This is a genomic window from Tritonibacter sp. SIMBA_163 (assembly GCF_046535935.1).
Lineage (GTDB): Bacteria > Pseudomonadota > Alphaproteobacteria > Rhodobacterales > Rhodobacteraceae > Epibacterium > Epibacterium scottomollicae.
The window spans coordinates 1-57,671 of sequence record NZ_JAWJBP010000015.1 but is presented as its reverse complement, the minus strand read 5'-3'; the positions used below and the strand labels follow the sequence as shown (position 1 = coordinate 57,671).

Below are 57,671 nucleotides of genomic sequence, written 5' to 3'. Positions count from 1 at the left end.
GGCATGTTTGCCGGCGTCTCCACACCTGGCGCAGGGTCGCGCCGCACATAGCTTGGCGACACGGTGGCCGGATCATACTCCCGCCACTGGTCCCCGGGCGAAACCGGCCCCTGCGGCAGATCCCGGCGGCTTGCCCCGCCCGTTGGCCACTGCCCCAGCAAATCGGTGGCCAGGACCGCTGCGGCGATGGCGCATTGCCCCAACAGCGCATATCGCAGACTGCGCGCAAGCGTGATATCGGCGAACCACTGACCGCGTGAAGACATGCGCTACTCCGCGGCCTTGTCAGAGCTGGGCGCCAGCGGCGCTGATCGCCCCGGATCTGATCGGCGGTCGAGATCGGCGTCTGCAGCTGCCATCGTGGTCTCCACGTCGCGCATCGCATTGAGGGCTGCCTTCAGGTCCGACAGTGTGAGCGTCTCCTCGACACTGATCCCATCACGCCCACTGCGAATTGCCGCCTGCGTGATCGCCAATACAAAGACAAGAATGGCCGGCAACAGATCAATGGCAATCGCCCCGGCCCACGAGGGGACGAAATTACCCGCATACCGGATCACCGCATCGGCGCTGGAGATCGGGTTATAAACCGTCTCGGCGGGTGGTTCGAGCGCCAGCACCTCATCCGCCGCCCGCTTCAGGGTCTGACTGCGCTGATCCAGAGCACTCAACACCGACGCAATCGTAGAGGACTGAGCCGCGCGCACGTCGGAATTTCGCCCATCCAGTTCCGGCAGGACCACAGAGGCAGGCAGATCCTGTGCCGCCCGTGTCACGAGCGTGGCCACCGAATACTGGTTCAAACTCGCGATCACCCCGGCAAGCCGCACGCTTTCCTCAGCAAACAGGACCGAACGCTGATCAACCGGTCCCGGAGCCACGGTCAATTCGCGCATCCGCCCAAGAATCCGGTTTCCTTCCTCGAACGCGGCCGTGATCAGAGGGGATTGCGCGGCGATTTGCTGTTCGAGGTTCGACAGTTCCTCTGTTTTTTGGGTGAGGACACGAAACACCGCCCCCTCGCCCGCCGCACCGGAGAGATCACCCGAGCGTTCCTGATCCGCCAGCGCCTCAAACGTTTGCCGGGCACGCTCGACCTCGCGGCCCAGCGCCTGCCCCGACAGTGCGATTTCATGGGCGCGTTCCAATCCGCCCTGATAGTCACGCACGGTGTTTTCCAGATGCTGTTCCACTGCGGCCGACCCGGCCAGCGCCGCCGCGTTCAACCAGCTCGACATGGCAATGATCGCAAACGATCCGATGATCGTGGACAGGACCAAACCAACCAGCCCGGACGCTGTCCGCATCGCGGGCAGCAACCGCATCATGTAGCTCCAGAACACAAAGATCCCGACAGACACCGCGACCGAATAGGCTACCGCCGCAAAAAAGCTCATGGCGCCGGTGTCCTCCAGCAGAGAGCTGACACCAAGATAGGTATAGATCCCAGACGCCACCGCGAGCACACCGAGCGCCGCGGGCGTGAAGGACTCCAACCACTTCACATGGCCCTCAAGCTCCCGCGCAGCACGGAGCCCCTTTGTTTCTGCAGCAGTCAGATGCGGGTCAGAACGGGCCATATAATCTCCGAAACTAGGTTAACGCTTTTAACTATTTGTATCGAACGCCCAAGAGTCCAGTGCCATCGCGCTCCGGTCTTGGTCCATCACTGCTCAAGGTGTGATGCTGACCTGCTCTTTTCCTAGGCGTCACCGCCTTTGTGTGCGACAGGCGCGACCCCGCCGATAGCCTGCGTCAACTGTTCAGCGGCCTCGATCACCGGGCGGCTCAGCTCTGCAATCTCCTGCTCGCTGATGCGGCTGGTGGGGCCTGAGACCGAAATCCCGGCAACCGCCTCGCGGTTCATGTCGAACACCGGCGCCGCGATACAGCGCATGCCGGCGTTCTTTTCCTCATTGTCGACCGCAAAGCCCTGCGTGCGGATCGCTGCCAGATCCTGTTTCAGCGCGTCGCCGTCGGTGATGGTGTGGTCGGTAAAGACCTCCAGCCGGGTCGCCGCCAGCAAGCGATCCAACCGACTTGCCTCCATCTGCGCCAGCAGGGCCTTGCCGATACCGGAGGCATGCATTTGCGACAGGCTGCCGGGCGGGAAGAAGGCGCGGATGCTGGCGTGGGTTTCCACCTGGCTGACAAACAGCACATGGCCCTCTTTCTCGATGCCGAGGTTGGCGGTTTCGCCGGTCACCTCCATCAGCCTGCGCAGGATCGGACGGGCCCGGTCCACCAGGCTGGTGCGGCGCAGAAACCGCGCGCCGATCACGAAGGCCTGCGCGCCGATGTGCCAGAGCTGTTCCTCGGTGTCGAACTCCACCAGCCCGCGCCCCTCCAGCGTCACCAGGATGCGGTAGACGGTGGCGGGCGACTGGCCCATGTCCTCGGCGATCGACGTCAGGGGCTTGCCCTGCGCCTCGCTCAGGAACTCGAAGACCTCCATCGCCCGGTCGAGTGATTTGATGGTGTTCTGCGCCGTCTTGTCGTGCCAGTCCCGGGGCCGCCCCCGGGCCCGTCGGGTGGTCTTGGGGCCAGTTTCTTGCGAATCCATCAGATCCCTCCGGTTTTGCGCGAAATTCGAATTCACGATATGAAAAACTCAAACACCTGACAAGGAACGATATTTCTGACCACTTCCATTTTCGAAAAACGATTTCAAAAAAATTTCGCTCGGTGCCTCCCCTGCCTATGCTGAATTTCAGACGGAAGGAGACATTCCATGAGCTTTCAAAACCCCGTATTCATCCCGGGTCCGACCAACATCCCCGAGAGCCTGCGCAAAGCCTGCGACATGCCGACGATCGATCACCGCTCGCCGCTGTTCGGGCAGATCCTGCATCCGGCCCGCGAAGGTGTGCGCAAGGTTCTGAAAAGCACCTCCGCCGAAGTTTTCATCTTCCCCTCCTCCGGCACCGGCGGCTGGGAAACCGCGCTGAGCAACACGCTCTCGGCAGGCGATACCGTGCTTGCGGCGCGCAACGGCATGTTCAGCCACCGCTGGATCGACATGTGCCAGCGCCACGGGCTTGATGTGCAGATCGTCGAGACCCCTTGGGGCGCGGGCCTGCCCGCCGACCGCTACGAGGAGATCCTGAGCGCCGACAAGGGCCACAAGATCAAGGCGGTTCTGGCCACCCACAACGAGACTGCCACGGGCGTGAAATCCGACATTGCCGCGGTGCGCCGCGCGTTGGATGCCGCTGGCCACCCGGCGCTGCTGTTTGTTGATGGCGTCAGCTCCATTGCATCAATGGATTTCCGCATGGACGAGTGGGGCGTCGACGTGGCGGTCACCGGCTCGCAAAAGGGCTTTATGCTGAGCGCGGGCCTCGCCATCGTCGGCTTCAGCCCCAAGGCGATGGAGGCGACCAAGACCGCCCAGCTGCCGCGCACCTTCTTTGACGTGCATGACATGGCCAAGGGCTATGCCAACAACGCCTATCCCTACACGCCTGCCGTGGGTCTGATGAACGGGCTCAATGAATCCTGCAAGATGTTGCTGGCTGAGGGACTGGAGAACGTCTTTACCCGCCACCACCGCATCGCCGAAGGGGTGCGTGCCGCCGTGGGCGCCTGGGGGCTGGAGCTCTGCGCCGCGTCGCCGGAGGTCTACTCCGACACCGTCAGCGCCATCCGCACGCCCGAAGGGTTCAACGCCACCGATATCGTGACCCATGCCGCCGACAAATACGGCGTCGCCTTTGGTGTGGGTCTGGGCGAGGTCGCAGGCAAAGTGTTCCGCATCGGCCACCTCGGCAGCCTGACCGATGTGATGGCACTCTCCGGGATAGCCACCGCCGAGATGTGCATGGTCGACCTTGGCCTTGATATCCAACTCGGCTCCGGCGTTGCAGCAGCGCAAGATTATTATCGCGGCAACGCGACCTCAGCGCAGCAGGACGCCGCCTGATGAAGGACAGCGCGATGTATATCCCCACCTATGAGGACATGCTGGCGGCGCATGAGCGGATTGCCCCGCACATCCGCCGCACGCCAGTCCGCACCTCGGCCTACCTGAACGAGCTGACCGGCGCGGAGCTGTTCTTCAAATGCGAGAACTTTCAGGAGCCGGGCGCCTTCAAGGTGCGCGGAGCCAGCAACGCGGTCTTCGGCCTGGACGAAGCGCAGGCGGCCAAGGGCGTGGCGACGCATTCGAGCGGCAACCATGCCTCCTGCCTGTCCTATGCGGCGATGCTGCGCGGCATTCCCTGCAACGTGGTGATGCCGCGCACCGCGCCGCAAGCCAAGAAGGACACTGTGCGCCGCTATGGTGGCAAGATCACCGAATGCGATCCCTCCACCTCGTCGCGCGAGGAGACCTTTGCCCGCGTGCAGGCCGAGACCGGCGGCGATTTTGTGCATCCCTACAATGACCCGCGTGTGATCGCGGGCCAGGGCACCTGCGCCAAGGAATTCGTGGAACAGACCGACGGTCTTGACCTTGTGGTGGCCCCGATCGGCGGCGGTGGCATGATCTCTGGCACCTGCCTGACCCTGTCGACGCTGGCGCCCGAGACCAAGATCATCGCGGCGGAGCCCGAGCAGGCCGATGACGCCTACCGCAGCTTCAAGGCGGGCTACATCATCGCCGATGACGCGCCCAAGACCATCGCCGACGGGCTGCTGGTGCCGCTGAAGGATCTGACCTGGCATTTTGTGTCGAGCCACGTATCCGACATCTTCACCGCCTCCGATCCCGAGATCATCGACGCGATGAAGCTGATCTGGAAGCACCTGCGCGTGGTGATGGAGCCTTCATCGGCTGTGCCCCTCGCCACCATCCTGAAAAACCCCGATGCGTTCAAAGGCAAGCGCGTCGGCATCATCATCACCGGCGGCAATGTCGACCTCGACAAACTGCCCTGGACCCTGTGAAACCCACTAAGGGAGTGACCAAAATGAATGCACCCGTGAATTTCGACAATCTCGAAGTTGGCTACGACGTCCCTGCCCTGCCCGGCATGGACGAAGCCGATATCCAGACCCCATGCCTTGTGCTGGATCTGGACGCGCTGGAGCGCAACATCAAGAAGATGGGCGACTATGCCAAGGCGCATGGCATGCGTCACCGCGTGCACGGCAAGATGCACAAATCGGTGGATGTGGCCAAGCTGCAGGAAACCCTGGGCGGCGCGGTTGGCGTCTGCTGTCAGAAAGTCTCCGAAGCCGAAGTCTTTGCCCGCGGCGGCATCAAGGACGTGCTGGTCTCCAACCAGGTGCGGGACGCGGCCAAGATCGACCGCCTCGCCCGGCTGCCGAAACTGGGCGCGCGCACCATCGTCTGTGTCGATGACATCGCCAATGTCGCCGATCTTTCCGCCGGCGCGACCAAGCACGGCACCCAGATCGAGTGCTTTGTCGAGATCGACTGCGGCGCCGGGCGCTGCGGTGTGACCACATCCGAGGCGGTTGTAAAAATCGCGCAAGCTATCGACGCCGCCGACGGCCTGAAGTTCACCGGCATCCAGGCCTATCAGGGCGCCATGCAGCACATTGACAGCTATGAGGGCCGCAAGGAGAAACTCGACATCGCCATCGCGCAGGTGACCGAGGCCATCGAGGCGCTGAAAGCTGCGGATCTGGAGCCAGAGCTGGTCTCCGGCGGTGGCACCGGCTCTTACTACTTCGAGAGCAACTCCGGTGTTTTCAACGAGTTGCAGTGCGGCTCCTACGCCTTCATGGACGCAGATTATGGCCGTATCCTCGACAAGGACGGCAACCGCATCGACCAGGGCGAATGGGAGAACGCGTTCTTCATCCTGACCCAGGTGATGAGCCACGCAAAATCCGACAAGGCGATTGTTGACGCTGGCCTCAAGGCGCAATCGGTGGACAGCGGGTTGCCGTTCATCTTTGGCCGCACGGATGTGGAATACGTCAAATGCTCCGACGAGCATGGCGTGGTTGCCGACCCCGACGGCGTGCTCAAGGTCGGCGAAAAGCTGAAGCTGGTGCCGGGCCACTGTGACCCCACCGCCAATGTGCACGACTGGTACGTCGGCGTGCGCGGCGGCAAGGTCGAGACCCTGTGGCCGGTATCGGCGCGTGGCAAGGCCTACTGACGATCAACCCCGAACTGGCGGAGGTGCGCATCGCCGCCCTCCGCCGACTTTTTATTGTGCCTCGCGGCCCCGACAAGCGGGTCGCGCCCGAGCCTCGATGAGTGCGTAAGCGCCCTCTCGGGGGGAGGGCCGGGCGCGGTCCGGGCTGTCAGCCCGCGCCAGACGAATGGAGACACCTCATGTATATCGTTCCCGAACGGGCGATTGCCGACCTGATGACCCGCAAGGCCGCCTTTGACGCGGTGGAGCAGGTCTTTGCCGCCATGGCCGCCGGTGACGCCTACAACTTTCCGGTGGTGCGCGAGGCCATCGGCCATGAAGACGCGCTCTACGGCTTCAAGGGCGGCTTTGACCGCGCGGGCCTGACGCTGGGGCTGAAGGCCGGCGGCTACTGGCCCAACAACCTGGAAAAGCGCGGGCTGATCAACCACCAGTCCACCGTTTTCCTGTTTGATCCCGACACCGGAAAGGTGCGCGCCATGGTCGGCGGCAACCTCTTGACCGCTCTGCGCACGGCGGCGGCGTCGTCGGTGTCGATCAAGCATCTCGCGCGCGAGGACGCCAAGGTGATCGGCATGATCGGCGCCGGGCATCAGGCCAAGTTCCAGCTGCGCGCCGCGCTGGAACAGCGCGACTTCGACAAGGTGATCGGCTGGAACCTGCATCCCGAAATGCTGCCGAACCTCGAAGAGGTCGCCACCGAGGCTGGCCTGCCGTTCGAAGCCGTGGAACTGGATGGTCTGAAAGAGGCGGATGTGATCATCTCCATCACCTCGTCGTTTGATGCCACTCTCAAGGCCGATCAGGTCAGCCCCGGCACCCATATCGCCTGCATGGGCACCGACACCAAAGGCAAGCAGGAGGTCGATCCCGAACTGTTGGTGCGCGCCGATGTCTTTACCGACGAGGTGGCGCAGTCCATTTCCATCGGCGAGGCGCAGCACGCGGTGGCGCAGGGGCTGATTGCGGAGGCCGATGTGGCGCAGCTGGGTGCGGTCATCAACGGCGCGCATCCGGGCCGGACCTCGGCGGAGCAGATCACCCTCTTTGACGGCACCGGCGTCGGCCTGCAGGATCTGGCCGTGGCCTCGTCGGTCGTTGAACTCGCGGTCAAACAGGGCATCGCCATCGAGGTGGATTTCTGATCTCGACCCGGCGTCACACCACCACTCACGAAAAACGCCCCGCAGATTTGCGGGGCGTTTTTTGTTTACGTCAGGCCGGATCGGCGCGCGGTGCCTCAAGGCCCTGCAGGTAGGCCTGCCCCCGGCTGGTAATGAAATCCACCAACAGCCTGACTTTGGGATCTTGAAATTTCTTGTGCGGGTAAAGACAGCCGAAAGTCGCCGGGATCGGATGCGCCTCGGGCAGGATTTCCACTAGTGCGCCGCTGCGCAGTGCCTGCGCCACCTCAAACCTCGGCTTGTTGATGATACCGCGCCCGTCCAGCGCCCAGTTCAGCAGCACATCGCTGTCATCGGCGTCATATTTGCCTTTCACCTCGAACTTACGAAAGCCGGACCTGGTGTTCAGGGTCCAGTAGTATTCCGGCGAGCGCGGATAGCGCAGCAACAGGCAATTGTGCCCCTTCATCAAATCTTCGGGCGCGTCTGGTGTGCCGAACCGCTCCAGATAGTCGGGCGCGGCGCATAGCACCCGGTCACAGGTGGCGATCTTGCGCATCTTCAGGCTGGAATCATGCGGGTTGCCCACGAAGAACGCCACATCGATGCCATCGGCAAGGATATCCACCTTGCGGTCCGACATCCGCATGCGCACCTCGATGTCGGGATGGGCCTCGACAAAATCCGGCACCAAGGGGGCGATGATGCGTCGCCCGGCGGCGAGTGGCGCGGTCACCCGCAGCGTGCCGCGCGGCGCCCCGGAGAATTGCGCCACCACGGTTTCGGCCTCGTCCACGGCGCTCAGGATGCGCAGCGCTTCCTTGTAGAACTCGCTGCCCACCTCAGTCGGCGTCAGTGATCGGGTGGTGCGATTGAACAGCCGCACGCCCAGATGCTGCTCCAGTTCCTTGATTCGTTTGCTCGCCACCGCAGGGGTCAGACGCAGGTCGCGCCCGCCCGAGGTGATGCTGCCCAGTTCCACCACCCGGCAGAACACCCGCAGGCTCTCAAGATACGCCATTATAAGCCATTCAAAATCCTCAACACTTGTGCGCACGCCCAGTATACACGCACGTTCGGCGCGCTTCTTTCAACGATTTGTTGAAAGTATTTCGCAAAGCCCACCATATTTAGAGGCAGTCATAAACAGTAAACTCCCGACACTCCTGCCAGGCAGGAGATGGAATTGGGAGGGCAAATGGCTCAGCAGAACGATATCCGCTTCCTTCTGAACGGGGAGGAGAAGACCGTCACCGAGGTGAAGGCAACGCTCACGCTTCTGGATTACCTGCGTCTGGAACAGCGGCTGACCGGCACCAAGGAAGGCTGCGCCGAGGGTGACTGCGGCGCCTGCACGGTTCTGGTTGGACGTCTGCATCAGGGCCAGCTGCACTACGAGACGGTGAATGCCTGCATTCGTTTTCTGGCCTCGCTCAACGGCTGCCACATCGTCACCGTCGAACATCTTTCCGGCCCCATGGGCCGCCTGCACCCCGTCCAACAAGCGATGGTGGATTATCACGGCAGCCAGTGCGGCTTTTGCACGCCGGGCTTCGTGATGTCGCTCTATGCATTGTGGATGGGCAACCCTGAGCCTTCGGTACAGGAGGTCGAGACCGCCATCCAAGGCAACCTCTGCCGCTGCACCGGCTATGAGCCGATCGTGAAGGCGGCAATGGCGGTGACGCAATACGGCTCTCCCGCGCATGACCACCTGACCCGCGAGCGCACGGATGTGACCGCGCGGCTGATGGCGCTGCAGCCAAAATCGCGTATCGAGACCGGCCCCGAAGACGACCGCGCCATTCTGCCGCTGGATGTGGCCGATCTGGCAAAGGTGCTGGACGAAAACCCCAAGGCCACCATCGTAGCAGGCTCAACCGATGTGGGGCTGTGGGTGACCAAATTCATGCGTCCGATCTCTCCGGTGGTCTTCATCACCCATCTGGAGGGGCTGAAGTCCATCGACCTGAATGAAGATGCGCTGACCATCGGCGCCGGCGTGACCTATTCCGAGAGCGAGGCCGCGATCCGCGAGGCCTTCCCGTATCTCGGCGACTACTGGGACCGCATCGCCGGTTGGCAGGTGCGCAACATGGGCACCATCGGCGGCAATATCGCCAATGGCTCGCCGATCGGGGATACGCCGCCGGTGCTGATCTCGCTTGGTGCGGAGGTCATGCTGCAAAGTACACGCGGCACCCGCATCTTGCCGCTCGAGGATTTCTTCATCGACTATGGCAAACAGGACCGCGAGGCAGGCGATTTTGTTGCCGCCATCCGCATTCCGCGCAGCCAACCGGGCCAGATCGACGCCGCCTACAAGATCTCCAAACGCCGCGACGAGGATATCTCCTCCGTCGCCGCCGGGGTCAGTGTCACCGTCACCGAAGGCATCATCACCGCCGCCCGTCTGGCGTTTGGCGGCATGGCCGCGACGCCCAAACGGGCCGCGCAGGCCGAAGCCGCGCTGATCGGACAGCCCTTCACAGCTGCAACCTTCGATGCGGCAGCAAAGGCGCTGACCCAAGATTTCACCCCGCTCAGCGATTGGCGGGCCAGCGCGGACTACCGGACTACGGTCGCGGCCAACCTGCTGCGCCGGTTTCAGCTGGAACATGACACCAATCAGGACGCGCCGGTGCGTCTGGCCATCGCGTGAGGGAGGACAGGACCATGAAAGATCTGAACACCACCGCCGAGATCAAGGGCGCCGCCCACCAGGACCTCAAGCACGACAGCGCCATCAAGCAGGTGCAGGGCCGGGCCGACTACACCGATGACATCGCCGAACCTGTGGGCACCCTGCACGCCTATCTCGGGGTTTCCACCGTGGCACATGCCAACATCCGCGGCATGGATCTGTCCCGGGTGCGCTCTGCGCCGGGCGTGGTGACCGTGCTGACCGCCGACGACATCCCCGGCGTCAATGACGTCAGCCCCACCGGCAAACATGACGAGCCGGTGTTTCCGACCGAAAAGGTGGAATTCCACGGCCAGCCGCTGTTTGCGGTGATCGCCGAGAGCCGCGATGCGGCCCGCCGGGCGGCGGAACTGGCGGATGTCGACTATGAGGTGCTGCCGCACGCGCTGGATGCGATTTCGGCCCGCGACGCTGGCATGCCGATGGTCACCGACCCGCTGAAACTGGAGCGCGGCGATGTGGAGGCTGGTCTGGCCGAAGCACCGCACCGGCTGCAGGGCCGCGTCACCGTCGGCGGGCAGGATCACATGTATCTCGAGGGCCATATCGCCTTTGCCATTCCGGGCGAGGATGACGATGTGATCGTGCATTGCTCCACCCAGCACCCAAGCGAGGCGCAGCATATGGTGTCTCATGTGCTGGGCGTGCCGTCGAATGCGGTGGTGGTGAACGTGCGCCGCATGGGCGGCGGGTTTGGCGGCAAGGAAAGCCAGATGAACCTGTTCTGTGCTGTCGCAGCCCTTGGCGCCAAGAAGCTGAACCGACCCGTCAAGATCCGCCCCGACCGCGATCAGGACATGACGGCAACCGGCAAGCGGCATGACTTTGTGATCGACTATGATCTCGGCTTTGACGGTGAGGGGCGCATTCAGGCGGTGGACAGCCAGTTTGCAGCGCGCTGCGGCTATTCCTCGGACCTATCCGGCCCGGTGACGGATCGCGCGCTGTTTCATGCCGACAACGCTTATTTCTATCCTCACGTCCGCCTGATATCCTGCCCACAGAAGACAAATACAGTCTCTAACACGGCGTTTCGCGGCTTCGGCGGCCCCCAGGGCGTGGTCGCCGCAGAGCGGATGATCGAGGAGATTGCCTATGCGCTTGGCAAGGACCCGCTGGAGGTGCGCAAGGCCAATTTCTACGGCGAGATCGGCGATGGGCGCACCCTCACCCCCTATCATCAGGAGGTCGAGGACAATGTGATCGGTCGCATTGTCGAGGAGCTGGAAGAGAGCAGCGACTATCAGGCCCGCCGTGCAGAGATCATTGCCGACAATGCCAAGGGCGGCATCATCCGTCGTGGCATCGCGCTGACCCCGGTCAAATTCGGCATCTCCTTCACCGCCACGTGGTACAATCAGGCCGGAGCGCTGATCCACATCTACAACGACGGTTCGATCCATCTGAACCACGGTGGCACCGAGATGGGTCAGGGCCTGAACACCAAGGTCGCGCAGGTGGTGGCCGAGGCGTTCCAGGTTGATTTCGACCGCATCAAGATCACCAAGACCACCACGGAAAAAGTTCCGAACACATCGGCCACGGCGGCCTCCTCCGGGTCTGACCTGAACGGCATGGCGGCGCTGGATGCCTGCGAACAGATCAAGACTCGGCTGGTCAAATTCGCTGCCGAGAGCCGGGGCGTGGCAGAAAGCGCCGTCAGCTTTGGCCCCAACCACATTCGCATCGGCGAGGAGGTGGTGGACTTCGCCGCCTTCATTCGCGAGGCCTATATGGCGCGGGTGCACTTGTCGGCAGCAGGCTTCTACAAGACGCCCAAGATCCACTGGGACCGCGCGGCGGGCAAGGGACGGCCGTTCTACTATTACGCCTATGGCGCGTCCTGCTCGGAGGTCGCCATCGACACGCTCACCGGCGAATACCGGGTCGAGCGCACGGACATCCTGCATGACGTGGGTCGCTCGCTGAACCCGATCTTGGACAAAGGGCAGGTTGAGGGCGCGTTTATCCAGGGCATGGGCTGGCTCACCACCGAGGAGCTGTGGTGGGATGATGCAGGGCGCCTGCGCACGCATGCGCCTTCGACCTACAAGATCCCGCTGGCCTCGGACCGGCCGCGCAGTTTCAACGTGAAGCTCGCTGACTGGTCGGAAAACCGCGAGATGACCATCAAACGCTCCAAGGCCGTGGGCGAGCCGCCCTTCATGCTGGGGATCTCGGTTCTGGAGGCGCTGTCGATGGCTGTGGCTTCGGTTTCCGACTATCGCGAATGCCCGCGTCTGGAAACGCCAGCCACGCCCGAGCGCGTGCTGATGGCAGTCGAACGGCTGAAGGCCGGAGTGTAAGCCCATGATGCAGGCAGAGAAACTCAGACAGTATCTCGACGCCGCCGGTCCGGTGGCAAGCCTGCGGCTCACGCGGGTGCGGGGGTCGTCCCCCCGTGCCACCGGCACCGAGATGTTCGTGCGCGCCGAGACCCTGTTCGGCACCATCGGCGGCGGCCAGCTGGAACATATCGCAATCGAGGCGGCGCGGGATTTGCTGGCCGCCGGCAACCTGTCGCACCATATGGATGTACCCTTGGGGCCGGAGATCGGCCAGTGCTGCGGCGGGCGGGTGGAGATCGCCATCACCCGCATGAGCGCCTCTGACAAATCCGCCGCAGTCGAGGCCGCGCAGGTCGAAGACGCCGCGCGTCCGGCGGTCCATATCCTTGGCGCGGGCCACGTGGGCCGCGCACTTGCGGATCTGTTCCAGCATCTGCCGCTGCGCACGGTGCTGATCGACCAGCGACAGGACGAGCTGGACCAATCCGAAGCTTTGGTCGAGCGTCGCCTCAGCGCGATCCCCGAGATCGAGGTGATGAACGCCGCCCCCGGCAGCGCCTTCATTGTGCTGACCCATGACCACGGGCTTGATTTCCTGCTGACCTCGGCGGCGCTGCAACGCGGCGACGCGGCTTATGTGGGGATGATCGGCTCTGCCACCAAGCGGGCGAAATTCGCCAGCTGGACACAAGAACACTGCGACGGGCTTTCTGTTGCAGACCTGATCTGCCCTATCGGGGCAGGCGGCAGCCGCGACAAGCGGCCTGCTGTGATCGCCGCCCTTGTGGCAGCCGAAGTGATCACCGCGCTGACCTCTGAAACTGCCGCATTTCACCCCGACTTCGGGGACGCTGTCTCGCATCTCGCGGCGCAGTGACACATCACCGGAGGCACGTGGAGGGAGGAGTACCGCCCGTGCATCCGGTTGTAAAAGGGAGGTCCCCATGAGGGATGGGAGTTATAAATACTCGCTGTTTCACCGCAGCGATTTCAGCGCGTTCTGGGCGCTGTTCACCGACAATCTCGTCAACTTGATGGTGCTGGCAGGCGTCTGTCAGTTCGTCTTTCAGATGCCCGCCGAGATCGTGTACGGGCGCATCGTTCCCGGGGCAGGCGTCGCGATCCTGGCTGGCATCATTGTCTATGTAGCGCTGGCGAAACGCGCGGCGGCGCAGCACGGGCGCGACGTGACCGCCCTGCCCTACGGCATTTCGACGCCGGTGATGTTTGTCTATCTGTTTGGCGTGATCGGACCGATCTACTGGGCGACCAATGATCCGTTAATCGCCTGGCAGGTGGGCATCGGGGCTGGTTTCATGGGCGGCATCGTCGCAGCCCTCGGCGCCCTCATCGGCCCCTGGCTGAAACGCGTAACACCGCGCGCCGGCATGCTCGGCACGCTGTGTGGTATTGCGCTGGTATTCATCGGCACCGTCCCGCTGGCCACCGTGTTCGAGAACCCCTACGTCGGCTTTGCCTCGATGATCATTATCCTCTGGGGGCTCGTGGGACGCTTCCGCCTGCCCTACAATATCCCTGCAGGTCTGCTGGCGCTGATCGTCGGCACCCTGGTGGCGCTGGCGCTTGGCACCTCCACCATCAGCGTCGAGGGCATCGGGTTCTACCCGCCGCTCCCTTACTTCGGGGATCTGATCGCGGGCATCCAGTATCTGTTTGTGAACCCGGAGCTGTTCCTGGTGCTGGTCCCGGTGCAGATCTATAATTTTATCGAGACCATGAACAACGTCGAGAGCGCTGAAAGTGCGGGCGACCATTACCCAGTGGCCACCTGCCAGATCACTGACGGGGTGGGCACCATGATCGGTGCGGTCTTCGGTTCGCCCTTCCCGACCACCGCCTATATCGGCCATCCGGCCTACAAGCGCATGGGCGCGCATGCGGGTTACATCATCGGGGTTGGCACGGTGATCCCGCTGGCGGCGATCTTCGGCCTGCTGGCCTTCCTCAACAACCTGATCCCGGTGGCTGCTGCCGCACCCGTGCTGGTCTTCGTGGCGCTGAGCCTGATCACCAATACCGCCCATTCGGTCAAGACCGAGCATATGGCGGCTGTCACCATCGCGATGATGCCGCATGTCTCCGCATTCCTGATGGTGAAATGGGGCTCGCTCATCGGTGCGCTCGGCGCGGTTGGTGTCGCGGGCGTGCCGCAGCTGGGCGATGACGCGCTGACGGCGGCGCTGCTGCAGCAGGGCGCGCATTTCAGTGGTCATCTGTCGCTGTCACAGGGGGCAATCCTGACTGGCCTGATCTGGGGCGCGATCGTCGCCAGCGTCATCGACGGCAACTTCCGCAACGCGGGGGGCTTTGCCCTGGCGGCGGCGGCTATGGCGTCGATCGGGGTGATCCATGGCGCAAGCCTTCACTGGCCCGAACTCGGCGGTGTTTCCGGCGGCTATTTGATCGCAGCTGCGTTCCTGTTCATCTACCCTCTGTTCCACAAGGACGATGATCTGGTGAACAACAACGCCGTGGTCGACGAGGTGTCCCCTCAGGCTGCCGAATAGTCAAAGCCGTTCGTCATACCCTAGTGAAGGGTCGGGCCATATCCTTCGGGATGTGGCCCGTTTTCATATCAGATCCTGATGCGTCAGATGATCTCTCCGACCGCGATCAGCCCGTGTCAGGCACCACCGGCATTGAGAACCCGGTCTTCACCCGGTCCATCACCGCGCTGGTGCGAAAGCGCAGCACGTTCTCCTCTGCAAAGAACTGACGGCGGGTGAAGTCATCGTAATCCGCCATGTCACGGGCCGAGATCATCAGGACAAAATCCGCGTTTCCGGTCACGTAGTAGCACTGCATGACCTCCGGCGCGGCCCGCATCTGGGCCTTGAACCGGTCCAGATCCTCCATCCGTTCGTTCTGCAGCGTCACCTCGACGATCAGCAGCAACCCGCGCCCTACCTTATCGGGCGCAAGCACAGTGATTTCGGATTCCACTACATCGGAGGCCCGCAGCCGCGCCAGCCGCTTGCGGCAGGCATCGGGCGACAACCCCACCCGCTGTGACAACGCCTCCGCCGTCAGCCGGGCATCGGTCTGGATCGCCTCCAGGATGAGCGCATCGAATCTGTCCATGTCAAAAGATATGTCGGAATTTCGGCTCCCGTGTAAGACAGGGAGCCACTCAAAGCCCAATTTCGGACAAGAGCTTACTACTTTTGCCGAATATCGGCCCCATGGAGGCCGAGAATTCCGGGATACGCCACCACGGACGCGATAGACTGGCAAATATCACCAGTACAGGAGCCCGCATCATGACCGTCACCTTTGCCAATCCGCACCGCGGTCGGGGCCTCGATCTGGACGCGCCATTTCCCTGCAGCGATGCCTCCGGGGTGATGCAACTGCTGGGGCGGTGCCCAGCGCATGCCGAGACCGCGCTGCTGGATCTGCCGGAACTGGCCGCCCGTTGTGGCGTGGCGCAGGTCTACCTCAAGGACGAACGCAACCGCATGGGGCTGGGCAGTTTCAAGGCGCTCGGCGCCGCCCATGCCATTGCAAGGGCAGCGGCGGATCGTGTTGTGGACAGCGCCTGGCAGCAAGCGCTTGTCGGCCAGACCTACGTCACCGCCAGCGCCGGAAACCATGGCCTGTCGGTGGCAGCCGGGGCGGCGCTGTTCGGCGCGCGGACGGTGGTCTACCTGGCCGAGACCGTGCCCGAGAGCTTTGCCGCCCGACTGCGGGCCAAAGGCGCCGAGGTGGTGCGCGAGGGCCGCGACTACGAGGCCAGCATGGCAGGCGCCGAGATCGCGGCAGAGGTCAAAGGCTGGACGCTGCTGTCCGACAGCTCCTGGCCCGGCTATGTCGACCTGCCCTATCTGGTGATGGAGGGGTACCTACAACTGGCGCAGGAGGCCGCGACCCAAATCCCGCAGCCGCCGACCCATATCCTGCTGCAAGCCGGTGTCGGGGGGCTGGCCGCCGCCGTGGCCGCCCATGCCCGCCGGACCTGGGGCGATGCACCGCAGATCATCGTGGTGGAGCCCGAAGCCGCCCCAGCCCTGGTGGAGAGCATCCGCGCCGGTGCGGTGGTCGACACAGCCGGCCCCGTCTCTGCCATGGGGCGCTTGGATTGCAAGACACCCTCGATGATCGCGCTGCAAGGCCTCGCCCGCGACGCGGATCTGTTTGTCACCCTCACGGAGGAGGAGGCAGCAACCGCCGTCACCACGCTTGCGGACCATGGGCTGGCGACCACACCCTCCGGCGCCGCCGGGATTGCCGCCTTGCTGGCGGGCTTGGACCTGCCCCCTGAGGCCCGGGTGCTTGCCATCCTCAGCGAAGGGCCGGAAGATGCCTGACACCTCGCTGATCTTTCCCACGTCCGAATATCAGGCGCGGGTGCGGGCGCTACAGGATGCTATGGGGCATGCAGGTCACGATGCGCTGCTGCTGACCAGCCCTGCGGATGTGTTCTATGTCACCGGCTTCCTGACCCGGTTCTGGGAAAGTCCGGCCCGCCCGTGGTTCATGGTGGTGCCCGCGACGGGTGTCCCGGTTGCGGTCATCCCCGCCATTGGCGCCGAGCTGATGCAACGCACATGGATTACGCAGATCCGCACCTGGGAGGCGCCTGACCCTGTGGATGACGGTGTCAGCCTGCTGCGGGACACGCTGGCGACATTGGTGCCCGAACATGGCTCCGTCGGCCTGCCGATGGGGCTGGAGACACACCTGCGGATGCCGCTGACAGACTATGAGCGCCTGCGCGATGGCCTTGCGCCCCGCCGGTTTGCCGATGCCACCGAGGTCGTGCAGCGGGTCCGAGAGATCAAGTCGGAGGCCGAGGTCGAGAAGATCCGCAGCACCTGTGCCATCGCCGCGCGCGCCTTTGACCGGGTGCCGGAGAGCGCAGGGGCTGGCCGTCCGCTCGACGCCGTGTTTCGCGATTTTCAGGCTCTATTACTGGGCGAAGGGGCCGATTGGGTCAGTTATCTGGCAGGCGGCGCCGGTCCCGAGGGCTATGGCGATGTCATCTCGCCCGCGCCTGCGCGCGCCCTCACTCAGGGCGATGTGCTGATGCTCGACACCGGCGCAGTGCGCGAGGGGTACTTCTGCGATTTCGACCGCAACTATGCTATCGGACCGGCCTCGGATCTGGCGCGTCGCACCCATGCCGCGCTCTGGTCCGCCACCGAGGATTGCCTGCAGGCGTTGCGCCCCGGCATGTCGGCGCGGGACGCACATCATATCCTGACCGAAGCCCTTGTGCGCCACGGCGCCACGCCCGGTGGCGGTCGGTTGGGCCATGGGTTGGGGCTGACCCTGACCGAATGGCCCTCCTTCACACCGAAGGACAACACGCCGCTGCGCGCGGGCATGGTGCTGACGCTGGAACCCGGAGCGATCCTGCGCCCGGGCTGCATCATGGTGCATGAGGAAAACATCGTCCTGCGCGAGAGTGGCGCTGAACTGCTGTCGCCCCGCGCCCCTGCCGAGCTGCCGGAGATCACCTGATGGTACATTTTCCATATGAGATCGCGGAAGACACCCGCCCCCGCCTCGGACTGATCACTCTGCAGGTGGATGAGACCATCGAAGAGGATTTTCGTCGCATGATCCCGCAGGATAAGGCACGGCTGCATGTCACCCGCGTGCCCTCAGGCGCCGAACTAACGCCGGACACGATCGCCGCAATGGCGGGTGACCTACCGCAGGCCGCAGCGCTACTGCCACCCGCCGCGCGGTTTTCCGTGGTTGCCTATGGCTGCACCTCCGGTACCACGCTGATCGGCGCGGCTCGGGTGCAGGCACTGGTCGCCGCCAGCGTCACCACAGAGGCGGTCACCAATCCGCTGACCGCCGCGTTGACCGCCATCCGCGCGCTTGGCCTGTCGCGCGTCGGGATCGTATCGCCCTATATCCCGTCGGTCGCCGCCCCGATCCGCGCGGCCTTCGAGACTGCGGGGATCGCGGTGCCGGACATGATCGGGTTTGGCGAGGAGATCGAGGCCCGTGTGGCCCGCATCGCGCCCGCATCGGTTTGCGCAGCCGCCACCGCGCTTGCGTCACAAGCTCCGCTGGATGCAGTTTTCCTCTCCTGCACCAATTTGCGAACGCTTGAGGTGATCCCAACACTCGAAGAACAGTTGGGCCTGCCGGTGCTGAGTTCCAATCAAGTCCTCGGCTGGCATATGGCAGGCCTCGCGGGCCTTGCGGTGGCGGATCTGGCTGTGCCGGGCGTTCTGGGCAAAAAAGCGGCGCAGCATTAAGCTGCGCCGCCCGTTCATTCGCACTCTCCACCGGACGTGAAGGTAATTAGCCCTTAGACACGCACCATATCGCGGGGCATTTCGGAAAAGATCTCCGCGCCGTCTTCGCGCAGGATGACGATCTCCTCCAAACGGATGCCGAACTTACCCTCAAGGTAGATGCCCGGCTCGATCGAGAACACATTGCCCTCGGCCAGCACAACCTCGGAATTGGCGGCGATATAGGGCGGTTCGTGAATGTCGATACCGAGACCATGGCCGGTGCGATGCAGGAAACGATCTCCATAGCCCGCAGCCGTGATCACATCGCGGGCGGCCTTGTCGATATCGCTTGCCACAACACCGGGCTTGGCCACCGCGAGTGCGGCCTGAACGGCCTTCTCGACAACGGCAAAAACCTCCTCGTATCTTTCTTCAGGCGTACCAAAGTAGCCGCAGCGGGTCATGTCGGACGGGTAGCCATCCAGACGGCAGCCGGTATCAATCAGCACGGCGGAGTTGCGGGTCAGCGGGGTGTCACCGGGTGTGTGGTGCGGGAAAGCACCGGATGCGCCGAAACAGATCGAACAGAACTCCAATGTTGCACCGGCAGCGGCATACTCGGATTTGATCAGCTCGACGATTTCACGCTCGGTCACACCTTCACGCAGCGCCGCAAAGGCAGCCTTGACCGCCTTGTCGTTGGTCAAATGCGCGGCTTTGATCGCGTGGTATTCGCTGTCGTCCTTGGAGGCCCGCAACAGGCTCACGGTGTCATCGGCAAAACGACGACGCGGGTTGTCCAGTGCGTCCAACAGGCGCAGAGAGAAATCGGTGCGCATGGTCTCATCCAGAACCACCGACAGGTTCGGGCGCGTCGCACCGCAGGCCTCAAGCAGTGCGGCCAGGGCCGCGTCCGGGCCATCGTCATCCCGCCATGGATGGAACGGCAGGTCGGTATCTTTGCGCGCGGCGGCGGCATTCAGCGCCGGCATCAAAAAGCCCGCATAAGACTGGCTCACCAAGAGCATCACCGGGCGTTCATCGCCATGAGGATGCACACCAGACAGCCACGCCATATGGCTGGACGGACCAAGGGCAACAAGATCGGTGCCTGTCAGCTCCATACGGGCACGCAGAGCAGCGAGGCGGGCGGCGGTCAGCGGGAATTCGGTCATCAAGGGCTCCGGGGAATGAGGGGGGAGATATGGAATTCGGGCCGCCGGTGACACGGCAGCCCGAAAAGGTTCAGATTATTCTTTTTCCACCAGACGGTAGAAAACGAAGTCAGAGGTTGCGCCGTTCACGTAGCCGGACACCCCTTCGTTCATGGCAACCTGATAGGCCGCCTGGAACATGATCACGATGGGAGACTCTGCCTGCACGTCTTTTTGCAGCTCGCGGTACATGTCGAGACGGGCATCCGCGTCGCTTTCCGACAGCGCTGCCATGGTCCGCTTGTTCATCTCTTCCGGCACGGCCCATGCATTGCGCCATGTGGTGGTCGCTGCATAATTGTCGTCAGAGTTGTCGGAGTTATAGGCAAAGGCCTTGGCGTTGGAATGCGGATCCATGAAGTCCGGGCCCCAATACAGCAGCATCGCCTCATGGCTGCGCTCACGGTATTTGGTGATCACCTGGCTGCCGGTGCCCGGCAGGATCTCAAAGTTGATGCCCGCATCGGCAAAGCTCGCTTGCAGCGACTGCGCCATATCGGTGAAGGGCGCGGCGTTGATCACATCCAGCGACACTGTGATCGGGGTCTCGATACCGGCCTCGGACAGGATGCTCTTGGCCTTTTCCGGGTCATAAGAGAACGGGGTCTCATCATAAGAACCGGGGAAGCCTTTGGGCCAAAACGCCTGATGCACGTCCATCTGACCTTTGATGATCGTGTCGGTCATACCTTTGTAGTCGACCAGATAGCGTGCCGCTTCCCAAACAGCGGGGGGCGTCAGGCTCTCGGTTTTCTGGTTGAACGACAGGAAGTGGACAGCCGCCTGCGGGAAGGTGTCGACCTTGATCTCGCCACTGTCGAGCGAGGCCACCTGATCCGGCGTCATGTTGCGGGCCAGATCCACGTCGCCTTGCTCCAGCAACAGCTGCTGAGTGGCGCTCTCGGCCACATGGCGGATGATCACGCTGTCGATCTTCGGCGCGCCGTTGAAATAGGTCGGGTTCGCCTGCATGCGCACCATCTGACCGGCCGCATAGCGCTGCAGCGTGAAGGGACCGGAACCGGCTGCATTGGCGTTGAGCCACGCATTGCCCATGTCGCCGTCAACTTCGTTCTCCTGCACCAGCTTGCTGTCAACGATGGATGCGGGACGCGCGGCCAAGACGTTCAACACAAACGCCGGGGAGAAGTCGCCCGCGTATTTCACGGTCACCGTGTTGCCGTCACCAGTGACCATTTCACCGATGTTGTCCGCGTTCCAGCCCAGCTGGGTCAGGATGAACGCCGGGGTCAGGTTCAGCTTGATGACGCGGGAGAAGGAATAGACCACATCCTCTGCGGTCACAGGGTTGCCAGAGGCAAAACTCGCACCATCCCGCAGGGTGAAGGTGATGGTCTTTGCGTCAGGGTCGGTGACCCACTCCGAGGCCAGACCTGCCGCCAGAACGGTGGTGTCTTCGGCATCGTACTGAACCAGACGGTCATAGAGGTTGGTGACCAGCTCGCCAGAGGTGAACTCATAGGCCTGTGCCGGATCGATGGCGACGATATCGTCGATGTTTTGTGCCACGACGAGCACGCCCTCGGGCGTCTCGGCCAGCACAGCCGGCGCGGCAAGCGGCAAAAGCAGCGCGCTGGCCAGCAGTGTTGTCTTCAGGTGTTTCACGGGAGGTCTCCTTGTTGGATTGAACTTCTAATCTGTCTGTCGCGGTTTACGCGTTCTGCTTGTGGGACAGTTCCGGTAGCTCGATGGCGCCTTTGCGATTGAGAACTGTCAGCGTCCCGGTCCAGAGGATGCGGGCCGTGCGGTCGGTCGGGTTGGTCCATGCGTGCGGGGTGTTGCCGCTGTAGTGCAGGCTGTCGCCCGAGGTCATGGCAAAGGTCTGGCCGTCCAATGTCTGCTGGATCTCGCCCTCAAGGACAAAGATGATCTCTTCGCCCTCATGGCTCACGGTTTCCGAGACATAGGCGGGCGGTATATGCAGGATATAGGACGACATCTCAGAGCCGGGAAAATCTGCGCCCAGCGCCTCGTAGCGCAGCGAGGAATCATCCAGCGCAAAGAGCGGGCGGGTGCCGGCGCGGGTCAGGCCGTCAGAGGGCTTGGACGCCGAAATGAAATAGTCCAGCCCCACGTTAAGCGCCGCTGAGATCTGCGCCAGCGTGCCGAGCGACGGCGTTGCATTGTCGCGTTCCACCTGACTGAGATATCCGACCGAGACGCCGGATTTGTCACACAGCGCCTGCAAGGTCAGCTTCAGTTGCTTGCGGCGTTTGCGGATCGCTGGGCCGACACTGGGCTCTTGTAGTGTTTTTTCACGCGGCATTTTTGCTCTTCACACTTTGGGGTGGACCTGCGCCTGAAGCACCAGACCGGGTCACATTCCTGGATGTTCTCTCCATCAGGTTACAAAAAAAATTTTTGTCAGGCAAAAAAATTTTTGCACATTTCGAAAATTGTTTTATGCCTGATGCACCAACCACCGCGTCCGGGACCTGCCCGACGCAGAGTTTTCACGATGCCAGATCTCCCGCGCGCCGGGGGTTTTGGGAGGAGAAATGGGGACCAGACCCTTGAATACAGCCGCGCCTTCGCACGCTGCGCTGAGGAAAACCGCCGGGGCAATCGGTGGGTTTATCATCGTCACGCTCCTGACCTTTGTCGGGTTGATGGCGATCACCTTCTTCATCGGCCGCGTGATTCCGATCGACCCGGTTCTGTCCGTGGTCGGCGACCGTGCCACTCAGGAACAATATGATGCGGTCCGCATTGCCATGGGCCTCGACCGACCGCTGATCGCACAGTTCATCACCTACGTCGGCGATGTCTTTCAGGGTGATCTGGGCCATTCGGTGTCCACCAACCGCCCCGTCGCCGAAGACCTGGCGCGCGTCTTCCCGGCTACGCTGGAGATGGCGACCCTTGGCATTATCATCGGCGTCGGAATGGGGGTTCCACTGGGTGTCTGGGCCGCAGCAAGGCAGGGCACATGGGTGGATCAGCTGATCCGCGTCTTTGCGCTGCTTGGCTATTCGGTTCCCGCCTTCTGGCTCGGTCTTGTGGGTCTGGTCGTGTTCTACGCAGGCCTTGGCTGGGTCGGCGGTCCCGGGCGTGTCGATATCTTCTATGAAGGTTTGGTAGAGCCACGCACTGGCCTGCTGCTGGTCGATTCCCTGATCGCCGGCGACTTCGACGTGTTCTGGAGCGCGCTGGATCACCTGATCCTGCCTGCCACCATCCTTGGCTTCTTCTCGCTGGCCTATATCGCGCGGATGACCCGCAGCTTCATGCTGGATCAGCTCGGCCAAGAATATATCACCACCGCCCGTGTCAAAGGCGTGTCGGAATGGCGGGTGATCTGGACCCACGGCTTCCGCCCGATCCGAGTGCCTCTGATCACCGTGATCGGCCTCTCCTATGCCGCTTTGCTGGAAGGCTCGGTGATGATCGAGACGGTCTTTAGCTGGCCCGGTATCGGCAACTATCTGACCGTGGCGCTGCTCAATGCCGACATGAACGCCGTCCTTGGCGCCACATTGGTGATCGGGTCGGTCTTCATTCTCATCAACAAGCTGTCGGATGTGCTGTACCGCATTCTCGACCCGCGCAGCCGATAGGAGGGTACCATGACAACGATGACAAACTGGCTGCTCGACGACTCCCCCAGCTCCCGCCTGCAGGCCTCCTTGGGTCACAGCTACCGTGTTACACGGATGCTGATGCGCAATCCGCTGGCGGTTGTGGGCGCACTGATCCTCTTGATCCTGATCCTTGCGGCCATCTTTGCGCCGTGGATCGCGCCGCATAGTCCGCTGGGACAAAACCTCGGTCAACGCCTGCTGCCGCCTTCCGCCGCGCACTGGATGGGCACCGATGAACTGGGTCGTGATATTTTCAGCCGGGTGATCTACGGCGCGCGCATAACACTGCTGATCGTCGCAATGGTGGCGGTGATCTCCGCCCCACTTGGCCTGTTGATCGGCGCCATTTCCGGGTACTTTGGCGGTTGGGTGGACAAGGCGATGATGGGCGTGACGGATGTGTTCCTGTCGATGCCAAAGCTGATCCTGGCGCTGGCTTTTGTCGCCGCGCTTGGACCGGGGATCGAAAACGCAATCATCGCCATCGCCATCACGTCCTGGCCAGCCTATGCGCGGATCGCACGCGCCGAGACGCTGACCTTCCGCAACTCGGAATTCATCTCGGCCATGCGCCTGCTTGGCGCCTCGCATACACGGATCATCACCGGCCATGTTCTGCCACTGTGTACCTCGTCGATGATCGTGCGGGTTACGCTGGATATGGCAGGCATCATCCTGACCGCCGCTGGTCTGGGCTTCCTCGGCCTTGGCGCACAGCCGCCGCTGCCGGAATGGGGCGCGATGATCTCGCGCGGGCGGGCCTTTATCCTCGATCAGTGGTGGGTCGCCACCATGCCCGGCTTTGCCATCATCATCGTCTCGCTTGGCTTCTGTTTCCTGGGCGACGGTCTGCGTGACGTGCTGGACCCCAAACAGGGAGGCAAATCATGAGCCATTCCCACCAATCAGAACAGGCTCCTCTCTTGGAACTGGAAAACCTGCGCGTCAGCTTTCCCACGCCACAAGGGCGCGTCGAGGTGGTCAAGGGCCTGTCCTTCACCCTGGGTCGCGAACGTCTGGGCATCGTCGGCGAAAGCGGGTCGGGCAAATCGATGACCGGCCGCGCGATCCTGCGACTGGTACGCAGCCCGGGCCGTCAGCAAGCCGACAGGATGGTGTTTGACGGGATCGACCTGGCAGGGCTGTCGGAACGCAAGATGCGCGACCTGCGCGGCGCGCGGATCTCGATGATCATGCAAGACCCGAAGTTCTCACTCAATCCGGTGATGACCATCGGCGCGCAGATCGCTGAGGCGCTCAAGACCCACGAGACCCTTGCCCGCAGCGAGGTCAAATCCCGCGTGCTGGAGATGCTGCATTCCGTGCGCATCAACGATCCCGAACGGGTGGTGAACCTTTACCCGCATGAGGTTTCGGGCGGTATGGGCCAGCGCATCATGATCGCCATGATGCTGATCCCGCGCCCGGATCTGCTGATCGCGGATGAGCCGACCTCGGCGCTGGATGTCTCGGTGCAGGCGCAGGTCCTAGACCTCATCGACGAGCTGGTGCGCGACAAGGGCATGGGGCTGATCCTGATCTCGCACGACCTCAATCTTGTGGCGCGCTACTGCGACCGCATCCTCGTGATGCATGCAGGCGAAGTGGTCGAAAGCTGCGCGGCAGAGGACCTGCACAAGGCCACGCACCCCTATACCCAAGGCCTGCTGGCGGCGGTGCCACGGATGGAAGAAACGCGCGAGGAACTCCCCGTCCTCGACCGCAGCGCATGGAGCGGCACATGAGCGCGATCATTTTGAAAGATCTCGACATTTCCTATGGCCACACAAAGGTGGTTGAGGGCGTGAACATTGAGGTCGCCGAAGGCGAGAGCTTTGCTCTGGTCGGCGAAAGCGGATCGGGGAAATCCACGATCCTCAAGGCCATCGCAGGCCTTGCACCGGATTGGAGCGGCGAGATTTCGGTACTGGGACAGCCCCGCGGACGCACTGTCGATCAGGGCTTTGCCACCCGTTGCCAGATGGTGTTTCAAGACCCTTATGGATCGCTGCATCCACGCAAATCCGTGGACACGGTGCTGAGCGAGCCGCTGAAGATCCACGGGCTTGGCAATCGCGATGCCCGCGTGATTGAGATGCTCGCTGCCGTGGGCCTCGATCAGCGGTTTCGGTTTCGCTATCCGCACCAACTTTCGGGCGGGCAGCGCCAGCGGGTCGCCATTGCGCGCGCCCTGATGTTGGAGCCCAAGGTGATGCTGTTGGATGAACCCACATCGGCGCTGGATGTCTCAGTACAGGCGGAAATTCTGAACCTACTGAAGAAGCTGCGCCGCGAGCAGGGACTGACCTATCTGATGGTCACGCACAACCTGCCTGTCGTGAGCTTCATGTGCGACCGCATGGCCGTGATGAACAAGGGCCGCATCGTCGAGATTGCGCCCGCAACGGCGCTGCACGATGGCAGCTTCACCGACCCTTACACCCAATCCCTTTACGCCGCATCGGGCGGCAATCCAGACCGCAAGGACTAAGACATGACGGATACAAACACGGCGCGCCAGGATTTTGAAAAAGCGCTGTCAGAGGCCACCACCGACGAGCAGGCCTATGACGCGCTTTGCGCGCTGACCAAGGCCACAGTGGGCGCAAAGCTGTTCACTGTAATGACCGCGGATATGGACGCCATGCTCGCCCGTCGCGTTTACACGGATGATGCGGAAAACTACCCCACAACGGGCACCAAGGAAATCGAGATGAACCGCTGGTTCGAGCAGGTTCATGGCCGTCACGAAACCTTTGTCTCCAACACGCTGGCCGATATCGACACCGTGTTCCCAGACGCGGAGCTGATCGGCAAACTCGGCTGTGGGTCGGTGATCAACTTGCCGGTGATCCTTGGGGGCAAGATGGTCGCCACGGTCAATTTCCTGCACGAAGAAGGCTACTACACCCCCGAGCGCGTCGCACAGGCGCATGACGTCCTGACACTGCCGTCCATGGCGGCCCTGTCGATCACAAAGTGATCCCTTGAACGGATGAGGTGGCGTGATTTTTACGCGCCACCTCTCCTTTCGGCGGAATTGTTCCCTCGGAACGCGCTCTACCGAAGAGCAGACACCTCCCCACCCTATCACATCCGTCCAGACGCGAATGATCTGCGCACTCTTGCTCAGGCTTATCCCTTTGTGGTTGAACGTCTCTGTGAACCAATCAGCCTCATAACCTCGGTCGCCATGCAGCCAGTCGAGATTCGACAGGCCGATCAGCCGCGCCCGCGCTGCGTTATTGGACGCGAGAGACTTTGACGGTTGACAGAGCCTTTGCGAAACATGCCTTCTTCGGTCGCGGAGAAGTTGCATATTGATTGCAGGAGAAACCAAGTTATGCGCCTCGACAACCGATCAATCCGACGACGGAAGGGGGTCGGATTGGGTCTGCTTATGCTCGTCACAGTGTTTATTGCGCTCAGCGCGGCCGGGCTTGTCTGGCCCCGCGCAGATGGACCAGAGGTTGTTGTCGTCGATTTCGACGTAGGCGCGCGGCCGGCCGCTGGATCTGACGCCATGATCGCGGTCGCTATCAATTCGCTTCTGGATCACCCGACCACAGTTGCCTTGATCACCGGTCACACTGGCGCGGACGGCGATGCACAGGCCAACCTTGCCCTGTCACGTAGCCGGGCTGATGTGGTCGCCACGGCCCTCGCCGATGCCGGGGTGCCGGCAGACCGGATCATCAGCCGGGGCGCGGGCGGCGCTGCCCCTCCCGATCCGCGCGAAGGCGAGAGCGCGGCCTCACTGTCCAAGCGGACACGCCGGGCCGAAGTGCGCATTGTAGAGCGGCGCCTCCTTGGGGCACTGGGTGACGGATGATCGCGGCGGCACTCCATATCATTCCGGGCATCTTGGGCGCACTGACGGCCCTCTCCATCTATCTGCAGTTTAACCTCGCCAGCTGGCCACGAGAGGCCGAAGCCGCCTGCGCAATCGCGGCGGGCTGGCTGACCTTCGCCGTGGTGAACTGGGCCGTAGAGCAGATCCTGCGCCCAGAATCGCAGGCCGAGAACATGTTGGCGGACGCCGGAGTGGACAATGACTACAGCGCACTGCGCGCCGCGCAGTCCGTGCAGGAGGCACAGGCACGGTTCGCACGCATGCAGGTGGCAGGGGCCCGACGCCGCGAAGCCCTGAAGACCGCTTTGAGCGACTGCGAAGCGCGGTTCGAGGCGCTTTTTGCCGATATGCTTTCCTCGGTGGAGACCGCCCGCCGCGCCGATACCCTGCTGCGCCGCACCCTGCCCCGTGTCGAATCCGCCTTCATCGACTATTGTGCCTTCGCAGACAGGGGAGATGGGCTGGTGGACTCCGCTGATACCCGCGCGCGCCTGATTGCCGCCCTGCAGGATGCATCGGACGCAGCTCTGCGCGCACAGAAGTCCATTATCCAGACCTCGGCAGAGGAGGCGGAAGTCTCCCTACAGGTGCTGGAAAGCACACTGACACATTCACGCTGACGCGACTTAAAGGACGCTTTTATGAGACCTATTTTATTCATTGTTCCGGCCTTGGCGTCGCTTCTGGCGACAGCAGCGGTTGCACAGGATCTGGCGGTGCGCGATTGCCGCGCAGACAGTGCCAGCATCCTGCCCATGGTTCCGGCCGGGCATGACGCGATCACCGCACATGCCACGGACGATCTGCTTGGGCCCAGCATTTTTCAACGCCACTCCACCACCCGCGATGGCGTCGACTTCACGATCGAGACTCGCCGCTTCGATAATTATGACGCGCAGCTGCCCGCCTACCTCGGCTGCGAGACGCCGTATATGCGTGTCACCCATGCGCAGATGACGCTTCTGGCCGAACAAACCGAGGCGCAGGACAAGACGCGCATGGTGCCGGTGTTCTTCTACGGCTGGTCGAACGGCGCAGACGCGCTGGTCGCGCGCGATTTTGACGCGCTGAGCGATCTGTCCGGACGCGCCGTGGCGACGACGCCCGCCCGTCTGGATTTTGCGCTGCAACTGGCACTGGATGCGGAGACCATGCCCGACATCCGGTTGGTCGATACCCCCGCCGAGAGCTTTGCGCAGGACGCAGGGTTGCCCTTTGCCATCATGTCAACGCCGCGCGCCGAAGTACTGACCGCTGGCGGCGTCGGCACCGGGGCCGAAGGCTCCGTCGCCGGGGCACAACAATTGGTCACAACCACCTCGGCCAACCGGGTGATCGGCGATTTGCTGGTCGTACGCGCCGATTATCTTGAACAGAACAGTGACAAGGTCCGGGCCACCGTTCGGGCCCTTCTGAAGGCCGAAGAACTGTTCCGCGAGGACGCAAAAAAACAAGTGGTCGATTTTCAACGCGCCGCGGAAATGGTGCTGGGCGACGCCGCCCTTGAGGACGAGATGCAGACCCTTTGGCGCGGTGTCGAAACCGTCGGCCTGAACGGTCAGGTCGACTGGTCCACAGCCTCTGCGCCGCGTTCGTTCCGGTCGGTGGTCAACTCCGGCCAGACCGCCATGGTCAAGGCTGGCCTCATTCCCAGCGCGGTCGCGTTGACTGATCCGCCGCTGGATTACGCGACCCTTGGCGACAACATCTGGGATAAACGCCGCGTCAAGGCCTCTGGTTTCGACCAGGATGCCGCCACCGCCGCGATCAAGGCCATGAGCAATGATGACATCGCGGAATCCACCATCGCTGCCGTCACGATCCTGTTCGAGCCCAACCAGGCTCAATTCCCCATCGAGGACTATCGCACCGCTTTCGAGGAAGCCCTCGATAAATCGCAGATCTACGCCGGTGCCATTCTGAGCATCGAAGCGCATTCCTCCTACCTTGGCTACCTCAAGGGGGTGCTGAAACAGGACTGGCCGCCGACCCGGCAAAAGCGCGAGCTGGCCTCGTTGCGCAACACGTCCACGGCGCGCGCGCTCGCAGTGCGCGATGCGCTGGTCGAGACCGCCGCGACGCTGGGCTATGACATCGACAACAGCCAAATCACAATCAACGGCCGCGGCATCGAAGATCCACTCGGCGGGTTCTGCAACGATCTGCCCTGTCCGCCCAAGACCGAGGAAGAATGGCAGAACTCTCGCCGGGTCGTGTTCCGGGTGATTGGCATGGAATCCGAGGCGGAGGTCTTTACCCCGCTGAACGAGTGGTGAGGCAGCCATGACCTTACACTCCAGAAACCTGATCCGCATATCGATCAGCCTTGCCGCCTGTCTTGTGCTGTCTGCCTGTTTCGAAGAGGAAGAGGCACCCGCAGATGTGGCACCCATTTCAGTTGCCGCGCTCGGCAACGCCGTATGGCCCGCGAACGGAACGCGTGACGGCGACATCACGCCCGGCACGGCCACCGATCCCTTTGCGCAGAACAATATGATTGTGCTGGACATGTCCGGCTCGATGGCAAGTAAGGACTGCGCCGGAGATTACTTCAGCCGCGCCGATGCCGCCAAGGCGGCATTGCTGAGCTGGATCGCCGCCAATCCCGGCGACAACGTCGGCCTGGTGAGTTTCAGCGCCGAAGGCACCCAACTCGACTTTTCGCTCGGGCGCGGGGAGGAACACGCCCGCCAGGTTGTTGACCGGATCAAATCCCTGGGCGCTGACGGCGGCACGCCGCTGCTCAGCGCGATGCAGATCGCCCGCGAGGAGCTGGAGAACCAGGCCGTTCGACAAGGTGGAACCGGCGCCTACCGCCTGATCGTCATCACCGATGGGCAGGCCTCCAGCGGCGAAAGCCCTGCCCCGGTTGTCGGTGCCGTCTTCGACAATCCCGCCAACATGATCGAGATTCACACCATCGGCTTTTGCATCGAGGGCGGACATAGCCTGAAAGATCCCACCCGCGTCTTTTATACCGACGCAAATTCCCCGGACGACCTGCGCGCTGGACTTGACGCGACCAGTGGCGAGGCCAGCGATTTCGATCCGGCGGACATCAATTTCGAGGAACTGGAACCATGATCCGCACATCCCTCTCGCGCCGGAGCATGCTGGCTGCCCTTGCCAGCCTCTCCGCAACACCTCTCGCGGCGCAATCGCTGGGCCGCCCGGATGTCGTCATCGGGTGGACGCCCTGGTCTGACGCCGAAGTGGTGACCAAGCTTGTTGCCCGCGTGCTGCACGACATGATGGACCGTGATGTCGAGCTGACGCTGGCCGACATCGAGGCCCAGTTCCGCACCCTCTCGCGCGGCGAGATTGACGTCATGCTGATGTCTTGGGAACCCGGATTGCACGCCGCCTATTTGCGCCGCTACGGCGACACGCTCGTGGACCTCGGCCCGCTTTACGAGGGCACCATCGGTCTTGCGGTGCCCGAATGGGTACCCGCCGACCTGATCTCCTCGATCGAGGATCTGCGCCGCCCCGAGGTGCAGGAGGCCCTTGGCGGGCGCATCGTGGGCATTGATCCCGGCGCCGGGTTGATGGCCACCACGCGTGACGCGATCCAGCAATACGGGCTGACGAACTACACGCTTGAAGAAGGCACAGGGCCGAAGATGGTCCGCGAAATCGCGCTGGCGCAGCGGCGCGACGCGCCCGTCGTTGTCACCGCCTGGCGTCCACATATGAAGTTCGCTCTCTATGGAATGCGCTATCTTGACGATCCCAAAGGGCTCTACTCCGGGGCCTCGACGATTCACGCACGCGCAAACACCGGGTTCCCCGAGCGCGCCCCTGATATCGCGGACATGATCGGCAGGATCGCACTGGAAATCACCGATATCGAAGAGATAATGGTCAACGCGCGAGAGCAAGGGATCGACAAGGCGGTCCAGTCGTGGATCGAAGCCAACACGGCCAAGGTCGCAGACTGGCAACGCTGAGAGTGTCTGGTGCTAATCTCTGATCAGCGCAGCGCGGCGATGGGCGGCGGGCTGACAAAGACACCTGTCGCCACCGTTATCGCAGCGCAGACCTGACCGCACAAACAAGACCGCGGCCCCCGTTTCCCAACGGAGGCCGCGTGTTGTGGCTGCGGACGAGTGCCAGACTATCCGCACTGCCGCGAAAGGCGACCTATTCCGCGGCTATTGCACGCTCGGCATCAGATGGAGCGCTGAAGGGCGTCCATTTCAAGTCCCCGCAGTAGCGCCAGGCCAGTTTGCCTTCGTCATCCATGGCGATCAAATGCAGCCACCCGTTATCGAACAGCTCGCACACGCCGGGATGGCGCGCGAGAATATCGGTCATCGCCTCGCGCGGCGCTTCGATGATCACCGACAAGCGCAACGGGTCGTGCTGGAAGCTGTTCCCATCGTGAACGGATTGCCATGGCAAACCCGGGCGCGGGGCACCATTGTTGCCTTCCAGAACGCCGATACCTCCCACCACATTATGCAGCAGCTTGTTGCCACCACCAAACAGGGACGGCGCCACGGTTGAGCCGTAATACTGCAAGCTGATCCAGCTGGCGACCACCACAGGGGCGGTCATAATCAGTTCAAGCACGCCGAACCCGTCATCGCGACGCCAGTCGTAGTTATGCAGGAAGGCCTGCCCTGCCAAATCCGCCCCGTCGGTGCGATGGCGCGGCGCTGCGATGAAGGCCCGGCATCCAGCCAGCCCCCATTCGGGGCGTGTTTCGGCCCAGTCCCGCGCCCGCTGTGGGACGCTCGCGGCGCCCGTTGCGCGTGGCAGACGTTGCCCACGCTCGGCACGGGCGAGGCTCCCGGCGGCGGCCAACCATTCCTTCAGCTGTCTGAACCCGCCGGTCGCGACACCCTGCGGCACATCCCCCTCATAGAGGGTGACCTCGTCAGTCGTTGTGTGGTGCATGGCGGGCAGGAACACCGTATCGACAGGGATCTCGATCCCGGCGTCCCGTAGTCCAAGCTTTACGTCGTGATCATTCAACAGCCGCGCCAGAAGCCGGGCATTCACATCCCCCGCGTGTCCACCACAGGCGCCACAGTGCAATGCGCTTTCATGCGGATTGTTGGTTACATCGGCGCCGTGACCGGCAAGCAAGACAATCCGCGCAAAATTATCGGTCAGCGACATAGCCCTCAGCACTGACTTCGCAATCCCGATACGGGCGTCCAGGCTGATGGCCGGATCCAACTCGGGTGCAGGTTCTACCGTGGCCTTGCCGCCAAGGCCCAGCGCATCCCGAACCAGCTTCCCGGCATAGAGCGGCCCCGTCGCTTCCACAAAGGCGAAAGACGACACAGCGGCCAGCTTGAACCGGCCCCAGGCCCGCTTGGCCCGTGCGGTGTAGCGCCGTTCAAGATCGGACTGCGTGGGCTCCGCCGCCTGAGATGTCACGCCAGGTTGCAACAGCACCGGGCCGCGCCGTTCGGTCACATCCGAGCCGGCAATCTTGTGCGCGCTGGCCAGCCCGAAAAACCCGGCAAAGCCGATGGTCTCGATGTTCTTGTCCTGCGCTTCCAGCGCGCGACGGAAGACTTCGGACCTGACGTCGATACAGAAGGCCGCTTGCACGTCCGGGCGCCCTTCGGCCCTGTGCGGTTTCCCCGGCAGCAGCCTGTCGGACAGGATACGCTGCTGTGCCCGTTCCGCCGCTTCCTGAAGTACCGCGTCGATAACGAGATCCCGCGACGGGCTGACAGGGGTCTGATGGGCGGCGACAACCTCCGCCCAACGCGCTGCGATCTGGTCTTCGTAGAGGTGAAACAATGCTTCGTCGAACACCATACGGATCGCCAGAAGCTCCGTGACGGTGCTTTCCTGAGCCCCCTCCAGCTCTGCCTGCCACAGCAGGTAGCGGCCATATTGCGCCCATCCGCCCAGCGTCATCAGCCAGCGATGGAAGGCGGTCGTCGCGGCATCGGTGGTCACGCCAAGCTGATCCGAAGCGCGGCCTATGGCGCGCCAATGCGAGCGGTTCGTTCCAGCGACAAAGGCACAAAACCCTGTCAGCCCCTGGATCTCGGGGGTCAGATCGCGCGAAGCAAATTCGCGCCAGGCGCTGAAGGGCCCGCCGGTACTGGACTGCTGCCAAAGAGCTTGCCCCTGATCAAAATGGCTGGCGGCCCATACGCCAATGCGATCTTCGATCAGCCCCGGCCAGTCTACGCCCGAAACATCCGCCGCCAATTCGGCCACGGTGGGCAGGGCCTTGGGGTCGGCTGTATCATTCTCCAGGGCAGTCTTCACGTCTTGCAGGCTCAGCGTATCGCCATCCCCTTTGACCGCAGACACTGCGTCCAGCAGATCCGTATCGGTGATTTCACCTGCCCGTAGCTTGTCGGCCCAATGGGCGCGTGACGGTGTAATCCGGGCACCGCCCACCCGCGCCAAACGCGCAGCGGTGGCGGCCAGAGTCTCGCCTGCCTGGCCAAGGAACGGGTTCACCGCAACGTTTGAGGACAGCGGGAACAGCGGTGGGATCGCCTTGGCGGCTGTGTTGGCCTCGAAGACAAGCTCAAGCAGGGCGGCGGGATAGGACTCGAGTTTTGTATGCATCAGGAGTGTTCCTTTTCAGGCTTCGGACCGCTTGGACCAACCGTCCAAGAGCTTGTCGCAGATCGCATTGGCATAGAGACCGTTGGTCAAATGAACGCGCAATCCGGCTGCTGCGGGGTGCGAAGCCCACAGCGGGAAGGTCGCCTGGGCCACCGCGACAAGGCCAAAGCTCCCAAGCGCCAGAAGGATCAGCGCCCATTCCAGAGGACCCGGCTCAGGGGTTGGGGGCAGACTGCCTGCGGTCAGATACAGGGCAACGACCTGCAGCGCGAAATAGCTGACCGATGTGACCAGCGCATAGATCACGGTGCGTCGCATCAACGCGAGGGGCGCCGCATCGGCAAAGCCCTGCGCCAGCAGGTAGGCGACGCCGAAGATCAGGATCACGCCCAGGGCGATGGCCTGAACCGACTTTTCGTCAAACCCGAGCACGGCACCGACAAGACCGTAGATCACGATGGCACTCGCAAAGGACTGCAGGACGTTGCGCGCACTGGGCACGGCGATCGGACCGGGACGGCTGATCGCGGCGACATTGCGCACCGCCTCACCCGAGCTGAGGAACGCATGGGCCTTGTAGAGCGAGTGTGCCACGATGTGCAGCAACGCCAGTGGGAACAGCGCCAGTCCGCATTGCATGATCATAAAGGCCATTTGCGCGATGGTAGACCATGCCAGCGACGTCTTGACCGCGGGCTGTGTGAGCATCACCAGACCACCGAACAACGCCGTAAAGCCGCCCAGCATGACCAGCAGCGCCATGACGCCCGGCGCCAGAAGCATCACATCCGCAAGGCGGATCAACAGGAACCCGCCCGCATTGATCACGCCCGCATGCAGCAGGGCGGATACCGGTGTCGGGGCCTCCATCACTTCGGTCAGCCAGCCATGCATCGGAAACTGCGCCGATGCCAGAACGGCCGAGAGAGCGATCAAAAGCGCCGCCCCCGTGGTCAGCCAGGTGGTCTGGGCGTTCGCGAGAATGGTCTGGATGTCGGTGGTTCCGGTTGCGGTAATCAGCAAGAGGATAGCCCCCGCCAGCGCGCCTTCGCTCGACCGTGCGACAAGGGCTTTCTTGCGGGCGGCACGCCGCGCCGTTGCCCGCTCTGGGTAGAACAACAACAGCCGGTTCAGCGACAGGCTGGTCAGTGTCCAGGCGGCCAAGAGTTGCACGAGGTTACCCGCCATCACCAGAAGCAGCACCGCCGCCAGTGTCACCGACATCCAAGCGGTGAACGCCCCTTGGCGGGCCTCGCCATCCATGTAGGTCCTGGAATACCGCATCACGACCCAGCCGATGAAGCTGACCAGCACCAACATCACCGCACTCACCGCATCGAGCCGCACGGACAGGCCAACGCCAGCAAGTCCGATCAGCGCCGAGGTGCCCGCGCCTTTCATCACGAGGAGCGTCGCGGCGAGCACCGCGATCAAAAAGGCGCCGAACGCCGCCATCTCTGCCAACTGCGCCACCCGCCCCGGGCGTTTCCCGGGATGTCGCGCGGCATGAAGCGCAGCAAAAAGAAGGAGGAGCGGACTGAAGAGAGGCACGAAGAGATAGAGCATGATCGGGATCCATTGATTTTCGTGGTCAAAGACCTTTGCCCCTGCCTAGGCGAGAAGGCTTGGCAAGAAAAATTCATTGTCCTTCATAAATCGTTCTAATAAATAGAACTATATGCCGTTGAACTATCATCACCTGCGATATTTCTGGGCCGTTGCGCATGAGGGGAACCTGACGCGCACGGCACAGCGTTTGAACCTGTCTCAGTCCGCCCTGTCGGTTCAAATCAAGCAACTGGAAGACCGTCTGGGCCACGCGCTGTTCGAACGACGGGGGCGACAACTGCATCTGACCGAAGCCGGGCGGATCGCGCTGGACCATGCGGACGCCATTTTCTCAACGGGGCAAGAACTGGTCGCCACGCTCACGGGGCCGGTACAGAACCGCAAGGCGTTGCGCGTCGGCGCGCTGGCAACCTTGTCGCGCAACTTTCAGATCGGTTTTCTAAGGCCGATTTTGTCACGCCTGGATGTGGAAGTCATTCTGCGCTCTGGCAGTCCCACAGAATTGCTGGAAGGACTGGGCTCACTCAATCTCGATATGGTGTTGATGAACCGCCCGCCACCAGACGACAGCCTGACCCCATATGAAACACACCAGATTGGACAGCAGGACGTCAGTATCGTCGGCACCCCGGACCGGATCGACCCCGATAGCCCGATCAGGGAGCTTCTTCTCGACCAGCCCTTTATCCTGCCCACGACCGACAGCAGCGTGCGCACCGCGTTCGACGCTATGGCGAGCCGTTTGTCCGTGCGGCCGCAAATTGCCGCGGAAGTAGACGACATGGCCATGATGCGCCTTATGGTACGAGAGGATGTCGGGCTTGCGCTTGTCGCGCCGATCGTCGTGAAAGATGAACTGAGCTCCGGCCGCCTCAAAGAAGCCAAGGAGCACCCGTTGATCAAGGAAACCTTTTTCGCCGTCACGCTTCGGCGCCGGTTCCCGAACCCTCTGGTCCAGGACCTGCTTGAACGCAGTACCGGTGCCGCATTCTTATCCTGAAACGGGCGTTGCTGGGCAGTATTGCAGAACGCGCCCCTTAAGGAGGCTTCGGTCCGGTATCGGCGCTTGGCTGACCTGCGCCCTGAAACTTCTCCAGTCTAGTGTAGAGTCGTCCATGCCATGCTGCCGACAGAGCCATTTGGCACGGATGCCAGCCTCACGTTCCATGAGGGGTCAATTATCTGTCCTTCGCCAATGCGGCTATTCCGGATCATCTATTTTCTCGTTCGGGAACAAACCATATCAGGATCAAAACAGATCGTCAGTGAACCGCGCTGCTGCAACGCTTCATTTCAGGCCGGTCCGCTCTTGAGCTAATCTGTGACTACTCCCGCAACTAAGCTACAGAACTGGCTTCACTACATAAATCCTCCCTCTGCCGTCGCGCAACAGAGCCATAATGATTGGTCAATTTGTTGCAATGCTGAGCGGGTAGTCCACGTTGAGCGACAGCGCCGGGATTTGTGGACGTTGCTGGCCTTCCGTGAGTTCTGGTACCCGAGAGGATGTGAACAACACCAGCTCCTGCAGGGAGTTGAACCCGTTGCGATCCCCGACACGGTTGTCCGCCAGACCGCGCAAGCCCTCTAGCAACGCCGCCGTAAAGGCACCGTGACCACCGCCGAAGCTCTCGTCCTCAAAGCTCAGCTCCGAGCCAGAGGAAGAGGCAAACACAACCGCCCCGGTGCCCTTGGTAAGGTCTTGTACCGCATCGTCGGCCACCACCCGGTTACCACCCGCTCCGGAATGGCAAATATCTAGCAACATCAGCGCGTTCTGGTTCAACGGCCGATTCTCCAGATAGTCCCGGAAACGGTCAACACTCATGCCCGTGTAGGGCTTGGCCAAATCGCCTTCGTGGGTCATGAAGTACAGCTCCTGCTCCTCATCAACCACGCCATGCCCGGCCAAGAAGAGCACCACCACGTCATCGTCAGCGGATTGATCCAGAAACTCGTTCATCTGGATACGGACATTTCGCTCGGTCGCATCCGCGTCAGTCAAAACCTTGGTTTCCACCCGATTGAACAGCTTGCCTTCCTGTGACTCCATCAGTTTTGCCAGTTCGGTTGCATCGCGGTCGGCAAAGTTCAGGTTCTGGCTGGATCGCTCATAGTCAGAGACCCCAACGCCAAAGAACCACAGTGTTTGCCCGGCTGGGCGTTCATCGGGTGTCTCGCCGCCTGCGCGGATGATCTCCAAAGTCTGGGTCTGAATACGCGCATCGCGCCACACCAGCGAGGCCTCGATGACATTACGTCCTGGATTGAGATCAAACCTGCGGCTCAAACCCACGGTCTCCTGCCCGTCAAAGAACGCCTCTTCCTCGAAGCCGCGTGATTTCAGCACACGGCGACCGTTCAGCGTATATTCGATCTCGGGGTCGGCCAGATCTGCGCTGTCCTTGCGCACCTCCAGCTGCACCACAAAGGTTTCATCCTCGGTGGTGCTGCGCTCAGGGGACACCAGACTTACCGCATACGGCGCCTCAAAGACATCCGCATCCACGTCTGCGCCATCATCCGGCAGTGCCTCACCACGAGCGATAGCATCCAGAAGATTGCGGATCAGGCCCGGACGCTCGTAGCCCTCTGCCAGCGCGGAGAAAGGCAGATAGTTGTCGCCCAGCGACCAGTACACATCCTCGGTCCCCTGCAAGGACGCGGTATAGCGCCCGTCAGGCGTATAGGCGATCCACTCGCCGTCCTTACGCGGCGCAATCGTCAGTGCCTGCTCCATCCGGTTGAGATCAATGAAGATAAGCTCATTGCCGGTGGTCAAACCAATCGCAAGATTGCGCTCTGAATGGACCTGCAAGTGGCGCAGGTTATGCGGGAAGGTCAGCTCTTTGCCATCCAGCGCCACGTGATCCCAAAACCACTCAACCGTACGCCCGTCGCTCAGCTCGACCTCAAAATTCGGGCTGGGCGTTTCGCGGCCAGTATACTTGCCATTTGCGGGGTCGTGCAGATACCAGCGCCCCTTGCCACGGAATTTGAGAACGTCGCCCCCATCCGCCCATTCCATCTTGAAATAGCGCGCCTCGGCCTGAAAGCTCGTCACTTCGCGGTCGCGCAAGGCATCATAGATGGTGACGACGCGGCCATCTGTCATGCCCTGTTTGAACCCTGCCATCCAAGAAGATGTGACCGCGATCATGCCGTTGTCGGCAAGGCGCACGAAGACACGCGGGTCGTAGATGCCTTCGTACCGCACTGGCTCGGTCACGATATCAAAACTCTTTTGCATCACGACCTTCAGCGTCGCCTTCTCGATCACATAGATATTGGCACGTGGCGACTGAAACGGCCCATCCCCCTGCGGCACGGTTCCCACGACGATATGGGTGTCGTTCTCGCGCATGCTGTAGGGTTTACCGTCGATCTGCTTGATCACCTCACTGCGGAATGTGGTGGCGTCGAACTTCAGCATCTGCCCGTCTTCGTCAAAGGCAAAGAGAACAGACCCGTCCTGATTGAGCGGCTTCCAAGTCTGATAGATCTCGCCTTCAATACGGTGGACTCGGCGGCCCGTCTTGATGTCCCAAACGCTGGTTCCGGCGCTGTCGCGCGACATGACCAGGTTCTGCGAGGGCACCATTGTGAGTCCACGGCCCTTGTGTGCGGCCCCATCTTTACGCTGGTCAACACTCAGGTCACGCGTATCAAGATAGACGATCTGATCATCCTGCGCGGTAACATAATGGCTGCCATCGGGCGTGAAGCCACCATAGAGGATCTTGTCCTGATCGCCCTGAAGCTGCGCTGTAACCTCAAGGCTCGGCACATCCACCAGCGCCAGACGGGTGGTATTGGTGAACGTATCGGCGATCATCACCTTGGGTTCGGTGGGGTGCGCGATCAGATTGAACGTCATCGCCGGCATCCGCTTGCGCGCAATCTCACGCCAGTCAGACGTGTTCCAGACGATCAACTCATAGTCGTTGTTCATCCCCACCAGATATTGACCATCGGGCGTATTTGCGAACCCATGCAGCCAGCCGGTATTGCGCAACATGCCCACGGGTTTCAAGGACTTGGCGTCCCGCACCACTGCATGCGAAGTGCGTGGTGTCTTGGTCACGATATGCCCGCCATCGCCAGACCAGGCGATCTGTTCCGAGCCGCGAATGGTGCCCATCTTGGTCACGCCGCGAAACTTGCGCGATGCAAGATCATAGACCCGCAGGTACCCGGTACGATCACTATAGGCCACCGCATCCGAGAACGGCGACCAAGAGATCTCATCAATCTCGATCGAGTTTGGCAACTGGCTATGCATTAGCCCTGTGCGCATGTCGTAGATGTAGAGCAGATTATCCGTTACACCGGTCACCCCCACAAAGGAGGATTTCATCGCGATATAGCGCCCGTTCGGCGAAATCGCTCTTGCGCTGCCACCAATGGGCAGTTGACGGACCCGCAGCATCCGCTCCAGATCCCACACCTGCGCAGGTGTGTTGCCCGTCACCGCATACCGGCCATCGGGGCTCAGTGTCAGCGAGCGCGCATCGAGCCAGCCAGATGTCGAAATCTGTGGTTCCGAGATGTTGCCATAGGGACGGATCTCAACGCGGCGGTTGGTCTGTTTGCCGCTCTCGGTAACATTTGTGGCAAGTGGGATACGCGATCCATAGCCGACGGTTTGCAGACGTTCCGGCGCAATATTGGCGCTCTCCACAAAATAGCGCTCGACCGATTTGGCACGCGCATCACTCAGCGGCAGATTGACCTTGTCGCTACCGGTGATGTCGGTGTGACCTTCGATCAAGAACACATAGTTTTCGGCTCCCATCGCCTTTAGCGCATCGGCCGCCTGATTGAGAAGTCTCACGCCAGCCTCACGGATATCCGCTTTGCCAGTGGCAAATTCGATCGTCACCCGCAGACTGTCTCCAAAGCGCTGCTCCCAATCCTTTAGAAATGGATTCTCCGCGAAAAACCGGTCTCGTTGTCCCTGCAATCGCAGTGCGGTACGGATACGGTTCTCGCGCCCAGCGAGCCAGTTCTCTGAAAATCCGCCATAATCTTCTGCGCGTTCTAGCAGCCGGTTGGCCTGGCCAAAATCGCGCGCGTGAACACGATTGTCGATATAGTCGCCAAGTATGTTTCGATAGGCCGTGCCATTTACAGTCGGCAGGTACTTTTCAAACACCGGAATCACGCGATCATAGAGCGCGGCCTCTTTGGCAAAATCCGCGTATTGATCGATTGCATCATCCAACTGGTTCTGCGTGGGCGCCATGGATATAGCGCGGCTGCCGTAGTCTTCAGCCTTCCGCGGGTCGAACTCAAAATTGCTCCATGCCCAAGTTGCAGACATCAAAACAAGATAATTGTCGGGGAAATCGCGCAAACCCTGATTTAGCACGGCAATACCCGCGTCGAAATCGTCATTTCCGATCGCGCCGAACGCATCTTGTGCCGCCTCTGGCGATGGGTTCATGTCATATGCCGCACTCAAAACCCGATGTGCGTCGCGCGGCAGTTTGAAATCCTCCCAGAGTATTTTACCCACATGGCGAAGCGCCGCATCGCTCTGGTGCTCATTGGCCCAGCTTATCGCCTCTCGAATGGTATCTAGACGCGTCGCGCGATCAGCACGTTGAGCGCTCAGAACGCGCAGTCGGTTATCAAGCCACGCCTTCAACGCACTGGAGTTGCTGCTTTGATCAAGCGCCAAGGTGAAGTACCGATCCGCGCCAGAACGATCACCCTTGTCCCTTGCGATGACACCACGGACATAATCATAAACCCAGTCTTGCGCCGGGCCATCGCGTTCAAAGCTGTCGAGCCAGTTATTCGCAGCTGCCTCACCCTCGCGTTTTTTGAGGTTGAAATATGCGTACTGCACAAAGAACTCATGATGAGGCCAGGCCTCAGCGCCCAGTAGGAAGGCATCAAAGGCCTCTTCCCGGCGATCCTGTCGCTCCAATGCATAGCCTAGATTCGTAAATCCTAGACCCAGGCTCGGATCGCGTTTGACACCTTCCTGATATAGGCGTTCGACTTCGCTTAGGTCTCCACCGTTGGCATCGAGCACCCATGCCCGAGCCACCAATCCGGCTGGTGTTTCAGGGTGCTTTTCCGCAATCCACCCCCGTATCTGCGACCGGAGCGCACCACTGTCGCGCGAGACCGAAAGCTCGATCAAATCGCCGAGATCCTTGCCTTCGCAATACTGGCACTCAAGAGCGTATGAAGATGTCCCCATTGCCAAAGCAAGAGCACAAATTACCTGGAATATGGCTGTTCGGATCACGAAACATCTCCTGCGGGGTCAGTTGTAGGTCAGATTGAAGAGGAAGGTTCGGCGTGCGGTGTTTCCAGCCGCATCACGCGTTTCAATATTAATCGGATGCGGCCCTGGCCCCTCCGGGAGTTCGACCTCCGCCCGAAACGGCCCTCGCGAAGAGTACCTGCTGGACAGCGCGCCCTCGACAGTAAGCGATGCGATTTCGCTTTCATCCTGCGCCATGCCCTCAAGCCGAAACAAGCGGCTCGCGACCGGTATCACCGCGTCGTCGCTGTCAAAGGCCTCTGGCTCGGGGGCAGTCAACACGATCAGTGGCTCTGTGTCGTCCGTGGTTCCTGAATTTGCGACAACATGATCTATGGTGAGCACCAAGGCGGCCACATCAGCGTCGCCGCTTGCGGCCTCAAACCCGATGCGGTCAGATAGAAGGTCCATCTCTTTCGCTGGTAGCAGACGATCGCCAAGCGCGCTGCGCAGTCGCGCACGCACATCCCCTGAGGCCCGTGCCATTCGCTCCGCGACAACCTCCGGGTCCAACGGTTGCTGCGCATAAAGCAGCACATAATGGTCGGTACCGACCGTGTCATTCAGGCGCGTAAAATGTTGCTCGGTCGGCCCCGGAAGCAACATGGTGGTGCCGCTATGTGTAAAAGGCGTCACCCTGTCTCCACGTGGAAACAGGTGCACATAGTCACCTGTTGCGTCACCGCCCACTACGTAAAGCGCGCCATTGAAACGGCTCGACGCCTCCACGCGAAACCGCGCACCGGATGACAAGGGCTCGCGCAAGGCATAGCCGTCGCTATTGCGCCTTACATCCAGCGTGTCGCCCGAAATATGCAGCACACGGGCACGACCGGCCATATCCACCACCCGCGGCGGCGGCGGTGGATCGGGCGGCAACACTTCATAGCCTTCGAAAACGAAGTCATTGAAGTCCTCGTATGAGATCCAGAAGAACCCCTTGTTGCCCCAGCTTGTATCCCACGAATTCACAACCTCAAAAGCACCACCGTTGCGGGTGTCGTCATATCCGATCACCGCCATGGCATGCCCGCCGAGGGTATCGTCACGCAATCCGCTTCGCTCGGCGGAGCTTGGCTGCCAGAACCCCTCCCCGCTGTGGCGCATGAACCCTTCTCCGACCATCATGCCGATGACCACTGGATTGCCATTCGCCAGCGCTCTGCGGGTGGCGACATGTTTGTTGCGACCGGATCGGCCCCAAAGCCGCGAAAATCCCTTGATCCGATACGCAGTCGCTTTGCTGCGCACGCCCGAGGGAGGAGTCGCAGAACAGGAAAACTCATCGTAAGGAAAATCGCTCATCAACGAAACGCCCTGCCGCTGCATCAATTCCAGTGCGTCAGGCAGATAAGACCCGTTGCACCCCGGCAGATGGATCTGGTTGAAAACATAGGCTGGCGACAGGATCATGCGGCGCAGTTTCGCTGAAGTGTCGACGTCCAGACCCTTGGCGGTCAATAGCGTGCGTGCAGCATAGGCGGTGGCCCAGCCTACACAGCTGCCTTGCTGCCCTTGATCGCCCACTGGTGGCACAAACCGTTTGAGTGACATCGAAGCCGGCGCGCTGAGATAATCTCCCCGCGCCAGTGGTGCTGATTTTGGCACCGCCCCATAAACCTCAGGGTCAAGAATGGCTCCGAGACTATATTCCTGGGCCTGCACTGCAACTGGAGCCCCGAGAGAAAGCACAAGCGCCAAAGCCCGCGCACCCGCACACCACGTTCGAACGATGTTACAAGAAATCAAGAAATGCCTCTCGTACCGAGTTGTTTGGGCTCCAACGAGGAGCAATGATATACTCAGGATCAGGCCAAGACCGACGATCCAGAGATTAGGCTGGCCTTGGAAATGAGGGCGTTAAGACCTGAATGGCGCCATCCACTGAAGGGGGTATGCTTGCAAATAGCCGGTTTTCGCTACCTCATTGAGTTTTCAACTCTTCAATCACACTCACATTCTGACTTTGATATCTCAACCGGTCAACAATCTTGATCGGCGTCTTCACATTCGAAACGCTGATATTCCGGCGTTTCGAATGTGACCGAGAACCTGCTTGCAGCGCGTGGCCTCAGCCCCGCTGAAACGACACCGCGCCGTCGCATATCGTCACCTGCGCTTGCGCTTGCGTGATATCGGCAGGCGGTAATGCAGTCAGATCGTGGCTCATCACCGCGACGTCGGCCATCATACCAACCTTCAGCTTCCCCTTGCGGTTTTCGTTGAATTCGACCCAGGCATTGTCGCAGGTGTAGCTGGCCAGCGTATCCGTCAGGCTTTGCGTCTGGTCGCGCCAATCGGGTCCCAGGTCCAGCGGCGCGATGGCGGCCTTGACGTTGGGCATCACGTCAACGGGGATCACCGGCCAATCGGTCGAAAAGATCACCCGCGCGCCGCTGTTGCGGATGTCTTGCCATGCGTAGGCACCGGCGATCTGGTGATCGTGCAGCACCTGCCCGACGCCCGAAGGGGGGAAAATGTGACCGCGCGGCGCGTGACCGGGCTGGATCGAGGCGACGATCCCCAATTTGGCCAAACGCGGAATATCGTCGGCGTGCATGACTTCAAGGTGTTCAATCCTGTGACGGCTGTCGCGTTTTCCGTTGGCGTTTTGCGCGGCCTCATAGGCGTCAATTGTACGCCGCACCCCGGCATCGCCGATGGCATGCACCGCGATCTGAAAGCCGAGGCGGTCGGCCTCGATACATGCGTTCACGAAATGCTCCTGAGTGAAGACCTCATCCCCGGTATTGCCGTTCGCACCCAGGTCTCCGGGGTAAGGCTCCAGCATCAAGGCGGTGCCGCTTTCCACGACGCCGTCGATGAACATCTTCACGTGTTGGCAGCGGACCTTGTCGCCCTGAAACCGGTCCCGCATCGCCGGGGCTTCCTGCGTCAGGCGTTCGACCGGATCGGCGCCCTTGAGGTGAAAGGGCACGTCTACACGGCAGATCAGGCGACCTTCCGCCTCAAGCTCCGCCAGCAGTTCCAGCTGGTAGACGTTGCCGTCCATCGCGTGCAGCCCGGTAATGCCCTGCCGCGCACAATGCTGTAGGCCGCGCGCAATCACGTCCTTGTCCATCTCACGCTGTTCTCTCGTGGGCGCAGGGATCGGGTCTTTGCCCGTGGTTAGCCCCATCATGTCGCGGCCGGCATGGCGTGTCAGCGCAAGCACGGGGCTATAGGCGCCGGGTTCCAGCAGCTCGCCGCTGGCTTTGCCGTCGTCGCCCATAACGACCTCGGACCCTGCATCGACCTCCAGCCCGTCGATCAGTCCTGCCACCTCCAATGCCTTGGTGTTGGCCCAGACAGTGTGGTGGTCGGGCGCGAACATGGCCAGCGGGCGGTCAGCCAGCACCGCATCAAGATCGTGACGCGTGGGCGTCTTTCCGGTGCCGAGGATGTTATAGTCTGCCATAACGCAAAAGATCATCTGCACGTCGGGGGTTGCTTCGGCGTAGGGACGGATCTTGTCTTGCATCGCGGCGATCCCTTCAACGCCGTAAAGGTTCAGCGTATCGAGCTCGACCGAGCCGCCAAAAAGATGCACATGGCTGTCGATGAAGCCGGGCAACACGGTACCGCCGCCTGCGTCGATGAGCAGCGTCTCCTCCCCCGTCATCGCACGGATATCTGCGTCATTGCCTACCGCTGTCAGAATCCCCCCGGTGATCGCCAGTGCCTGCGCGTCTGGCTGATCGGAGTCAAAAGTCATCAGCTTACCGTTATGGATGATGATATCGGGGGCGGTGGCCATTGGAATTCTCCGGCAAAGGGTAAAGCGGCCCCACGAAGGGGGCCGCAGTTGGTCACTGTGAAAAGCGCTTACTTCTGCAGTTCGGTCCAGATCGCGGTGTAGATCTTGGTCGCTGCCGGCGGGCAGGTGCGCGCAACATAGGCCGCCCCTTTCAGCTCTTCGGGGACCACGATCTCTGGCGCGGCCTTCATGTCTTCTGGCATGAACTCTTCAGACCCTGCGATGCCGTTGGCATACCGGGCAAACGACGACAGCATAGCCGCGTTCTCAGGGTCCATAATGAAATTGAGGAAGGTTTTCGCCTCTTCCACGTTCTGCGCGTCCGCGAGGATCGCGGCGTTGTCCATCCAGACTGGGTAGCCTTCCTGAGGATAGCCGAAGGCGATGTCCGGGTTCTGAACACGCGCGCGCATCGACGCACCGTTCCAGTTCGACCCGGCGGCCACGTCACCCGCAGCGTATTTCTCGATCATGCCGTAATCCATCGAGACCCAGTTTTTCTTGGCCTCGACCAGCATGTCGCGCACTTCGCGCAGCACGTCCTTATCGGCGGTGCATTGCTCTCCTCCGACATAGTGGATCGCCAGCCCCATAAGATCATTCATTTCCGGCGTCGCGTTGATCTTGCCCTTCAGTTCTTCTGGCGGGTCGAAAATCACGCCGGAGGTGTTGATATCACCGTCATAGACCGAGGTGTTCACGGTCACGCCCACTGTGCCCCACTGCCACGGCACGGTGTAGTCGCGGCCCGGATCGAATTCGACGTCGACCCATTGCGGGTCCATGTGTTTGAAGTTCTCCATCTGGTTCGGCTTGCTTTGCATCAACAAGCCTTCTTCGATGAAGATCGGCACGTAGGTGCCCGACGGCACGACGATGTCGAAGCCGTGACCACCGGCCTTGATCTTTGCCAATGCGGTGTCGTTGCTGTCGTAGTCAGTGACGGTGACCTCTATGCCGGTCTCTTTCTCAAACTTCTCGATCATCTCGGGGCTGGTGTAGTTGCCCCAGTTGTAGATGTTCAGCTGACCTTCGGCGAAGGCAGGTGTGGCCAGCACCAGTGACAAGGCCGTGAGTGTTGTCTTCTTCATGGTGTAAACTCCCGTTGGCTTATTTTTTGATTTTACTCAACACAGTGAACGCGATTACGAAGGTCACGGAGATGCCAAGCAGCACGGTCGAGATCGCATTGACCTCTGGCGTGACCACGCGACGCAACTGGCCGAGCATGTAGGTGGGCAGCGTATCCTGCCCCGCGGATTTCACAAATTCAGTGATCACCACATCGTCCAGCGAGATCACGAAGGCCAGCATTGCCCCCGCAAGAATGCCGGGCCAGAGCTGTGGCAGGGTTATGCGGCGAAACACCTGGAAGGGAGTCGCGTAGAGGTCCGCTGCCGCTTGTTCCAGGCTAAGGTCCATGCCCGTCAGCCGCGCGCGGATCGGCAGGTAAGCAAAGGGAATACAAAAGGCCGAGTGCGCGATGATCAAGTAGGCAAGGCCGGTGTAGCCGGTCGCAACCTTTATCATCGCAAAGAAGATCAGCAACGCCGTCGCAGTCACGATTTCAGGTACCATCAGCGGCTGGTTGATCATCGCAAAGACCGCCGCCTGCCCCTTGAACTTGCGCGTGCGGGTGGTGGCCAGCGCCGCCAGAACCGCGACGCTTGTCGAAATCGCCGAAGCCCAGAGCGCGATGACAAGGCTGCGGACAGTGGCCTGCTGCACTTGGTCATTTTCCCACGCCGAGACGTACCAGCGCCAGGAAAAACCCTCCCAAATGGCGATGGAGCGGCCGGAGTTGAAGGAATAAACCACCAGCAGGATGATCGGCAGGTACAGCAGCACGAAGCACGTCATCGCGATGACGGTGAACCCCGGCTGACGGCTTATGCTAAACGTCTTACGCACGGTGTGGCTCCTCCGTTCCGGCTGCGCGGACGTAGGCCAGCAGCGCAATCATGACGATGGCAAGCAGCGTGATCGACAGCGCGGCCCCGAGCGGCCAGTTGCGGCCCTGTCCGAACTGCAACTCGATCAGGTTTCCGATCATCAGCTGATTGCCGCCTCCCATGACGCGTGGCGTGACGTAGGCCCCCAGCGAGGGCACGAAAACAAGGATCGACCCTGCGATGACACCGGGCTTTACCAGCGGCAGGATCACACGGCGCAACACCTGGAAACGCGTGGCGTAGAGGTCATAGCCCGCCTCGACCAGACTGAAATCCAGCCGCTCCATGGACGCGTAAAGCGGCAGCACCATGAGCGGGATATAGACATAGACCATGCCCAGCAGGATCGAAAACTCGGTATAGAGCATCTGTATCGGCGTATCGATGACGCCCAGCCACAACAGCAGAGTGTTCACGGTACCCTCCGCCCGGATCAGCTCCACGATGGCGAAGGTACGTATCAGCAGGTTCGTCCAAAACGGAATGATGATCAGCAGCATCCAAAGATCGCGCTGTTTCTTGGGGCGGGTCGCGATGAAATAGGCGGTCGGGAAACCGAAGAAGAGGCACAGCAGCGTGGTCAGCAGCGAAAGCTTCACCGAACGCCAGAAGATGCTGAGATGCGCATCGGACCAGCCCAAGGTGTCGTCAAAGATATCCCGCTCCGCAAAGACGTTGAACCACGCCTGCCAGGAAAACTGATATTCCACACCGCCATAGTCCCCAGGCGTCAGGAACGAATACACCAGCGTGATCAGGAGCGGCCCGGCGGCAGCAAAAACCAAAATGGCAAGCGCGGGCGCCAGCAACAGCCAGCGGCGGCGGCTGGCGCGGGCATCGGCGGCGGAAGCGAGATCGCTCATCGCGTCAATCCCTCAACACTTGGCCGACACCGGCACCGAACTGAATGCCAACGGTGTCACCCGTGGTGTAGCTCGACGCGGCGTCAGGCCGGTTCTGCAGGCGCACCACAAAGGCAGTGCCGTCGTTCAGTGCCACGTGATAATGCGTGTCGGTGCCGAAATAGACGACCTCGCCCAGAGTGCCGGTGACCAGCCCCTCATCGACAGGGCCGATGCTGGCGTGTTCGGGGCGCACCGCAAGAGTGATACTGCCGCTTTGCGGGCCTGCCTCCCAAGTCCGCGCGGCGATCTCGCGTCCTGACGACAGGCGCACCTGCGCCGTCTCGCCGCTGACGGACAATAAATCGGCCGGTAGGAAATTCGTGTCACCGATGAAATCCGCGACAAAGCGTTCTGCCGGATGGTCATAGATCTCGCGCGGGGTGCCAACCTGCCTGATCTCGCCCGCGCTCATCACCGCGATGCGGTCGGACATGGTCAGTGCCTCTTCCTGATCGTGCGTGACGAAAATGAAGGTGATCCCGGTTTCCGTCTGCAGACGCTTCAATTCAAGTTGCATGTCCTTGCGCAGCTTGAAGTCCAGTGCGCTGAGCGGCTCGTCTAGAAGCAGCACACGGGGTTTCGGAGCCAAAGCACGGGCCAGTGCCACGCGCTGTTGCTGACCACCAGAAATCTGGCCGGTTTGGCGATCAGCCATCTGGCTCATCTTTACCAGCTCCATCATCTCGCCCACCGTCGTCCTGATCTCGGACTTGGGTTTGCCCAACATCTCAAGTCCGAAGCCGATATTTTGAGCCACGGTAAGGTGCGGAAACAATGCGTAGCTTTGAAATACTGTGTTCACGGGCCGTTTATGCGGCGGCAGCTCCAACAGGTCCTCGCCGTGCATGGTCAGAGAGCCCGAGCTCGGTTGCTCAAACCCTGCGATCATTCGCAACAGGGTGGTCTTGCCACAGCCAGAAGGCCCCAGCAGGGTGAAAAATTCGTTGTCCCGAATGCCGATACTGGCATCGGCAAGCGCCACGACGGGCGGCTGACCGGGGTAAACTTTCCTGATGTTTTTGACGCTGATGGCGGTCGCCACGATTGGTATCCCTTGCGTTGGTCTGGTCTCCACGGTTCCGCATTGGGACGCGGGACGCCAGTTTTATTTGACAATCAGCGCATTCAATCGATGGAAAAATACCCCCACGGGGGTAGTCTGCGATCAAAGAGTTGGCTTTTCGGGGTTAGAAATGACGGAACTTCTCAGGTCAGGCGACCTGTCACGACTGCAACGCGCTATGGCGCACAGTCGTGACGATTCGTTCTTTCATCACCTGCGAAGCCTGCTACGGGCGCGACTTCGGTTCGATACGTTCCTGATCCTGAAGTTCGGGCGCAGCGGTGTTCCGCAGGCGCTCAATACATGGATTGCGGATGCGGCCCTGCAAGCCACCTACCCGCGTTACTATCTTGAAGGGGCCTACCGGCTCGACCCCTTTTTCCAGATGCGCCACAGCCAAACGGAAGGCGGTCTATACCGCCTGTCAGACATCGCACCCGACCGTTTCTTTTCCGGCGAATACTACCTGCGCTACTATCAGATCACCGGCATCCGGGACGAGGTCGGCTTGCTGGTGCCCTTGTCGGACGGCGCGACGGGCCACCTCTCGTTCAGCCGAAAAGATGGCAAATTTCGCCGCAGGGAATTGCAGTGCTTGCGACACTTCAGCCCCGTCCTGCTCGAACTGCTACGTCAGTATTGCGAGTCGCGCGGTGCGCCCGAAAGCCCGCCCGCATCGAGCCTTCACCCCTTGGAGGATCTCATTGCTGCGCATGTATTGCAGGTCCGTCAGGCCGACCTGACTCGGCGCGAGGCGCAGGTGATCGCGTTGATCCTGCAGGGCCATTCCAACCTGTCGGCAGCATTGGTGCTCGGCGTCGCGCGCCAGACCGTCAAGGTTCATCGCCGCAACATCTACCGCAAGTTGATGATCACTTCGCAGGCAGAATTATTCGCAATGCTAAGCAGCTTATTCTGAACGGATGTGAGCCTCCCGCCAAGAGGTGGTCCGCCCTTATGATTAGGAAAGCGGAGGACAATAGATGGCGACAAAGAGACCTAAGCCCGAAGAGATTGTCGCGAAGTTACGGCGGGTTGAAGTGTTGATGGGGCAAGGGATGCCCCGGATTGATGCAATCCGTCAGATCGGCGTGACGGAGCAAACCTATTCCCGCTGGAAGATCGAAGCATCGAACTCCGTTGGTTCGAGAGAGATGCTGAGGGTACGGCGGAATGGGCGCAGAGCAGCTTAAGGAATTGAAACGGCTCCAGAAGGAGAACGAGCGCCTGCGCAGGGGGGTATCGGACCTGACACTGGACAAATTGATCCCGTCCGAGGCCGCAAAGAGAGTTTGAAGCGGTTCACGCAGTGATGAACGATCCTGTAGATCGTTCAAGCACTCAAACGGGCGGAGACCTTGAGCCCCTCGCGCCGCCGTGCCTGTATCGACCTCATTCGCAGCAAGATGAAGGTTTGAACCACACCGAGTTTTCCGGAGGCTTCAACTCCTGAGTAGGATGAAACCACAATGAGCAAGATAACAAACAAGTATTCCCCTGAGATCCGCGAGCGTGCGGTGCGACTGGTGCTGGACAATCAGGGCCAGCACAGTTCCCGCTGGCAGGCGATCACGCCGATCTCCGCAAAGATCGGCTGTTCGGCGCAGACGCGAATGAGTGGGTAAAGAAGGCAGAAGTCGACAGCGGCAAGCGGGCGGGCGTACCAACAGATGTCGCCGACAGTGCAGGTCGTTCGCGCAGCGATCAAATGATCCGGGGAAACATTTGAAGGCCCAAACGAAGGCGCTGGAGCGGGAAGACCGCGAGATGCGTAATGCGAACGAGATCCTCCGCAAGGCATCGGCTTCGATCACGCCACTAGAACCAGTGGCGTGACGTGCTCGACTTTGCGATGGCGGAGCTCGAACGCCGGTCGAAGCGATGGGGTCATTTATCCACTGCCCGGCAGCGCATGCCTCCATGCGCGAGAGGGGACATGCATCGCGGTGAGCATGGGGTCGAGCCGATCTGCATTCGCCATTGCCGCTCGGACCAATGACGCGGCATGACTCATTCCTGCCGATTGCCGCTTCCACGTATTATGAGCACCTGGCGAAGCGGGCTGATCCGGCCCGATTGTCGGACCGTGCCCGGCGTGACCAGGCATTGCGGCGCGAGATCCGGCGGGTTTTCGAGAAGAATTGGCGGGTTTATGGTGTGCGGAAGGTCTGGCGGAAATTGCAACGGGAAGGTTTTGACGTCGCCCGCTGCACGGTTGCCCGGCTGATGAAGAGCATGGGTGTTCAAGGCGCTCGCCATTGCCCTCGGACCGATGGCGGACAAAGGCTCGCTCCGGGGCAATCCGCATAAGACCACGGTGCCCGACAAGAAGGCGCCGTGCCCGCTGGACAAGGTGAACCGGCAGTTCCGTGTGCCCGCGCCCAACATGCTCTGGGTCAGCGATCTCATCTATGTTGCCACCTAGAAGGGGTTCACCTATGTCGCCTTCGTTCTCGATGCTCTGGAGCAGGCTGTTCACGAGCGGCGGCCGACAAAGGCGGTGGGGCTTGTTCACCACTCCGACCGCGGCAGCCAATACCTGTCGATCAAATACACAGAGCGGTTGGGAGAAGCTGGTATCGAGCCCTCTGTCGGCAGCGTCGGAGACAGTTACGACAATGCCCTTGCCGAGACGATCAACGGCTTGTTCAAAGCCGAGGTCATTCACCGCCGCGGCCCTTGGCGCAACTTCGAGGCAGTGGAATACGCAACACTCGAATGGGTGGATTGGTTCAACAACCGCCGTCTGCTTGAGCCTATCGGGAACATTCCGCCGGCAGAAGCAGAGGCCAATTTCTACGCCGCTCTGGAAAATGAGGAACGAGCCGCGTAACTAACTGCAATCAGCCTCCGGCGAACCCGGGGCGGTTCACAGGCCCATTGATCAATGGCTGTCGGAGTTTCCAGCACCGGCAACTCTGCGAGGGCTGAGTGAAGTGCGGTTCCGGGCATCGTGACCGGCAACAACAGCAAGCCGGCTGTCAGGGCTGCAACGATGGCCATTATGATCAGGCGCGTCATATCGCCGAGTTTGAACGCCCGGGTTTTGCGGAACCTGAGGGGGCTGACAGTGTCTTGATGCGACGCCTGTCTGTGAGCTGTAGTTGTGCCAATGTTCATGCGAAACGCCTTTCCTGTTAAGGACAATGCCGACTGTCCGGTGGACGTAACGCCAGCACATCTCCGTTGATGTCAGGAAGGAAGTTAGACACCAAACGGCTGCAGGTATTGGCCGCGCCTGCCAAGGTCATGGCCGAACCTGCCACGGTTTTTCAGGTGATGATCAGGCTTTAGATGCGCGCTGTCTGAATTGTGCTGGTGCTTGTCCCAACCAACGTTTGAAAGCGCGGCTGAAGGTGCTTTGCTCGGAAAAGCCCGTCAGAAAGGCGATCTCGGCAATCGAGGCGTCGCTGTCGCATAACAGTTCCTGCGCGAGTGCGGATTGCGCCTGTCCCAGCACATCGCGAAAGGTAAGACCCTCCTCGGCGAGGCGACGATAGAGCGTACGTTCACTCAGCCCCATCTCTTGGGCGACCTGTGCTGCTTGTGGTGCACCATTGCTGAGCGCAGGGGTAAGTCGGTGCACGAGCGTCTTGCTGAGCGAAGGGGTGTCCTCGATTGAGCTCATCTCTGTCTCAAGATGCGCCGTGAGAAAATCTGCAACTGCCTGGTCCCCAAGGAGGTTTGGAAGATCAAGTACAACCGGATCGAACGAGATCGCGTCACGTTCTGCGTCGAACTTGACTGGGCAACCAAAATGGGCGGCGTACCTATCTGGCGTACTTCGACAGGAATGACGGAAACAGACATACTCGAAGGTAAGGTCGGACCCGACGACCCGCTTCATATTCACGGCAAATCCGGCCAAAGCGGTTTCGTTGCGAAAAGCCAGAACGGGGTGGTGCGCGGTTTGCCCCTCGATCGCAAAAAACGCGAGGTCGCCTGTCTCATTCAGATGGTAAATCGCCGTGTCGGTTACCAGCCGAAAATAGCGTTCGACCCGTTGAAGCGATGCCCGCAGGGTTGGAGCTGTCTTGATCGCCAACCCCAGCACGCCAAGATCATCCGTCTGGATCAATTCAGCATACGCATTCATCAGCGTTATTTCGTCAGTATGATTGTTGCGGATCCATTCAGTCAGCTCGAAGTAATCAGTGTCCTGAAGCCGACCTGTCTCGGACAGCGGCACACGATGAACCACAGCGCCGTTGGAAATCAAAGCACCGTCATCTGTCAGCGTCATCCCGGCCGCAGTGGCCATCGTGCGCGCAAAGGCGTTGGTCACGCTTGGCATGGGAATAAATGCTATAACAATATCACCAGCGAAACCAGAGACTCCGAGTGCAGGGTCCGACGGTAAACTATTTCGCGAACCTGATTTCTTGATGGATCTGCGCGTGGCCCCAGAGCTTCAGGCATCTGCGGCACCGGTAGACCGCGGCGATGACCGACACCCGGTCATCATGGCGAATGTGGCCTACGCTGATATACTGTCGGTCACCTTTGAAATCAGCATACCCGATCACCGATCGGTCGATGACCTTGAGAAACCCCGGAGCACCGCCCAGGAACTGGGCATAGGGCCAGCCGGTTTCAGCCACTGTCGCCTGAAAGCTTCCGTCTCTCCGGGGCAGGAAATCGGCTTCGCGCGCTGTGAGTTCACCACCCTCGTGACGATCCGGTGGCAAAACTCAGGCATAGGCCTCGGCGGGCCCGAAGCGTTCTTCTTCTTCAAGGACACGGGACGTGAACCCAACGCCGGCTTAGGCGTTCGGCATGGTTTCTCCTCCTGCAAATCAAGTTCAGTCAGGCCTTAATGATCATAGGGATGGACCGGGGAGGCCCATCTGAATGCCTGATCGCCTTCGCAGATCGGGTGTTCATTCATCGACGCGATGCGTCGCTGCATCAGGCCATCTGAACGGAACTCCCAGTTTTCGTTGCTATAGGCGCGAAACCAGGTACCGCTGTCGTTATGATATTCGCAGGCAAAGCACCCCGCGATGCGGTTGTCATGAAACGCCCAGAGTTCCTTGATCCACCGATAGTCCAGTATGCGCGCCCACTTGCGGGTCAGAAATTCCGCGATCCGGTCGCGGCCCTGAAATATCGCTGCCCGGTTGCGCCAGTGGCGGGCGTATCATCTCCTGATCCATCATTGATGTCGGCCGAAAGGCCCGGTCGCAATGGGGAGGCAGTGGCGCGGCCGGGGCGTCCGGCGAGGCAGCGGGGGCACATTCGGCCAGACGAACGCGGGCGCATTTCGAAATGCGGTGTTGACCTGAATGTAGAGACCGGCACCGAGATGGTGTTGGCGCAGGCTGCCAATCCTTTGACCTCCCTGCCATCAGACGTAGTGTCTGAAACTTGGCCTAAAACCGCCATTATTTCAGTCGCCGCGAAAGTCCGAAATGCGGGCTGTGACCGCAGCAATCAGGATCAAGACTGCGTGACGACTTCTCTAATTGGGTGTTTGGGTAAAGCTCATTTTCCTTCTTTCCTTTGGGGCTTTGTCACTCATCCGGATCACGCTTCTCTTCGCAGTCTGGCTGATGCCGCGTGGGGCATCGCTGGCCGCATGTGTCGGATTGGCAGTGGAGAGCCTCGCTTTGGGACGCGCTTCTCGTTGCGCAGCAGCCATAGTCGGCTTCTTCCACAGACCTCGTCCGGTGAGGAACGACCCCATTCAGATTAGGTGTTAGGTGGTTACATCGTGCCACACCCTCCACCTTCTCTGGATGGAATTCAGTGCCATCAGTCGATACGCGATGCAGCAGAAAAGCAAGCTTTCATGCAACGGCGACGACCGCACGACGTCTGCCTTTCGTTCGCATTAAACGCGTTCCCCATGATTTGATTTGTGATCCAGCCATCGTGCGCATGAGCAACGAATTGGCTACTGCATAGAGGGTTGCACGGACATCGCGGTCTCCCGCTCGGGATATGCGACTTGGGTTGTCGTGCTCGCCAGATTGATATCGCCGAGGTGCAAGGCCAAAGTGCGCGCTAACCGTTCGGGAACTTTTGAAGCGAGCAGGATCATCGATGGCGGCTTTGAAAGTAAGTGCCGGAATCGGGCCAACGCCCGAAACAGTCATCATCCGCAGGCAGACGTACTCATTGCGGGCCGTGCGTTTGCCCCGCCGATCCAGGGAGAGATAATTTTTGTATATTGCAACACGCGCGTCCAGCAGCGACAGCATGGCCTGAGACAATACCTCATCGACTGCGATCAAAGGGCGCACGAGGTCATCGAAGCTGCCATGCTAGACAGTTTTTGGAAGGCGCAGTCTGAAGGTCTTTAATAACCCTCGAACCTCATTTGCCAGATCGACGGTTTTGTTGAGCAAGGCTTTGCGGCAGCTCAACAGAGCGCGTATTTTGTGGGCTTCACGGCTCTTCATGTGAACCGGGCTGAACCAACCTGTCCGCAATATCTGCCCAATTCCTCGGGCATCGTTCTTATCTGTCTTATTGCGCATCGCCGACAGTGCCGCGCTGACCTGTCTGGCTTCCATGCAGACAACGTCGAAATCATCATTGGTCAATCCATAGAAAAGATGTTGGCTCATCGTGCCCGCTTCAAAACCGATCCGAACAATCGGATGAGCGAAGCCTTTCAAGCAGTTTGTGATCTCAGTGACATCACATCCCAACTCGCGCTCGAGAATGATCGCGCCTTTGCTTTCCACAATGCAAAGCGCACACGACCTTAGTGAAACATCCAGTCCAGCGTAGTATTCCATCACCTACCTCCCTTGTTCACAGCTATCCTGTGATCCTCTCGAGAGCTTGACCGAAGAACAGAGGCAGCCCAATTACGCATGCTTCGGGCCGATGTAACTTGCATCTGGAAGGCGATTTCCTAATTCACAAGGTCTACGCTCTTGACTTGACGAAAGCAGAGGCTTTCATGCCGAGCATGAATGACCTCTCAACACACTCGCTGGATGACCTAACCATTAACGAGTCCTCGCGGCCCAAAGCGCCGAAGGTTCCGGCAGCAACAGACATACACCGCCGCCAAGGTCGACAGCTGGCGGCCATCCACCGTCACTATCTGATGGAGATGGCCCAAATTGGCGCGGTGTTGGCGCGGATTGAAGCGGGAGACGCTCCGCCCGAGAATCTGAGGCAGATCGTACTTTCACTCGACATGGCGGAGAATTTACGGGCCTTCGGAAACCTTTGCGGACGCGAGTGCCAGGTGCTCAAATTCCACCACGACATTGAAGGTTCCGATATGCTCCCCCGGGTCGAGGCGGCTGGTGGAGGGATGTTTCGAGAGGTCGTCGCCAAGCTTCTGTCAGAGCACGAGGTGGTCCACGAATTGATCATCCGCCTCGGTCGCGCTGCGGACACACTAATGGAAGATCCGAATGAGGCAAACTTCGTTCATGCCGCCACCACGTACCGAAAACTTGAGGAGGTCGTACGCTCCCATTTTGGCTATGAGGAGACGGAATTGGCGGAGGCCATCGGATATTACCTCGGATCGATTTGAAGCCGCATCCGGATCAGCTAGGGTCAGGATTCATAACCAATAGATGACGAGAGCCGCGAGCGCGATGGCAGAGAGAAACACCTTGGGGCAGCGGTCATAACGGGTCGCGACACGCCTCCAATCCTTGAGCCTACCGAACATGATCTCGATCCGGTTGCGACGCTTGTATCTGCGCTTGTCGTATTTGACCGGCGTTTTGCGTTTCTTCCGGCCTGGGATGCAGGCGTGTATCCCCTTGTCCTATAACGCTTCTCTGAACCAGTCAGCATCATAGCCGCGATCCCCAAGTAGCCATTTGACCTTTGGCAGGCCGCGCAGCAGGGCCCTTGCACCGATGTAATCGCTCACCTGTCCGGCGGTAAAGAACTGGTCGATTGGTCGTCCCTTACTGTCGCAGATGGAGTGCAGCTTGGTGTTCATGCCGCCTTTGGTCCGACCGATCAGGCGGCCACGCCCCCGTTCGTCGGGGAATTGATCCCCCAGATCAATTCTTGATCCTCCTGACTTAACGCCCATGCTGGTCGCTGTTCGGTGGGCATTCAGGTATGTCGCGTCCATTGCCCGGCAGTTGATTGCGAAGCAATCAATGAGAGGGATCATCACGGTCGTCTTCTCACCGTGTTCCGCCGCCAGTCCGGCCATCATCCGCGCGAAAATGCCCTTTTCGCTCCAACGCTTCCAGCGGCTGTAGAGCGTTTTATGAAGGCCATATTCCCGCGGCGCATCCCGCCAGCGCAAGCCATTGCGATTGATGAAGATAATCCCACTCAACACCCGTCTGTCATCGACCCTTGGCTTTCCGTGCGACTTCGAGAAGAAAGGCGCAAGTTTGCCCATCTGCTCATCGGTCAGCCAGAAAAGATCACTCTTGTCACCGCTCCTTTTCGGAGCCGTGAGTCACGCAGCGCGACCCAAATCAATGCATCCTGACCCTAGGTCGTGTTGACAAAAGGGATTCACATCCGCTCGCGGGCGTGATTCAAGCTGGTATCTGTAATGGAGACCAACT

General features: G+C 61.0%; 45 protein-coding genes and 4 pseudogenes (1 of these 49 running past the window's edge). 26 read left to right on the top strand and 23 right to left on the bottom strand.

Going from position 1 to position 57,671, the window contains the following annotated elements; all coding sequences use genetic code 11:
- The 3 genes from R0J92_RS17210 to bhcR all read right to left on the bottom strand — a co-directional run.
- Positions 1 to 266, bottom strand: the 5' end (the start) of a protein-coding gene (locus tag R0J92_RS17210; RefSeq protein ID WP_411052519.1) for a hypothetical protein. It extends 526 nt beyond the left edge of the window; 266 of the gene's 792 nt are visible here — the first part of the coding sequence; it begins with the start codon at positions 264 to 266; the stop codon falls past the left edge of the window.
- Between the two features lie 3 nt (positions 267 to 269).
- On the bottom strand, positions 270 to 1,580 hold the full coding sequence (locus R0J92_RS17205; RefSeq protein ID WP_317385083.1) for a hypothetical protein: 1,311 nt from the start codon (positions 1,578 to 1,580) through the stop codon (positions 270 to 272).
- 122 nt (positions 1,581 to 1,702) lie between these two features.
- Complete coding sequence (gene bhcR, locus R0J92_RS17200) at positions 1,703 to 2,563, bottom strand: HTH-type transcriptional regulator BhcR (protein WP_317385082.1); 861 nt, start codon at positions 2,561 to 2,563, stop codon at positions 1,703 to 1,705.
- Between the two features lie 168 nt (positions 2,564 to 2,731).
- Between bhcR and bhcA the strand changes: the two genes are divergently transcribed.
- The 4 genes from bhcA to bhcD all read left to right on the top strand — a co-directional run bounded on the left by bhcA (position 2,732) and on the right by bhcD (position 7,219).
- Positions 2,732 to 3,922 carry an L-aspartate--glyoxylate aminotransferase BhcA gene (gene bhcA / locus R0J92_RS17195; protein WP_411052518.1) on the top strand — a complete coding sequence of 397 codons (1,191 nt, stop codon included), beginning with the start codon at positions 2,732 to 2,734 and terminating at the stop codon, positions 3,920 to 3,922.
- Positions 3,922 to 4,887, top strand: coding sequence for a beta-hydroxyaspartate dehydratase BhcB (gene bhcB / locus R0J92_RS17190; RefSeq protein ID WP_411052517.1), 966 nt, complete (start codon positions 3,922 to 3,924; stop codon positions 4,885 to 4,887). Before bhcA ends, bhcB begins: the two co-directional genes overlap by 1 nt.
- Positions 4,888 to 4,910: 23 nt before the next feature.
- Positions 4,911 to 6,074 carry a 3-hydroxy-D-aspartate aldolase BhcC gene (gene bhcC / locus R0J92_RS17185; protein WP_411052516.1) on the top strand — a complete coding sequence of 388 codons (1,164 nt, stop codon included), beginning with the start codon at positions 4,911 to 4,913 and terminating at the stop codon, positions 6,072 to 6,074.
- A 179-nt stretch (positions 6,075 to 6,253) separates the two neighbouring features.
- Complete coding sequence (gene bhcD / locus R0J92_RS17180) at positions 6,254 to 7,219, top strand: iminosuccinate reductase BhcD (RefSeq protein WP_411052515.1); 966 nt, start codon at positions 6,254 to 6,256, stop codon at positions 7,217 to 7,219.
- Between the two features lie 70 nt (positions 7,220 to 7,289).
- Here bhcD and R0J92_RS17175 read toward each other — a convergent pair whose 3' ends face one another.
- Positions 7,290 to 8,219 carry a LysR family transcriptional regulator gene (locus R0J92_RS17175; protein ID WP_317385077.1) on the bottom strand — a complete coding sequence of 310 codons (930 nt, stop codon included), beginning with the start codon at positions 8,217 to 8,219 and terminating at the stop codon, positions 7,290 to 7,292.
- 177 nt (positions 8,220 to 8,396) lie between these two features.
- On the opposite strand from R0J92_RS17175, the gene xdhA reads away from it, so the two are divergent.
- The 4 genes from xdhA to R0J92_RS17155 all read left to right on the top strand — a co-directional run bounded on the left by xdhA (position 8,397) and on the right by R0J92_RS17155 (position 14,718).
- Positions 8,397 to 9,860 carry a xanthine dehydrogenase small subunit gene (xdhA, locus tag R0J92_RS17170; RefSeq protein ID WP_411052514.1) on the top strand — a complete coding sequence of 488 codons (1,464 nt, stop codon included), beginning with the start codon at positions 8,397 to 8,399 and terminating at the stop codon, positions 9,858 to 9,860.
- Positions 9,861 to 9,874: 14 nt separating this feature from the next.
- Positions 9,875 to 12,208 carry a xanthine dehydrogenase molybdopterin binding subunit gene (gene xdhB, locus R0J92_RS17165; protein WP_411052513.1) on the top strand — a complete coding sequence of 778 codons (2,334 nt, stop codon included), beginning with the start codon at positions 9,875 to 9,877 and terminating at the stop codon, positions 12,206 to 12,208.
- Positions 12,209 to 12,215: 7 nt separating this feature from the next.
- The gene (gene xdhC, locus R0J92_RS17160) at positions 12,216 to 13,067 is read left to right on the top strand and encodes a xanthine dehydrogenase accessory protein XdhC (RefSeq protein WP_411052530.1); all 852 of its coding nucleotides are present in this window, start codon (positions 12,216 to 12,218) and stop codon (positions 13,065 to 13,067) included.
- Positions 13,068 to 13,134: 67 nt separating this feature from the next.
- Positions 13,135 to 14,718: a xanthine/uracil/vitamin C permease gene (locus R0J92_RS17155; protein WP_411052512.1), complete on the top strand. Its 1,584-nt coding sequence runs from the start codon at positions 13,135 to 13,137 to the stop codon at positions 14,716 to 14,718.
- 106 nt (positions 14,719 to 14,824) lie between these two features.
- On the opposite strand, the gene R0J92_RS17150 is transcribed toward R0J92_RS17155, so the two are convergent.
- Positions 14,825 to 15,292: an Lrp/AsnC family transcriptional regulator gene (locus R0J92_RS17150; RefSeq protein WP_411052511.1), complete on the bottom strand. Its 468-nt coding sequence runs from the start codon at positions 15,290 to 15,292 to the stop codon at positions 14,825 to 14,827.
- Between the two features lie 179 nt (positions 15,293 to 15,471).
- Between R0J92_RS17150 and R0J92_RS17145 the strand changes: the two genes are divergently transcribed.
- The 3 genes from R0J92_RS17145 to R0J92_RS17135 are packed head-to-tail and all read left to right on the top strand — an operon-like array spanning position 15,472 to position 18,429.
- Entirely contained in the window at positions 15,472 to 16,518 is a 1,047-nt protein-coding gene (locus R0J92_RS17145; RefSeq protein WP_411052510.1) for a pyridoxal-phosphate dependent enzyme, read from the top strand.
- Positions 16,511 to 17,674, top strand: a complete 1,164-nt coding sequence (locus R0J92_RS17140; protein ID WP_411052509.1) for a M24 family metallopeptidase — start codon at positions 16,511 to 16,513, stop codon at positions 17,672 to 17,674. The genes R0J92_RS17145 and R0J92_RS17140 overlap by 8 nt, the downstream gene beginning before the upstream one ends.
- Positions 17,674 to 18,429 carry an Asp/Glu racemase gene (locus R0J92_RS17135; protein WP_411052508.1) on the top strand — a complete coding sequence of 252 codons (756 nt, stop codon included), beginning with the start codon at positions 17,674 to 17,676 and terminating at the stop codon, positions 18,427 to 18,429. The genes R0J92_RS17140 and R0J92_RS17135 overlap by 1 nt, the downstream gene beginning before the upstream one ends.
- A gap of 53 nt (positions 18,430 to 18,482) precedes the next feature.
- Here R0J92_RS17135 and R0J92_RS17130 read toward each other — a convergent pair whose 3' ends face one another.
- The 3 genes from R0J92_RS17130 to R0J92_RS17120 all read right to left on the bottom strand — a co-directional run bounded on the left by R0J92_RS17130 (position 18,483) and on the right by R0J92_RS17120 (position 21,912).
- Positions 18,483 to 19,586: a M24 family metallopeptidase gene (locus R0J92_RS17130; protein WP_411052507.1), complete on the bottom strand. Its 1,104-nt coding sequence runs from the start codon at positions 19,584 to 19,586 to the stop codon at positions 18,483 to 18,485.
- 75 nt (positions 19,587 to 19,661) lie between these two features.
- Positions 19,662 to 21,251 (bottom strand): ABC transporter substrate-binding protein, encoded by a 1,590-nt coding sequence (locus R0J92_RS17125; RefSeq protein WP_106165327.1) that lies wholly within the window; start codon positions 21,249 to 21,251, stop codon positions 19,662 to 19,664.
- Between the two features lie 46 nt (positions 21,252 to 21,297).
- Positions 21,298 to 21,912, bottom strand: coding sequence for an XRE family transcriptional regulator (locus R0J92_RS17120; protein ID WP_317385067.1), 615 nt, complete (start codon positions 21,910 to 21,912; stop codon positions 21,298 to 21,300).
- A gap of 232 nt (positions 21,913 to 22,144) precedes the next feature.
- Between R0J92_RS17120 and R0J92_RS17115 the strand changes: the two genes are divergently transcribed.
- The 10 genes from R0J92_RS17115 to R0J92_RS17070 all read left to right on the top strand — a co-directional run bounded on the left by R0J92_RS17115 (position 22,145) and on the right by R0J92_RS17070 (position 31,030).
- Positions 22,145 to 23,203 (top strand): ABC transporter permease, encoded by a 1,059-nt coding sequence (locus R0J92_RS17115; protein WP_411052506.1) that lies wholly within the window; start codon positions 22,145 to 22,147, stop codon positions 23,201 to 23,203.
- A gap of 9 nt (positions 23,204 to 23,212) precedes the next feature.
- A complete protein-coding gene (locus tag R0J92_RS17110; RefSeq protein WP_065321210.1) occupies positions 23,213 to 24,118 on the top strand; it encodes an ABC transporter permease in 906 nt (301 codons plus the stop codon).
- Positions 24,115 to 24,972 carry an ABC transporter ATP-binding protein gene (locus R0J92_RS17105; protein ID WP_065321211.1) on the top strand — a complete coding sequence of 286 codons (858 nt, stop codon included), beginning with the start codon at positions 24,115 to 24,117 and terminating at the stop codon, positions 24,970 to 24,972. Before R0J92_RS17110 ends, R0J92_RS17105 begins: the two co-directional genes overlap by 4 nt.
- A complete protein-coding gene (locus R0J92_RS17100; RefSeq protein ID WP_317385063.1) occupies positions 24,969 to 25,718 on the top strand; it encodes an ABC transporter ATP-binding protein in 750 nt (249 codons plus the stop codon). The genes R0J92_RS17105 and R0J92_RS17100 overlap by 4 nt, the downstream gene beginning before the upstream one ends.
- Positions 25,719 to 25,721: 3 nt before the next feature.
- Positions 25,722 to 26,210 carry a GAF domain-containing protein gene (locus R0J92_RS17095; protein WP_411052505.1) on the top strand — a complete coding sequence of 163 codons (489 nt, stop codon included), beginning with the start codon at positions 25,722 to 25,724 and terminating at the stop codon, positions 26,208 to 26,210.
- Between the two features lie 540 nt (positions 26,211 to 26,750).
- A complete protein-coding gene (locus tag R0J92_RS17090) occupies positions 26,751 to 27,059 on the top strand; it encodes an OmpA family protein (protein WP_317385061.1) in 309 nt (102 codons plus the stop codon).
- A gap of 32 nt (positions 27,060 to 27,091) precedes the next feature.
- On the top strand, positions 27,092 to 27,700 hold the full coding sequence (locus tag R0J92_RS17085; RefSeq protein WP_411052504.1) for a hypothetical protein: 609 nt from the start codon (positions 27,092 to 27,094) through the stop codon (positions 27,698 to 27,700).
- A gap of 21 nt (positions 27,701 to 27,721) precedes the next feature.
- Entirely contained in the window at positions 27,722 to 29,356 is a 1,635-nt protein-coding gene (locus R0J92_RS17080; protein WP_411052503.1) for a hypothetical protein, read from the top strand.
- A gap of 7 nt (positions 29,357 to 29,363) precedes the next feature.
- Positions 29,364 to 30,164 carry a vWA domain-containing protein gene (locus tag R0J92_RS17075; protein ID WP_411052502.1) on the top strand — a complete coding sequence of 267 codons (801 nt, stop codon included), beginning with the start codon at positions 29,364 to 29,366 and terminating at the stop codon, positions 30,162 to 30,164.
- Positions 30,161 to 31,030: a glycine betaine ABC transporter substrate-binding protein gene (locus tag R0J92_RS17070; RefSeq protein ID WP_106165317.1), complete on the top strand. Its 870-nt coding sequence runs from the start codon at positions 30,161 to 30,163 to the stop codon at positions 31,028 to 31,030. Before R0J92_RS17075 ends, R0J92_RS17070 begins: the two co-directional genes overlap by 4 nt.
- A 193-nt stretch (positions 31,031 to 31,223) precedes the next feature.
- On the opposite strand, the gene R0J92_RS17065 is transcribed toward R0J92_RS17070, so the two are convergent.
- Both R0J92_RS17065 and R0J92_RS17060 read right to left on the bottom strand, forming a co-directional pair.
- A complete protein-coding gene (locus R0J92_RS17065; protein ID WP_411052501.1) occupies positions 31,224 to 33,632 on the bottom strand; it encodes a YbcC family protein in 2,409 nt (802 codons plus the stop codon).
- A gap of 15 nt (positions 33,633 to 33,647) precedes the next feature.
- Entirely contained in the window at positions 33,648 to 35,198 is a 1,551-nt protein-coding gene (locus tag R0J92_RS17060; RefSeq protein WP_411052500.1) for a proton-conducting transporter membrane subunit, read from the bottom strand.
- A gap of 112 nt (positions 35,199 to 35,310) precedes the next feature.
- Between R0J92_RS17060 and R0J92_RS17055 the strand changes: the two genes are divergently transcribed.
- Positions 35,311 to 36,201 (top strand): LysR family transcriptional regulator, encoded by an 891-nt coding sequence (locus R0J92_RS17055; protein WP_106165314.1) that lies wholly within the window; start codon positions 35,311 to 35,313, stop codon positions 36,199 to 36,201.
- Between the two features lie 408 nt (positions 36,202 to 36,609).
- On the opposite strand, the gene R0J92_RS17050 is transcribed toward R0J92_RS17055, so the two are convergent.
- From R0J92_RS17050 to R0J92_RS17020, 7 genes are all read right to left on the bottom strand, one after another.
- A complete protein-coding gene (locus R0J92_RS17050) occupies positions 36,610 to 41,355 on the bottom strand; it encodes an OmpA family protein (RefSeq protein ID WP_411052499.1) in 4,746 nt (1,581 codons plus the stop codon).
- 126 nt (positions 41,356 to 41,481) lie between these two features.
- Positions 41,482 to 43,035, bottom strand: a complete 1,554-nt coding sequence (locus R0J92_RS17045) for a C1 family peptidase (protein WP_411052498.1) — start codon at positions 43,033 to 43,035, stop codon at positions 41,482 to 41,484.
- A gap of 517 nt (positions 43,036 to 43,552) precedes the next feature.
- Positions 43,553 to 45,238, bottom strand: coding sequence for an amidohydrolase (locus R0J92_RS17040; protein ID WP_411052497.1), 1,686 nt, complete (start codon positions 45,236 to 45,238; stop codon positions 43,553 to 43,555).
- 68 nt (positions 45,239 to 45,306) lie between these two features.
- A complete protein-coding gene (locus tag R0J92_RS17035; RefSeq protein WP_411052496.1) occupies positions 45,307 to 46,329 on the bottom strand; it encodes an extracellular solute-binding protein in 1,023 nt (340 codons plus the stop codon).
- A 19-nt stretch (positions 46,330 to 46,348) separates the two neighbouring features.
- On the bottom strand, positions 46,349 to 47,149 hold the full coding sequence (locus R0J92_RS17030) for an ABC transporter permease (RefSeq protein ID WP_411052495.1): 801 nt from the start codon (positions 47,147 to 47,149) through the stop codon (positions 46,349 to 46,351).
- Positions 47,142 to 48,053: an ABC transporter permease gene (locus R0J92_RS17025; RefSeq protein WP_317385049.1), complete on the bottom strand. Its 912-nt coding sequence runs from the start codon at positions 48,051 to 48,053 to the stop codon at positions 47,142 to 47,144. The genes R0J92_RS17030 and R0J92_RS17025 overlap by 8 nt, the downstream gene beginning before the upstream one ends.
- A 4-nt stretch (positions 48,054 to 48,057) precedes the next feature.
- Positions 48,058 to 49,140 carry an ABC transporter ATP-binding protein gene (locus R0J92_RS17020; RefSeq protein WP_394805041.1) on the bottom strand — a complete coding sequence of 361 codons (1,083 nt, stop codon included), beginning with the start codon at positions 49,138 to 49,140 and terminating at the stop codon, positions 48,058 to 48,060.
- Here R0J92_RS17020 and R0J92_RS17015 point away from each other — a divergent pair.
- The 3 genes and pseudogenes from R0J92_RS17015 (at position 49,109) to R0J92_RS17005 (ending at position 51,991) form a co-directional block, all read left to right on the top strand.
- A complete protein-coding gene (locus tag R0J92_RS17015; protein ID WP_411052494.1) occupies positions 49,109 to 50,077 on the top strand; it encodes a helix-turn-helix domain-containing protein in 969 nt (322 codons plus the stop codon). The two genes, R0J92_RS17020 and R0J92_RS17015, sit on opposite strands and share 32 nt — an antisense overlap.
- A 64-nt stretch (positions 50,078 to 50,141) precedes the next feature.
- Positions 50,142 to 50,445: pseudogene (locus R0J92_RS17010) on the top strand (transposase); the annotation flags it as partial.
- Positions 50,446 to 50,627: 182 nt separating this feature from the next.
- Positions 50,628 to 51,991 (top strand): annotated as a pseudogene (locus tag R0J92_RS17005) (transposase).
- Positions 51,992 to 52,441: 450 nt separating this feature from the next.
- Here the strand turns inward: R0J92_RS17005 and R0J92_RS17000 are convergent.
- The 5 genes and pseudogenes from R0J92_RS17000 to R0J92_RS16980 form a co-directional block, all read right to left on the bottom strand.
- Positions 52,442 to 53,452, bottom strand: coding sequence for a helix-turn-helix domain-containing protein (locus R0J92_RS17000; protein WP_411052493.1), 1,011 nt, complete (start codon positions 53,450 to 53,452; stop codon positions 52,442 to 52,444).
- 67 nt (positions 53,453 to 53,519) lie between these two features.
- The gene (locus R0J92_RS16995) at positions 53,520 to 53,759 is read right to left on the bottom strand and encodes a pyridoxamine 5'-phosphate oxidase family protein (protein WP_411052492.1); all 240 of its coding nucleotides are present in this window, start codon (positions 53,757 to 53,759) and stop codon (positions 53,520 to 53,522) included.
- 212 nt (positions 53,760 to 53,971) lie between these two features.
- Positions 53,972 to 54,277: pseudogene (locus tag R0J92_RS16990) on the bottom strand (DUF1348 family protein); the annotation flags it as partial.
- 670 nt (positions 54,278 to 54,947) lie between these two features.
- Complete coding sequence (locus tag R0J92_RS16985) at positions 54,948 to 55,394, bottom strand: transposase (RefSeq protein WP_411052491.1); 447 nt, start codon at positions 55,392 to 55,394, stop codon at positions 54,948 to 54,950.
- A 30-nt stretch (positions 55,395 to 55,424) separates the two neighbouring features.
- Entirely contained in the window at positions 55,425 to 55,904 is a 480-nt protein-coding gene (locus R0J92_RS16980; protein WP_411052490.1) for an IS110 family transposase, read from the bottom strand.
- A gap of 176 nt (positions 55,905 to 56,080) precedes the next feature.
- On the opposite strand from R0J92_RS16980, the gene R0J92_RS16975 reads away from it, so the two are divergent.
- Positions 56,081 to 56,662: a hemerythrin domain-containing protein gene (locus R0J92_RS16975; RefSeq protein WP_411052489.1), complete on the top strand. Its 582-nt coding sequence runs from the start codon at positions 56,081 to 56,083 to the stop codon at positions 56,660 to 56,662.
- Positions 56,663 to 56,692: 30 nt separating this feature from the next.
- Here R0J92_RS16975 and R0J92_RS16970 read toward each other — a convergent pair.
- Positions 56,693 to 57,514 (bottom strand): annotated as a pseudogene (locus tag R0J92_RS16970) (IS5 family transposase).
- Between the last annotated feature and the right edge of the window lie 157 nt (positions 57,515 to 57,671).

What these genes read in the sequence shown, in the direction of transcription:
- bhcA (WP_411052518.1), top strand. Translation starts at nt 2,732, where the DNA reads ATGAGCTTTCAAAACCCCGTATTCATCCCGGGTCCGACCAACATCCCC.
- R0J92_RS17065 (WP_411052501.1), bottom strand. Translation starts at nt 33,632, where the DNA reads ATGCATACAAAACTCGAGTCCTATCCCGCCGCCCTGCTTGAGCTTGTC.
- R0J92_RS17135 (WP_411052508.1), top strand. Translation starts at nt 17,674, where the DNA reads ATGGTACATTTTCCATATGAGATCGCGGAAGACACCCGCCCCCGCCTC.
- R0J92_RS17110 (WP_065321210.1), top strand. Translation starts at nt 23,213, where the DNA reads ATGACAACGATGACAAACTGGCTGCTCGACGACTCCCCCAGCTCCCGC.
- R0J92_RS17150 (WP_411052511.1), bottom strand. Translation starts at nt 15,292, where the DNA reads ATGGACAGATTCGATGCGCTCATCCTGGAGGCGATCCAGACCGATGCC.
- R0J92_RS17055 (WP_106165314.1), top strand. Translation starts at nt 35,311, where the DNA reads ATGCCGTTGAACTATCATCACCTGCGATATTTCTGGGCCGTTGCGCAT.
- R0J92_RS17075 (WP_411052502.1), top strand. Translation starts at nt 29,364, where the DNA reads ATGACCTTACACTCCAGAAACCTGATCCGCATATCGATCAGCCTTGCC.
- R0J92_RS17155 (WP_411052512.1), top strand. Translation starts at nt 13,135, where the DNA reads ATGAGGGATGGGAGTTATAAATACTCGCTGTTTCACCGCAGCGATTTC.
- R0J92_RS17095 (WP_411052505.1), top strand. Translation starts at nt 25,722, where the DNA reads ATGACGGATACAAACACGGCGCGCCAGGATTTTGAAAAAGCGCTGTCA.
- R0J92_RS17025 (WP_317385049.1), bottom strand. Translation starts at nt 48,053, where the DNA reads ATGAGCGATCTCGCTTCCGCCGCCGATGCCCGCGCCAGCCGCCGCCGC.
- R0J92_RS17145 (WP_411052510.1), top strand. Translation starts at nt 15,472, where the DNA reads ATGACCGTCACCTTTGCCAATCCGCACCGCGGTCGGGGCCTCGATCTG.
- bhcB (WP_411052517.1), top strand. Translation starts at nt 3,922, where the DNA reads ATGAAGGACAGCGCGATGTATATCCCCACCTATGAGGACATGCTGGCG.
- xdhB (WP_411052513.1), top strand. Translation starts at nt 9,875, where the DNA reads ATGAAAGATCTGAACACCACCGCCGAGATCAAGGGCGCCGCCCACCAG.
- bhcC (WP_411052516.1), top strand. Translation starts at nt 4,911, where the DNA reads ATGAATGCACCCGTGAATTTCGACAATCTCGAAGTTGGCTACGACGTC.
- bhcD (WP_411052515.1), top strand. Translation starts at nt 6,254, where the DNA reads ATGTATATCGTTCCCGAACGGGCGATTGCCGACCTGATGACCCGCAAG.
- R0J92_RS17000 (WP_411052493.1), bottom strand. Translation starts at nt 53,452, where the DNA reads ATGCCAAGCGTGACCAACGCCTTTGCGCGCACGATGGCCACTGCGGCC.
- R0J92_RS17105 (WP_065321211.1), top strand. Translation starts at nt 24,115, where the DNA reads ATGAGCCATTCCCACCAATCAGAACAGGCTCCTCTCTTGGAACTGGAA.
- R0J92_RS17115 (WP_411052506.1), top strand. Translation starts at nt 22,145, where the DNA reads ATGGGGACCAGACCCTTGAATACAGCCGCGCCTTCGCACGCTGCGCTG.
- R0J92_RS17080 (WP_411052503.1), top strand. Translation starts at nt 27,722, where the DNA reads ATGAGACCTATTTTATTCATTGTTCCGGCCTTGGCGTCGCTTCTGGCG.
- R0J92_RS16980 (WP_411052490.1), bottom strand. Translation starts at nt 55,904, where the DNA reads ATGGAATACTACGCTGGACTGGATGTTTCACTAAGGTCGTGTGCGCTT.
- xdhA (WP_411052514.1), top strand. Translation starts at nt 8,397, where the DNA reads ATGGCTCAGCAGAACGATATCCGCTTCCTTCTGAACGGGGAGGAGAAG.
- R0J92_RS17205 (WP_317385083.1), bottom strand. Translation starts at nt 1,580, where the DNA reads ATGGCCCGTTCTGACCCGCATCTGACTGCTGCAGAAACAAAGGGGCTC.
- xdhC (WP_411052530.1), top strand. Translation starts at nt 12,216, where the DNA reads ATGCAGGCAGAGAAACTCAGACAGTATCTCGACGCCGCCGGTCCGGTG.
- R0J92_RS17140 (WP_411052509.1), top strand. Translation starts at nt 16,511, where the DNA reads ATGCCTGACACCTCGCTGATCTTTCCCACGTCCGAATATCAGGCGCGG.
- R0J92_RS17130 (WP_411052507.1), bottom strand. Translation starts at nt 19,586, where the DNA reads ATGACCGAATTCCCGCTGACCGCCGCCCGCCTCGCTGCTCTGCGTGCC.
- R0J92_RS17060 (WP_411052500.1), bottom strand. Translation starts at nt 35,198, where the DNA reads ATGCTCTATCTCTTCGTGCCTCTCTTCAGTCCGCTCCTCCTTCTTTTT.
- R0J92_RS17090 (WP_317385061.1), top strand. Translation starts at nt 26,751, where the DNA reads ATGATCGCGGTCGCTATCAATTCGCTTCTGGATCACCCGACCACAGTT.
- R0J92_RS17045 (WP_411052498.1), bottom strand. Translation starts at nt 43,035, where the DNA reads ATGTCACTCAAACGGTTTGTGCCACCAGTGGGCGATCAAGGGCAGCAA.
- R0J92_RS16975 (WP_411052489.1), top strand. Translation starts at nt 56,081, where the DNA reads ATGAATGACCTCTCAACACACTCGCTGGATGACCTAACCATTAACGAG.
- R0J92_RS17040 (WP_411052497.1), bottom strand. Translation starts at nt 45,238, where the DNA reads ATGGCCACCGCCCCCGATATCATCATCCATAACGGTAAGCTGATGACT.
- bhcR (WP_317385082.1), bottom strand. Translation starts at nt 2,563, where the DNA reads ATGGATTCGCAAGAAACTGGCCCCAAGACCACCCGACGGGCCCGGGGG.
- R0J92_RS17175 (WP_317385077.1), bottom strand. Translation starts at nt 8,219, where the DNA reads ATGGCGTATCTTGAGAGCCTGCGGGTGTTCTGCCGGGTGGTGGAACTG.
- R0J92_RS17120 (WP_317385067.1), bottom strand. Translation starts at nt 21,912, where the DNA reads ATGCCGCGTGAAAAAACACTACAAGAGCCCAGTGTCGGCCCAGCGATC.
- R0J92_RS17100 (WP_317385063.1), top strand. Translation starts at nt 24,969, where the DNA reads ATGAGCGCGATCATTTTGAAAGATCTCGACATTTCCTATGGCCACACA.
- R0J92_RS17035 (WP_411052496.1), bottom strand. Translation starts at nt 46,329, where the DNA reads ATGAAGAAGACAACACTCACGGCCTTGTCACTGGTGCTGGCCACACCT.
- R0J92_RS17070 (WP_106165317.1), top strand. Translation starts at nt 30,161, where the DNA reads ATGATCCGCACATCCCTCTCGCGCCGGAGCATGCTGGCTGCCCTTGCC.
- R0J92_RS17015 (WP_411052494.1), top strand. Translation starts at nt 49,109, where the DNA reads ATGTTTTTGACGCTGATGGCGGTCGCCACGATTGGTATCCCTTGCGTT.